The 55,409-nt window shown below is 63.1% G+C and carries 53 protein-coding genes and 1 pseudogene (1 of these 54 running past the window's edge); 25 read left to right on the top strand and 29 right to left on the bottom strand.

All coding sequences use genetic code 11. From position 1 onward, the window contains the following. Together ACTJLC_RS18310 and nosP are read right to left on the bottom strand one after the other, a co-directional pair. Positions 1-928, bottom strand: the 5' portion of a protein-coding gene (locus ACTJLC_RS18310) for a histidine kinase (protein ID WP_073428998.1). It extends 245 nt beyond the left edge of the window; the window shows 928 of its 1,173 coding nt (coding positions 1-928); the start codon lies at positions 926-928; its stop codon lies off the left edge, out of view. Further along, the gene (gene nosP / locus ACTJLC_RS18305; RefSeq protein WP_310313589.1) at positions 921-2,081 is read right to left on the bottom strand and encodes a nitric oxide-sensing protein NosP; all 1,161 of its coding nucleotides are present in this window, start codon (positions 2,079-2,081) and stop codon (positions 921-923) included. Before nosP ends, ACTJLC_RS18310 begins: the two co-directional genes overlap by 8 nt. Before the next feature lie 249 nt (positions 2,082-2,330). Here nosP and ACTJLC_RS18300 point away from each other — a divergent pair, with 249 nt between their 5' ends. The 4 genes from ACTJLC_RS18300 to ACTJLC_RS18285 all read left to right on the top strand — a co-directional run bounded on the left by ACTJLC_RS18300 (position 2,331) and on the right by ACTJLC_RS18285 (position 4,204). Further along, on the top strand, positions 2,331-2,786 hold the full coding sequence (locus tag ACTJLC_RS18300; RefSeq protein ID WP_310313585.1) for an MEKHLA domain-containing protein: 456 nt from the start codon (positions 2,331-2,333) through the stop codon (positions 2,784-2,786). 261 nt (positions 2,787-3,047) lie between these two features. Next, on the top strand, positions 3,048-3,341 hold the full coding sequence (locus tag ACTJLC_RS18295; RefSeq protein WP_073428906.1) for a GYD domain-containing protein: 294 nt from the start codon (positions 3,048-3,050) through the stop codon (positions 3,339-3,341). 68 nt (positions 3,342-3,409) lie between these two features. Next, positions 3,410-3,613, top strand: coding sequence for a hypothetical protein (locus ACTJLC_RS18290; RefSeq protein WP_083082977.1), 204 nt, complete (start codon positions 3,410-3,412; stop codon positions 3,611-3,613). A gap of 111 nt (positions 3,614-3,724) precedes the next feature. Next, positions 3,725-4,204, top strand: coding sequence for a universal stress protein (locus tag ACTJLC_RS18285; protein ID WP_073428907.1), 480 nt, complete (start codon positions 3,725-3,727; stop codon positions 4,202-4,204). 174 nt (positions 4,205-4,378) lie between these two features. Here the strand turns inward: ACTJLC_RS18285 and ACTJLC_RS18280 are convergent, their stop codons facing one another. Further along, positions 4,379-4,687 carry a hypothetical protein gene (locus ACTJLC_RS18280; protein ID WP_073428908.1) on the bottom strand — a complete coding sequence of 103 codons (309 nt, stop codon included), beginning with the start codon at positions 4,685-4,687 and terminating at the stop codon, positions 4,379-4,381. A gap of 223 nt (positions 4,688-4,910) precedes the next feature. Here ACTJLC_RS18280 and ACTJLC_RS18275 point away from each other — a divergent pair, with 223 nt between their 5' ends. From ACTJLC_RS18275 to ACTJLC_RS18260, 4 genes are all read left to right on the top strand, one after another. Next, positions 4,911-5,306, top strand: a complete 396-nt coding sequence (locus tag ACTJLC_RS18275) for a response regulator (RefSeq protein WP_310313582.1) — start codon at positions 4,911-4,913, stop codon at positions 5,304-5,306. A 289-nt stretch (positions 5,307-5,595) separates the two neighbouring features. Next, a complete protein-coding gene (ilvD, locus tag ACTJLC_RS18270; protein ID WP_310313579.1) occupies positions 5,596-7,458 on the top strand; it encodes a dihydroxy-acid dehydratase in 1,863 nt (620 codons plus the stop codon). A 187-nt stretch (positions 7,459-7,645) separates the two neighbouring features. Beyond that, complete coding sequence (locus ACTJLC_RS18265; protein ID WP_310313576.1) at positions 7,646-8,092, top strand: SRPBCC family protein; 447 nt, start codon at positions 7,646-7,648, stop codon at positions 8,090-8,092. Positions 8,093-8,537: 445 nt separating this feature from the next. Beyond that, positions 8,538-9,725 carry a hypothetical protein gene (locus tag ACTJLC_RS18260; RefSeq protein ID WP_310128635.1) on the top strand — a complete coding sequence of 396 codons (1,188 nt, stop codon included), beginning with the start codon at positions 8,538-8,540 and terminating at the stop codon, positions 9,723-9,725. Between the two features lie 69 nt (positions 9,726-9,794). Here the strand turns inward: ACTJLC_RS18260 and ACTJLC_RS18255 are convergent, their stop codons facing one another. The 10 genes from ACTJLC_RS18255 to ACTJLC_RS18210 all read right to left on the bottom strand — a co-directional run bounded on the left by ACTJLC_RS18255 (position 9,795) and on the right by ACTJLC_RS18210 (position 17,590). After that, the gene (locus ACTJLC_RS18255; protein ID WP_073428911.1) at positions 9,795-10,148 is read right to left on the bottom strand and encodes a cupredoxin domain-containing protein; all 354 of its coding nucleotides are present in this window, start codon (positions 10,146-10,148) and stop codon (positions 9,795-9,797) included. 30 nt (positions 10,149-10,178) lie between these two features. Next, positions 10,179-11,123, bottom strand: coding sequence for a metallophosphoesterase family protein (locus tag ACTJLC_RS18250; RefSeq protein WP_073429003.1), 945 nt, complete (start codon positions 11,121-11,123; stop codon positions 10,179-10,181). A gap of 132 nt (positions 11,124-11,255) precedes the next feature. Next, a complete protein-coding gene (locus ACTJLC_RS18245; protein ID WP_310128638.1) occupies positions 11,256-12,041 on the bottom strand; it encodes an anti-sigma factor family protein in 786 nt (261 codons plus the stop codon). Next, positions 12,041-12,580 (bottom strand): sigma-70 family RNA polymerase sigma factor, encoded by a 540-nt coding sequence (locus ACTJLC_RS18240; RefSeq protein WP_073428913.1) that lies wholly within the window; start codon positions 12,578-12,580, stop codon positions 12,041-12,043. The genes ACTJLC_RS18245 and ACTJLC_RS18240 overlap by 1 nt, the downstream gene beginning before the upstream one ends. A gap of 311 nt (positions 12,581-12,891) precedes the next feature. Further along, positions 12,892-13,407, bottom strand: a complete 516-nt coding sequence (locus ACTJLC_RS18235; RefSeq protein WP_073428914.1) for an Ohr family peroxiredoxin — start codon at positions 13,405-13,407, stop codon at positions 12,892-12,894. 23 nt (positions 13,408-13,430) lie between these two features. Continuing rightward, positions 13,431-14,186, bottom strand: coding sequence for an SDR family oxidoreductase (locus tag ACTJLC_RS18230; RefSeq protein WP_310313574.1), 756 nt, complete (start codon positions 14,184-14,186; stop codon positions 13,431-13,433). Positions 14,187-14,420: 234 nt separating this feature from the next. Beyond that, entirely contained in the window at positions 14,421-15,443 is a 1,023-nt protein-coding gene (locus tag ACTJLC_RS18225; RefSeq protein WP_073428916.1) for a LysR family transcriptional regulator, read from the bottom strand. Positions 15,444-15,549: 106 nt separating this feature from the next. After that, positions 15,550-15,957, bottom strand: coding sequence for a cupin domain-containing protein (locus ACTJLC_RS18220; RefSeq protein ID WP_073428917.1), 408 nt, complete (start codon positions 15,955-15,957; stop codon positions 15,550-15,552). Positions 15,958-16,047: 90 nt separating this feature from the next. Then, complete coding sequence (locus ACTJLC_RS18215; protein WP_310118499.1) at positions 16,048-16,527, bottom strand: carboxymuconolactone decarboxylase family protein; 480 nt, start codon at positions 16,525-16,527, stop codon at positions 16,048-16,050. A gap of 181 nt (positions 16,528-16,708) precedes the next feature. Beyond that, on the bottom strand, positions 16,709-17,590 hold the full coding sequence (locus tag ACTJLC_RS18210; RefSeq protein ID WP_310313571.1) for an RNA polymerase sigma-70 factor: 882 nt from the start codon (positions 17,588-17,590) through the stop codon (positions 16,709-16,711). A gap of 145 nt (positions 17,591-17,735) precedes the next feature. Between ACTJLC_RS18210 and ACTJLC_RS18205 the strand changes: the two genes are divergently transcribed. Continuing rightward, complete coding sequence (locus ACTJLC_RS18205; protein WP_073428920.1) at positions 17,736-18,410, top strand: HAD family hydrolase; 675 nt, start codon at positions 17,736-17,738, stop codon at positions 18,408-18,410. 33 nt (positions 18,411-18,443) lie between these two features. Here ACTJLC_RS18205 and ACTJLC_RS18200 read toward each other — a convergent pair whose 3' ends face one another. The 3 genes from ACTJLC_RS18200 to ACTJLC_RS18190 form a co-directional block, all read right to left on the bottom strand. Beyond that, on the bottom strand, positions 18,444-19,343 hold the full coding sequence (locus ACTJLC_RS18200; protein WP_310313569.1) for an aspartyl/asparaginyl beta-hydroxylase domain-containing protein: 900 nt from the start codon (positions 19,341-19,343) through the stop codon (positions 18,444-18,446). A gap of 169 nt (positions 19,344-19,512) precedes the next feature. Further along, complete coding sequence (locus ACTJLC_RS18195) at positions 19,513-22,077, bottom strand: hypothetical protein (RefSeq protein WP_310313567.1); 2,565 nt, start codon at positions 22,075-22,077, stop codon at positions 19,513-19,515. Between the two features lie 182 nt (positions 22,078-22,259). Beyond that, the gene (locus ACTJLC_RS18190; protein WP_310128648.1) at positions 22,260-22,964 is read right to left on the bottom strand and encodes an SDR family NAD(P)-dependent oxidoreductase; all 705 of its coding nucleotides are present in this window, start codon (positions 22,962-22,964) and stop codon (positions 22,260-22,262) included. 124 nt (positions 22,965-23,088) lie between these two features. On the opposite strand from ACTJLC_RS18190, the gene ACTJLC_RS18185 reads away from it, so the two are divergent. The 5 genes from ACTJLC_RS18185 to ACTJLC_RS18165 all read left to right on the top strand — a co-directional run bounded on the left by ACTJLC_RS18185 (position 23,089) and on the right by ACTJLC_RS18165 (position 28,347). Beyond that, a complete protein-coding gene (locus ACTJLC_RS18185) occupies positions 23,089-24,006 on the top strand; it encodes a LysR family transcriptional regulator (protein WP_310128650.1) in 918 nt (305 codons plus the stop codon). A gap of 84 nt (positions 24,007-24,090) precedes the next feature. After that, entirely contained in the window at positions 24,091-24,783 is a 693-nt protein-coding gene (locus tag ACTJLC_RS18180) for an NnrU family protein (RefSeq protein WP_310128652.1), read from the top strand. A 258-nt stretch (positions 24,784-25,041) separates the two neighbouring features. Next, positions 25,042-25,974: a YVTN family beta-propeller repeat protein gene (locus ACTJLC_RS18175; RefSeq protein ID WP_310128654.1), complete on the top strand. Its 933-nt coding sequence runs from the start codon at positions 25,042-25,044 to the stop codon at positions 25,972-25,974. Positions 25,975-26,030: 56 nt separating this feature from the next. Further along, positions 26,031-27,317, top strand: coding sequence for an MFS transporter (locus ACTJLC_RS18170; RefSeq protein ID WP_310128656.1), 1,287 nt, complete (start codon positions 26,031-26,033; stop codon positions 27,315-27,317). Positions 27,318-27,411: 94 nt separating this feature from the next. Beyond that, on the top strand, positions 27,412-28,347 hold the full coding sequence (locus ACTJLC_RS18165) for an amidohydrolase family protein (RefSeq protein ID WP_310128658.1): 936 nt from the start codon (positions 27,412-27,414) through the stop codon (positions 28,345-28,347). A 60-nt stretch (positions 28,348-28,407) separates the two neighbouring features. On the opposite strand, the gene ACTJLC_RS18160 is transcribed toward ACTJLC_RS18165, so the two are convergent. From ACTJLC_RS18160 to ACTJLC_RS18150, 3 genes are read right to left on the bottom strand one after another with little or no spacing between them, the layout of a single operon-like run. After that, entirely contained in the window at positions 28,408-29,406 is a 999-nt protein-coding gene (locus ACTJLC_RS18160; protein ID WP_310128660.1) for a 4-hydroxythreonine-4-phosphate dehydrogenase PdxA, read from the bottom strand. Positions 29,407-29,432: 26 nt separating this feature from the next. After that, positions 29,433-31,052 (bottom strand): aldehyde dehydrogenase (NADP(+)), encoded by a 1,620-nt coding sequence (locus tag ACTJLC_RS18155; RefSeq protein WP_310128736.1) that lies wholly within the window; start codon positions 31,050-31,052, stop codon positions 29,433-29,435. Between the two features lie 22 nt (positions 31,053-31,074). Further along, a complete protein-coding gene (locus ACTJLC_RS18150) occupies positions 31,075-32,250 on the bottom strand; it encodes an L-rhamnonate dehydratase (protein ID WP_310128662.1) in 1,176 nt (391 codons plus the stop codon). Positions 32,251-32,427: 177 nt separating this feature from the next. Between ACTJLC_RS18150 and ACTJLC_RS18145 the strand changes: the two genes are divergently transcribed. After that, positions 32,428-33,366 (top strand): LysR substrate-binding domain-containing protein, encoded by a 939-nt coding sequence (locus ACTJLC_RS18145; RefSeq protein WP_073428931.1) that lies wholly within the window; start codon positions 32,428-32,430, stop codon positions 33,364-33,366. A 76-nt stretch (positions 33,367-33,442) separates the two neighbouring features. Here the strand turns inward: ACTJLC_RS18145 and ACTJLC_RS18140 are convergent, their stop codons facing one another. The 7 genes from ACTJLC_RS18140 to ACTJLC_RS18110 form a co-directional block, all read right to left on the bottom strand. Beyond that, the gene (locus tag ACTJLC_RS18140) at positions 33,443-34,381 is read right to left on the bottom strand and encodes a YncE family protein (protein WP_310313564.1); all 939 of its coding nucleotides are present in this window, start codon (positions 34,379-34,381) and stop codon (positions 33,443-33,445) included. After that, a complete protein-coding gene (locus ACTJLC_RS18135) occupies positions 34,378-35,301 on the bottom strand; it encodes an SMP-30/gluconolactonase/LRE family protein (RefSeq protein WP_310313561.1) in 924 nt (307 codons plus the stop codon). Before ACTJLC_RS18135 ends, ACTJLC_RS18140 begins: the two co-directional genes overlap by 4 nt. Before the next feature lie 227 nt (positions 35,302-35,528). Next, positions 35,529-36,371 carry an alpha/beta hydrolase gene (locus ACTJLC_RS18130; protein WP_310313558.1) on the bottom strand — a complete coding sequence of 281 codons (843 nt, stop codon included), beginning with the start codon at positions 36,369-36,371 and terminating at the stop codon, positions 35,529-35,531. Between the two features lie 231 nt (positions 36,372-36,602). Further along, positions 36,603-37,382: an alpha/beta fold hydrolase gene (locus tag ACTJLC_RS18125; RefSeq protein WP_073428934.1), complete on the bottom strand. Its 780-nt coding sequence runs from the start codon at positions 37,380-37,382 to the stop codon at positions 36,603-36,605. Between the two features lie 85 nt (positions 37,383-37,467). Continuing rightward, positions 37,468-37,803 carry a DUF4148 domain-containing protein gene (locus ACTJLC_RS18120; RefSeq protein ID WP_073428935.1) on the bottom strand — a complete coding sequence of 112 codons (336 nt, stop codon included), beginning with the start codon at positions 37,801-37,803 and terminating at the stop codon, positions 37,468-37,470. A gap of 273 nt (positions 37,804-38,076) precedes the next feature. Further along, the gene (locus tag ACTJLC_RS18115; RefSeq protein WP_440844781.1) at positions 38,077-39,585 is read right to left on the bottom strand and encodes a M81 family metallopeptidase; all 1,509 of its coding nucleotides are present in this window, start codon (positions 39,583-39,585) and stop codon (positions 38,077-38,079) included. Then, the gene (locus ACTJLC_RS18110; protein WP_310313552.1) at positions 39,582-40,916 is read right to left on the bottom strand and encodes an MFS transporter; all 1,335 of its coding nucleotides are present in this window, start codon (positions 40,914-40,916) and stop codon (positions 39,582-39,584) included. The genes ACTJLC_RS18115 and ACTJLC_RS18110 overlap by 4 nt, the downstream gene beginning before the upstream one ends. A 175-nt stretch (positions 40,917-41,091) precedes the next feature. On the opposite strand from ACTJLC_RS18110, the gene ACTJLC_RS18105 reads away from it, so the two are divergent. Continuing rightward, complete coding sequence (locus ACTJLC_RS18105; RefSeq protein WP_310313549.1) at positions 41,092-42,045, top strand: LysR family transcriptional regulator; 954 nt, start codon at positions 41,092-41,094, stop codon at positions 42,043-42,045. Positions 42,046-42,090: 45 nt separating this feature from the next. Continuing rightward, positions 42,091-42,678, top strand: coding sequence for a TetR/AcrR family transcriptional regulator (locus ACTJLC_RS18100; protein WP_310313546.1), 588 nt, complete (start codon positions 42,091-42,093; stop codon positions 42,676-42,678). Between the two features lie 105 nt (positions 42,679-42,783). On the opposite strand, the gene ACTJLC_RS18095 is transcribed toward ACTJLC_RS18100, so the two are convergent. After that, on the bottom strand, positions 42,784-43,293 hold the full coding sequence (locus tag ACTJLC_RS18095; protein WP_310118520.1) for a cytochrome P460 family protein: 510 nt from the start codon (positions 43,291-43,293) through the stop codon (positions 42,784-42,786). Positions 43,294-43,315: 22 nt separating this feature from the next. Next, positions 43,316-44,347, bottom strand: a complete 1,032-nt coding sequence (locus ACTJLC_RS18090; protein ID WP_310313543.1) for an alpha/beta fold hydrolase — start codon at positions 44,345-44,347, stop codon at positions 43,316-43,318. Positions 44,348-45,053: 706 nt separating this feature from the next. Between ACTJLC_RS18090 and ACTJLC_RS18085 the strand changes: the two genes are divergently transcribed. The 5 genes from ACTJLC_RS18085 to ACTJLC_RS18065 all read left to right on the top strand — a co-directional run bounded on the left by ACTJLC_RS18085 (position 45,054) and on the right by ACTJLC_RS18065 (position 48,912). After that, on the top strand, positions 45,054-45,290 hold the full coding sequence (locus ACTJLC_RS18085; RefSeq protein ID WP_310128677.1) for a DUF4148 domain-containing protein: 237 nt from the start codon (positions 45,054-45,056) through the stop codon (positions 45,288-45,290). A gap of 108 nt (positions 45,291-45,398) precedes the next feature. After that, positions 45,399-45,686 (top strand): hypothetical protein, encoded by a 288-nt coding sequence (locus ACTJLC_RS18080; protein WP_310128680.1) that lies wholly within the window; start codon positions 45,399-45,401, stop codon positions 45,684-45,686. A gap of 169 nt (positions 45,687-45,855) precedes the next feature. After that, entirely contained in the window at positions 45,856-47,127 is a 1,272-nt protein-coding gene (locus ACTJLC_RS18075; protein ID WP_073428943.1) for an epoxide hydrolase family protein, read from the top strand. Between the two features lie 155 nt (positions 47,128-47,282). Then, positions 47,283-48,128: a CPBP family intramembrane glutamic endopeptidase gene (locus ACTJLC_RS18070; RefSeq protein WP_310128684.1), complete on the top strand. Its 846-nt coding sequence runs from the start codon at positions 47,283-47,285 to the stop codon at positions 48,126-48,128. A gap of 235 nt (positions 48,129-48,363) precedes the next feature. After that, the gene (locus tag ACTJLC_RS18065; RefSeq protein WP_310128686.1) at positions 48,364-48,912 is read left to right on the top strand and encodes an RNA polymerase sigma factor; all 549 of its coding nucleotides are present in this window, start codon (positions 48,364-48,366) and stop codon (positions 48,910-48,912) included. 69 nt (positions 48,913-48,981) lie between these two features. On the opposite strand, the pseudogene ACTJLC_RS18060 reads toward ACTJLC_RS18065, so the two are convergent. Next, a pseudogene (locus ACTJLC_RS18060) lies at positions 48,982-49,388 on the bottom strand (transposase); the annotation flags it as partial. 299 nt (positions 49,389-49,687) lie between these two features. Between ACTJLC_RS18060 and ACTJLC_RS18055 the strand changes: the two are divergent. From ACTJLC_RS18055 to ACTJLC_RS18045, 3 genes are all read left to right on the top strand, one after another. After that, a complete protein-coding gene (locus ACTJLC_RS18055) occupies positions 49,688-52,378 on the top strand; it encodes a type VI secretion system Vgr family protein (RefSeq protein WP_440844776.1) in 2,691 nt (896 codons plus the stop codon). A 10-nt stretch (positions 52,379-52,388) separates the two neighbouring features. Then, complete coding sequence (locus tag ACTJLC_RS18050) at positions 52,389-54,326, top strand: alpha/beta hydrolase (RefSeq protein WP_440844774.1); 1,938 nt, start codon at positions 52,389-52,391, stop codon at positions 54,324-54,326. Between the two features lie 95 nt (positions 54,327-54,421). Continuing rightward, positions 54,422-55,294, top strand: a complete 873-nt coding sequence (locus tag ACTJLC_RS18045; RefSeq protein ID WP_440844772.1) for a T6SS immunity protein Tli4 family protein — start codon at positions 54,422-54,424, stop codon at positions 55,292-55,294. The last annotated feature ends 115 nt before the right edge of the window (positions 55,295-55,409 follow it).

Raw genomic sequence — 55,409 nt, 5'->3', positions numbered from 1 at the left:
TCGACACACCGTCGCCGTCGCGACGCGTGCGGATCATGATGGTGCCGCGCTCGGAAATCGCCTGCGTCGCATTGACGAGCAGGTTCATCAGCACCTGGTTGATCTGCGAGGGCATGCATTCGATCGAAGGCAAGTCCCCGTAATCCTTGACGACCTCCGCCTTGTACTTCATCTCGTTGCGCACGACATTCAACGTCGCTTCCAGACCCGCATGCAAGTCGACGACGCACCAGTCCTCGCTGCCCGCCCTGGAAAAATCGCGCAGATCCTGCACGATCCGCCTCACGCGCGAGGTGCCCTCGATCGATTCATCGATCAACACGCTGATGTCCTCAATCAGGTACTCGAGATCGGCATCCTTGCGCGCTTTATCGAGGCGAGCCCGGCTCTCGGGATCGAGCCCGGTCAGCAGCGAATCTTGCAGCGCCATGACGTCGAGCAGACTGCGCACCCACTTCTTCAACGTTCCAAGATTCGAATCGACAAAGCCGATCGGATTGTTGATTTCATGCGCGACGCCGGCTGCGAGCTGTCCGATCGACGCCAGCTTCTCCGATTGCAGCAATTTGACATGCGCGTCGGCCAACTGGTCGATCAAGCGCCGTTGCGCCTCTTTTTCCCGCTCCAGTTCGACCTGGCCGCGCCGGCGTTCCTCGATTTCCTGCTTCATCAAAAGCTGGGTGCGTTCCAGCGCATGCGTGATCTTCTTGTTGTCGCGCAGGGCGTCCTCGAGTTCGCGGGTGCGATGCCGGACCTGGTCCTCGAGCGTGACGGCCATCTGGAACAGGCTGAAGTCCGACCCGCAAACAATCGTGCTGCGCTCCGCGCGGTCCATCAACGATCGGACCATTTTGTTCAAGCGCACGATTTCCGCTTGCAGGGCAACGCATTCATCCGATACGGCAGCGACAGCCGAGGCGTCAGGCACGTTCAACCTCCCCTCCGCCACCGAACGCGATGCCGGTCAAGGTCTGGTTGACATGCACGCCGCCGTATTGCTCGCCATACGTGCTGAAGCCCACCGATCGATTGTCCTGGAACAAACGCCCCGCCACATCGCGCGTACCCTGTTGCACCATTTCCAGGTGCCGCAGAATGCAGTCCCACGCGAGCACGAGTTGAGGCTCGCCGAGTTCGCTGCGAAGCCCCGAGAACATGGTGCGCAGATTTTCCGTGAGATCGAGCCCACGAGCAACGCGCAGGACGAGACCTTCCTCGATCGCGCAATAGAAAGTGAGGCTGCCGTCGGCGTTCAGTTTCTGGATCGAACGCACATAGTCGGTTCCGTCGATCAGCACGACAACGGGCGCCGCCGCGAAGTGGCCGGGGCAAAGATCCTCCACGCGCGCGCCGATCAGCCGCGCGTATTCCGCCGCGGCAGGCAGTCCGTTGATTTCGCTCACGGTGCGCAACTCCGCATTCGCGCCCGTCACGACGAGCCGTTCATCGCCGGAACGGAAATGCTGCGTCTTGAAGATCCTGAACGGCAGCGGCGTCGACCCGAGAACCAGCACCGCGCAGTCGCGATGGAACCGCCCGTCGTGGAATATGCGCGTTTGTTCGAACTTCAGATCGTCGCCCGCCGAGCCGCCGACCAGCGGAATATCGCCCAACGCGCTTTGCAGCGTGCGCGTCACCGGTTCTTCGCGCACGGAAAGCCCATCGATCAGCAGTAGCGCGAACGTATTGGTGCTGTCGGCTTCGGGCGCCCGGCCTTCGAGGTCATGCAGCGCGTCGAGCGCGCAGGCCTGGCCGCGTGCGATCGTGAAGTCGCGCAGATTATCCAGACGCCCGGTCACGGCCGTGAAAGAAGCGCGCGGCAACACGGCCGCGACGAGACTGTGGTCGAGATAACCGGCCGGGCCGATTTCTCCGGCCGTCGTGCAACCGATGACCTCGGTGCCTTCGAAGCAATGGCCGATTTCATCCGCGAGCGATTCGAGGTCGAAATGACTCGAGCAGAAGAACAAAACCAATGCGCCCTCGCTTGCCTTGAGCGCGGCGTGCACTTCCCGAACGGCTTCACGCGCATCGGAATGGGTCGACTGAGCGACGGCGGCGGTACGAACGGGCAAGCTCATGACATCTCTCCTGTTGCTGCGCGCGGGGCACATCCGATATCTGGCCGGCCCTACGCATACTTCGGTTAACGACGCGTTGGGCAGCTCACGCGATAAGCGGAAACCCCTAGTCGAAAGCGTGGGGTTCCATCCTCATGACTTATGCGAATCGGATGCCGCGCGAGCGCACGGGCACGCCGTTATACTGCCGTCGGCCTGGAGCGCCTCAAGGAGAAGATGCAAATGACCGCCACGCAGCAAACGACGAACATGAACCTACAGACTGATCGCGAATTTTTTGACCTGCTTTCGCATAGCTACGCACGCCTCCTCGGCAAGCCGCTTGTTCCCGCGCAGGTGCCGATCGAAGATGCGGCCCGATGGCTTTACGAGAGTGCGCCATTCGGCGTGCTCGCGCACAACACGGAAGCGGACCCGGTGTTCGTGTACGGCAATCTGACGGCTCAGAAACTGTTCGAATACGACTGGGACGAATTGACGGCGCTGCCGTCGCGCTTATCGGCGGAAGCACCCGATCGCGACGAACGTCAAGCCTTTCTCGAACAGGTGCAACGCGATGGATTCGTCGCCGCCTATCGCGGCATGCGCGTGACCAGGTCGGGCAAGCGCTTCTGGATCGAAAACGCGGTGGTCTGGCAACTGCGCGATGAGACCGGCGCGCATCGCGGCCAGGCCGCCCTGATTCCGGCAACGTCGACCGTGTGAGTTCGCAGCGAGCTTACTTCGGCTTCGGCATCGCGCCATGAACCGATGCGCGGGCGCGGCGAATGTTCCCGCTGCGCCGGCAGCATCGCGCGGGCCTGTGTCTGCGCTTCACGCCTTCCCCACTGCGAGGCAAGCCAAACCGCCGTGACACACGCTTCGATTGCCTAAAATCAGGTTACGCGCGGAACGCTTTCGAGTATGACGATCGGGCGTGCTTGCGCGTATGAATCCCGACTCGTACTAATCGTAAGGGGAATCGTCATGGCAACGTATGTGGTTCTTGCACAGTTCACCGATCAGGGTATCCGCACCATCAAGAACAGCCCGCAGCGCGCCGGCCAGGTGGCGGAGCTGGCCAAAAGCTTTGGCTGCGAAATGAAAGAGGTTTTCTGGACGCTGGGGCAATACGACATTGTCACCATCGTCGAGGCACAGGATGAGCAAAACTTCGCCGCGTTCGGCTTCGCGCTCGGCTCCGCGGGCAACGTCCGCACGCAAACGCTGCGTGCCTTCACGAAGAGCGAAATCGGCGCGGTTATCGGCAAACTCCCGTAAATCCAGCGGGCACACGTTGCGAGAGCCGCTTTCGTTGCGCGGCTCTTGCTCAGGAGCTCACCATGAAAATGAAGGCAAACGACAGCAAGCACGTGCGTGCTTTCGTGCAAACGGCCGAGCAGTCCGGCGCCTATGTGTGGGTCATCACACTGGTCGACTTCGGCGCCGAACAGGTCAAACGTTCGCTGGTGTCGGACGAGACCTACGCGATGCGCGCTGCCGCTCAGGACGCCGGCGACGCCTATCTGAAAGCGCTCGAGCACGACCGTTAGCGAGCACGCGTGCCGCCTTGTTTTCGCGCGCGGACGAACTACAGTTGAAGCAGTAGCTAGGGCCGGAAACACGCTGTCAATGCGAAGGGTCCAGGCGCGGGGAGAAAACGTATGTTCAAGCATCTGCTGGTGCCGACCGACGGCTCGGCGCTCTCCGAGGCCGCCATTCGCATGGCGGTGTCGCTCGCCGTGGAAAATGGAGCCAAGCTCACGGGGCTTCATGTCATTCCTGAATTTCACGTCCTCGCCTACGGCACCGAAATGATCGCCGACAACGAGGAACGCATCATTCAGATCGCCCGGCAGCAGGCGGACGGCTACCTCGCGGTCGTCGCGGAAGCGGCTGCGCATGCCGGCGTCGAGTGCGATACCGTGGCGATGAACCGCGCGCATCCCTACGAGGGAATCATCAGCGTTGCAGCGCGGCAAAACTGCGATCTCATCGTCATGGCGTCCCACGGTCGAAGCGGCATGCGCGCGTTCCTGCTCGGCAGCGAGACGCAGAAGGTCCTGACGCACAGTCAGATCCCGGTGCTCGTCGTCCGGCAGCCGGCGCAAACCGGCGTACCGCCAGCACGAAAACCCGCTTGAAATTCGAGGTTTGATCGCCCCGCCGGAACGGCGTGCCGCGACGGATCGACACCGCCGGCGGAGCCGGCCGCGTCAATCGGCGGATCAAGGAAGCGGCCCGGCTTGAGCCGGCCTCCTCCTCAACCCGCGCTTGCGTGACTTCCCTACGGACCGGCTGCCGGTATCGGCGCCGCGTCAAACCTGCGGAAGATCGTCGATGGACTTTTCGATGCTCCCATCGGGGACCTCGGTGTCGATCCCGTCAGGGCCGTTGGTATGCGCGACGATCTTGATCTTGGGACCCAGAAATCTCGCGCCGCCGAGCGTGAAAAGGGACCAGCAAATGTTCCCCGCCTGAATCGCCCTGACCACCTCAGCCACCTCGACCACCGCGCTCGGAGATAGCGAGTCGTGCGTCTTCAGGTCGATGGGAGCCCAGCGCACGTGTGTGACACGGTCGGTTGCAGGGTTGATGCGCACGCCGTCGATAGCAAACGTAGCCATATGTGCCTCCACCTCTCCAAAGAAAGGAATCTCTGCATTATGCGCGCATCGTGGCGCGGTTCCGCGCCCCGTTCCGATTGTTCGAGCCGTCGTCGCGCGAAAAATTTCGCTTCAAAAACATGCTGGATTTATTAGTATGTACAAAGGTATCGCAGCCACGGATCGCAGCAGCCAGGAACCCTTCCTGACGTCCACGCGGATACCGCCCAGGACGGAGTGAAACATGACGACGGTGCTATTGGTCGACGACGAACCCGAGACGCTGGCAGCCTGGGAAATCTGCTGCGAGCGTGACGGATTCGATGTGAAAGCCGCGCCGGATGGCAGGGCCGCACTCGATATCCTGCGCTCGGCCAACGTCGACGTCGTCGTTGCCGACTGGCGCATGCCCGTGATGTCCGGCAGTGCGCTGTGCCAGCAAATCCGCAACACGCCCGGTCTCGCCGACACGGTATTTATCCTGGTGTCGGCCGAGCCGAGCCCGCCCGCGTTCGTGCGGTACGACGGCTTTCTGCGCAAGCCCGTCGAGGTGCCGGAACTGCTGGCGACCATGCGCCGCCTGCTCGCGGAACATGCCGCCGACCATGCCGCCGCGCTGGGGCACATCTGGACGCATTGAGTCCGGCGCGCGACCACGATCCGCGCTACACCGCCTTCACGCCAGCGCTCACATGAACGAGAGGTTTGCGCTCGCGCGGGTCGCAGCGGCCAATTAATACCTTTTTCGACCTAATCGCCCCCGAAAAAGATATTGGACGTCTTAACGGTACTCTCGCACTATTCGTACTTTCCCAACGCACGCCCCGCACGCCGTTCCGGGCCGCGAGCCCCCGGCAGCGCTCAAAACGGCGCGTTGGCTGAGTCGACTGCGATACCCATTCCAATCACCCCAATACGCGAGAACCTGGATGCCTGATTACCGATCACGAACTTCGACGCATGGCCGCAACATGGCCGGCGCCCGCGCCTTGTGGCGCGCCACCGGCATGAAGGACGGCGATTTCGGCAAGCCCATCATCGCGGTGGTGAACTCGTTCACCCAGTTCGTGCCGGGCCATGTGCATCTGCGCGACCTGGGCGCGCTGGTGGCGAAGGAGATCGAAGCGGCCGGCGGCGTCGCCAAGGAATTCAACACCATCGCAGTGGACGACGGCATCGCCATGGGTCACGGCGGCATGCTGTATTCGCTGCCCTCGCGCGAGTTGATCGCCGACTCGGTCGAATACATGGTCAACGCGCACTGCGCCGACGCGATGGTCTGCATCTCCAACTGCGACAAGATCACGCCGGGCATGCTGATGGCGGCCATGCGCCTGAACATCCCCGTCGTGTTCGTTTCCGGCGGTCCGATGGAAGCGGGCAAGGTCAAATCGCCGACCGACGGCCAGGTGATCGCCAAGATCGACCTGATCGACGCGATGATCAAGGCGGCCGACCCCAGGATCAGCGACGCCGAAGTGGCCGAAGTCGAGCGCAGCGCGTGCCCCACCTGCGGCTCCTGCTCGGGCATGTTCACCGCGAACTCGATGAACTGCCTGACCGAAGCGATCGGCCTGGCGCTGCCCGGCAACGGCACGATCGTCGCCACGCATGCATGGCGCAAGGGCCTGTTCGAACAGGCCGGCCGCCTGGTGGTGGACCTGTGCCGCCGCTACTATCAGGAAGAGGACAGTTCGGTGCTGCCGCGCAGCATCGCCAGCAAGCAGGCCTTCGAGAACGCGATGGCGCTCGACGTGGCGATGGGCGGCTCGACCAATACCGTGCTGCATCTGCTGGCGGCGGCGCAGGAAGCCGGCGTCGATTTCACGATGTCCGACATCGACCGCATCTCGCGCAAAGTGCCGTGCTTGTGTAAAGCGGCGCCCGCCACCGACAAATACCATATCGAGGACGTGCATCGCGCCGGCGGCATTCTCGGCATTCTCGGCGAACTCGCACGCGCGGATCTGCTCGACCTGTCATGCGGCAACGTGCATAGCGGCACGCTGGGCAACGCCATCGCCAAATGGGACATCGCCGGCGACGCGAGCGACGAAGCGCGGACCTTTTTCCGCGCGGCGCCGGGCGGCATTCCGACCACGGTCGCGTTCAGCCAGGAAGCCACCTTCGCGTCGCTCGATACCGACCGCAAGAGCGGCTGCATCCGCAGCAAGCAGAACGCCTATTCGAAAGACGGCGGCCTCGCCGTGCTCTACGGCAACCTCGCGGAGAAGGGCTGCATCGTCAAGACCGCGGGTGTCGACGAATCGCAATGGATTTTCTCCGGACGCGCGCGCGTGTTCGAGAGCCAGGACGACGCCGTCGAGGCCATTCTCGGCGACAAGGTGGTGGCGGGCGACGTGGTCGTGATCCGTTACGAGGGCCCCAAGGGCGGCCCCGGCATGCAGGAGATGCTGTACCCCACGTCGTATCTGAAATCCAAGGGCCTGGGCAAGACCTGCGCGCTGTTTACCGACGGCCGTTTCTCGGGCGGGTCGTCGGGGCTCGTGATCGGGCATGCGTCGCCGGAAGCGGCCGAAGGCGGCACGATCGGTCTGGTGGAAGACGGCGATGTGATCGAGATCGACATTCCCAGCCGCAAGATGCACCTCGCGGTGCCGGACGAGGAATTGGCGCGCCGCCGGCAAGCCATGGAGGCACGCGGCGACCAGGCCTGGCTGCCGCTGAACCGTGAGCGCGTGGTGTCGCAGGCGTTGCAGGCCTACGCCGCGCTGGCGACTTCGGCCGACCGCGGGGCGGTGCGGGATCTCTCTCAACTCAAGCGCAAGTAAAGATCGCGCGCGGGCAGCGGCGTCATGTCCGCTGTCCGCGCGACCGATATGCCATGTGCTGCATCGCAGCGCCGAGGTCGCCTGGCGGCGCCTGCGGGTTTCTCCCGATCTCGATCCATGTCGATATCGGTGTAGATGAATCGTCGTAGGAGTGTGTCCAACTTCTCCAGTGAAAGGCGATCTCACCGTGACTACCGGAACCATCCATCTGCACCGCGTCTTGCGCGCTACTCCCGAACGCATCTATCGGGCCTTTCTCGAACCCGATGCGATAGCGAAGTGGCTGCCTCCCTATGGGTTCACCTGTCAAGTCCATCACATGGATGCGCGCGTGGGCGGCACGCACAAGATGTCCTTCCGTAACTTCAGCACCGGCCACGGCCACTCGTTCGGCGGCGAGTACCTCGAACTGGTGCCGTTCGAAAAAATCCACTACTCGGACCGCTTCGACGACGCGAACCTGCCCGGCCAGATGCACGTCACCGTTTCATTGCGGCAGGTGTCGTGCGGCACCGACTTGACCATCGTGCAGGAGGGCGTGCCCGAGGTCATTCCCGTGGAAATGTGCTACCTCGGCTGGCAGGAGTCGCTGGTTCAGTTGGCAAGACTGGTCGAGCCTGAGATTCCCGACTGACCACCACGCCGCCACGCGCGCGCAAAGCCGTTGCTCCGGCATGCCTTCGTCGGCGGAGCGTTTGCGCGCCGTGGAATATTCCACGCACGCCAGCAAGTAGAAAATGCCGGCCGCCATCGAGGCGCGCCGGGCATATGTTCAGTCACACCCATCGTATTTCACCGCCTCGCAGCGAACCCACCTCCGACACGCGTAAATGCGACATGAAAAGGCGCGAAACGTTGTGGTTCAGTTGGTTCGGTTCGTGAGCGCATCTGTTACGCTAAGTCCGCATGTGTCACGCAATTTCGCGTGAATGCGTGACCCCTCTGGCGGCATTCGATTGCCGTCCGCGACGCGTGACCGTGTGTCGTCCCGGTCAACCCATCGTTACTCGCGGGGCGCCAGCTTCCGAATAAATCGGCTTGTACGAATTCCTCTTTTAACCAACAAGGCGGAGTACGACATGTTGGCAGGGCTGGGTTCACGATTCCTCGCTATCGGCGTCTTCCTGATACTGACGGCTTGCGGCGGCGGTGGCGGCGGCGGCGCGAGCAGTACGACGGGCGCGGCCGCTCCCGCCTCAGGCGCATCCAGCCCCGGCACTAGCCAGCCGAAGCTGGCCGCCGCCACTCCGGTGATCGACGGCACGACGCTCGGCGACGCCTTCTGGCCTTCGGGGTCCACCTCATCGGGCGGACTCGGCCAAAGCGTGAGCGGACTCAACTGCGCCCTGCCCGGCAACGCCTATACGTACACGCATCTGTCCATCTATCAGAACGGCCGCCTGCTCGCGCTGCCGGCCAACATCGGCGTGGTCAAGCCGACCATGTCGGCGCAGACGGGCTGCGTGTATCCGCTGCACACGGACGATTCGAGCGGCAAGATTCGCATGGACGCAAGCGGCGGCGCGTCGTACACGCTCGGTCAGTTCTTCTCGATCTGGGGCGAAACGCTCGGCACGTCCGACGTTGCCGGAGTAAGCGGCTCGCCCGTCACGGTCCATGTGAACGATGGCGGCACCCTCACGCAATACACGGGCGACCTCGCCGGCCTCGTGCTACCCGCGCATGGCGAAGTGACCATTGAAATCGGCACGCCGTTGACGCAGATTCCCACCTACACATGGACCGATCCGCCGCCGATCGATCCGAAGCCGATCACGCTCGCCTTCGGCGGTGTATTGGGCGACGCCTTCTGGCCGAACGGCAATACGTCGACGGGCGGCACGGGAGCGCCGGTGGACGGCCTGACCTGCGCGCCCAACATGAGCGCGCTGTATCACGTGCATGCTCATCTCGCGATCTTCAAGGACGGCAAGTGGCTCGCCTTGCCCATGAACGTGGGCGTCCTGTCGCAGTGCAACTATGAGATGCATACGCACGACCAGACCGGCATCATCCATATCGAAACGCCCACTTTCAAGACCTTCACGCTCGGCCAGTTCTTCGACATCTGGGGCCAGCCGCTGACCAGCACGAACGTGGCGGGTGTGAGCGGAACGGTGGTCGCCTATATCAACGACAATGGCGACTCGCGCCGCTACATGGGCGACGTGCGCGACATCGAGTTGACCTCGCTGCGCGACGTCACCTTGCAGATCGGCACGCCGGTTAGCACGCTGGCTACCTATTCCTGGTACGAGAAGCAGTGATCGAGCGCAATGCCCGGCTACCGGCGTCGATGTGCCGCCGGCAGCCGCGCGCCGTTCGACCACGCGTCGCTATTGCACGGTGATCGTCTCTTTCATATTCGGGTGTATGCCGCAAAACACCTTGTACACACCTGGCTTATCGAACTTGAACTGATACGTGTCGTCCTGATCGAGCGCGGCGGAACGGAAGATGCCGGCATCGTTGACCACCGTATGCGGTTCGCCGTCGAGATTTTTCCAGGTCACCGTCGATCCGGCCTTGACCGTGATCGACATCGGCGAAAACATGAAATTCTTGATGACCACGGTATCGGTGTTTTGGGCTTGCGCGGCAGTGAAGCCGAAAGCCAGCCCCGCGATGAGCACCGCAATCCCGGGCACGGTCACGGCCACGGCGGCGCGGCGAAAGATAGTCTTGAACATGAGCGAATCCTGTCAGCGAGGTATCGGGAATCAGACGAGCGTCGTATCGGCGAGCGCGGCCTTGAGCGGATGACGCGTGATCCTGATGCTGGTCACGCCGAGCATCCTGGGAAGCTGATCGCTCGACACGGTCAGCGGCATGGGTCCGGGGCCGTTGCCGGCGGTGGGTTGCGGAAAGGCCGTCGAACGCGCGGTATGGAAAGTGATATTGCCTTCCACCTTCGAAACGATCTGGTGAATATGGCCGTTCAGCACCGTGACCGAGCCGAAGCGCTTCAGGTAGCTCATCGCCTCGCCGGCATCGCCGGTGCCCCACCCCCACGGCTCGTAGATCGTCCACATCGGCATGTGCGCGAAGACCACAACCGGTGTGCTGGACGAGCGGCCCTTCAGATCGTTTTCCAGCCAGGCGAGTTGGTCGCCGCCGAGCCCGCCCAAACCGTTAGGCTTGAAATGCATCACGTTGACGAGACCGACGAAGTGCACGCCCTGGTGGTCGAAGCTGTAATAACCCTTGTTGTCGGAGGCTTGACCGAAACGCTTGAAGTATTCGGTCCCGGGGCCGTCGGTGACATCGTGCTCGCCCGGCACCGTATGCAACTCGGTGATATTCAAACCCGCTAGCAACTGGGCCGCCAGGTCGAACTCCTCGGGCCTGGAAAGGTGCGTGATGTCGCCGGTGTGAATCGTCAGCGCCGGCTTCACCGGCATCGCGTTGACGAAGTCGATCGTCTGCCTGAGCGTGCCGGCAACGTCCGGATTCGCTTCCTTCCTGAAGCCTATGTGCGTGTCGCTGATTTGCAGAAACAGCGGAACGCCCGAAGCGGCGGGCGAATCCTTCGCGCCCGCGGCGAGCGCTAGCTCGACCGGCGTGAGCACACCGCCGGCTAAAACAAACAGCGTGCCCACGCCACCGAAGGCGAGGCATTTCAACGCGCCGCGGCGCGACGGATCGAACGGCGAATCTGACGACATGATGTCCTCCTGGCTGAAAGTCAGGAGGTTGACCGCCGGATCATCCAACGGCACTTCCTGTCTGCTTGCAAGAGGTAGACTGCCGCCTCATTCGTTTTATTCCGCGACCGGGAAGCACGCCGGATGCAACGGCTACGAAGCAGGATGCGCACGCAAGTCGGTGACGAAGCCGTTCAGTTCCGCGTCGCCGGCGTCGGTAATCGCCCAGTAATTCATGCCCGCCACGCTCCAGTGCGCGAGATGATAGCCCCGCTGCTGGTAGACGCGAGGCGCCGCGCCCGCGTCGTTGCCCGGCCACACATAAAGATTGATCGGATGCAGCTTGTAGCGATAGACCATCACCGCGACCGGCCGCCCGTTCAGGTAATCGAGCCGTCCACCGACGAGCGGATACCCTTGCTGCGCCAGATCGACGACAGGCGGCGCAAAATCCAGCTTGCCGTCGAACCACGGCTTGACGGTATGCCGGTCGGTTGAAATCACATCGGAGAGGTGGTCGAACTGAAGCGAGCGAATATGGTTGTCCACGAGTTCCTGGGTAAAACGCGTCTCGCCCGAGGGCACCGAAAGATACAAACCCGCGCTCCAGCTCAACGCGATCAGACTGATCGCCATCGCGCCGAGCGGCGCCCATTGCACGGCGCCATCGCCACTGCGCCAACCGAAACGCTCAACCAGCCTTTGCCACGGCGTCGGCCGTCCCGGCAACGACGCCTTGACGCGCTTGACCAGTTCCGCCGGCGCCTCGACGCGCAAGTCGGCCTGCCTGAGTCGCGCGCTCACCTGACGGTGACGTTCACATTCCCGTTGACACTGTTCGCAGCCGGCCAGATGACGCTCGAATTCGAGCGCTTCCGAGAGGCTCAATTCCTGATCGAGATAGCCGGGCAGCAGTTCGAACGCCTGTTCGTGATCCATCACGCCTCCTGGTCCGTCGGCGCGAGCAGCGCCGCGAGTTGCTGACGGCCGCGCCCGAGGCGAGACATCACCGTCCCCATCGGGATGCCCACGATGGTGGCGATCTCCTTGTACGACAATTCTTCCAGCTCCCGCAACACGATCACCTCACGGTACTCCAGACGCAAGCCCCGCAACGCCTGATGCACGCGCTTCTGACTCTGGCTGCGTATCAGCATGGCTTCGGGGCCGTCGTCGTGGTTGGCCGTGCCGGCCTCGAGGCTGTGCATGTCTTCCTCGAACTCCAGCGTGTCCGGCGCATGGCCCCGGTTCTGCTGATACCACGTATAGAAGGTGTTGCGCACGATGCTCAACAGCCATGCGCGGGCATCGTCGCCGCGGAATCCGCCGAAAAACCTGAACGCGCGCAGATACGCCTCCTGGACCACGTCCTGAGCGTCCTGGTCGTCATGCGTCAGCCATCGCGCGACGTTGAAGGCCGAATTCATATGAGGCAATACGAGCGTCTCGAAGCGCTTCGCGATGAGGGGATCGGCCATTGTGAAATGAATTCCCGCAGTAACCGCAATCCGTGACCGACAGTGACTACAACCGCCGGCATGTGATTTTTATTCCCGGACGGTCGCGTGAAGGCATCGCGTGTTAACCCGATACGCCATTCGACGCATTGTTGCGCACTGTCCTATGTCCTCGGCGAGCGACGAGGAGGACTGAACTCAGGCGCATTGTAGCCGCGTCCAGACCCGATGGAATTCGGTTCATGCGCGGCGTAAGCGGCGGCGGCATCGGCCTTTGCCCTCGCTCGGGTGAAGCCCGAACGTTGAACCCAGCCGCTCCAGCGGCGCTGGCGTCATGATCGGCCGGCGTCGTCCGGCTGCGCGAGCGCGACGACATTCTCGATTCCCTGGCGCGCCATCTTGGTGTAAGGGCAAAAGCGTTCGGTGTTGCGCACCAGTTCCTCCGCGACGGCGCGCTCGACACCGGGCAGGCGAATCAAGGTGCGCGCGGTCAGGATGAACAGGCCGTCCATCGGATCGCGGCCGAAATCGACGGTGACATCCACCGAGGCGTCGGGAACCGGAATACCCGCCCGCGCGGCCAGCAAGCTCAGCGCGCCGTGAAAGCAGGCGGCGTAACCCGCCGCGAACAGTTGCTCGGGATTGGTGCCGCCGCCAGGCCCGCCCAGCGCCCTCGGCAATCGCAAGTGGACGGCGAGATTGCCGTCGTCGGAACGGGCGATGCCCGACGCGCGCCCGTGACCCGCGTCGCCGCCCGTCACGGTGACCGTGGTCGAATAGAGCGTTTGCGTGTCTTGCCCGTGATATTTGTCTAGCAGCGACAGCGGCGGTGGACGCAAGGTGGTCATGGCGCGCCTCGTCGGCTCATGGCTTATTGCGTGGCTTGCGTCTCTTTGAACCACGCGTCGAAATTCAGCTTGCCAAGACGCGGGGCGGCGCCTGGCACGAGCGAGTCGTCCTGCAACTCGGCGCCGAAATACCGGGCGTGCGCATCGGCGACGACCTTGCGCGAATCGTGCGTCGCCGAAAGAAAACGCTGCACTATGTCGGCCATTCGAGCGCGTTCCGGGCCGGCGATCTCCGCGATGCCGTTGCGCGGTTCGCCGGCGGCGAAGTCCGCGACGGCCGCGGCCACGTCGTCCGATGCGATCGGCTGAAACAAGGCGGACGACAGCCGTATGGTCTCGCCCTCGCTGCCCGCTTGCGCGATGCCGCCAAGGAATTCGAAGAACTGGGTTGAACGGATGATCGTATACGGCACGCCCGATTCGCGGACCAGCGTTTCCTGAGCGACCTTGGCGCGCATATAGCCGCTTTGCGGCAGCTTGTCCGCGCCGACGATCGAGAGTGCGACGTGGTGCTGTACGCCCGCGGCAAGTTCCGCCGCAAACAGATTGCGCCCGGAAGTCTCGAAGAATTCGAGCACGGCGGCATCTTCGAACGACGGCGAATTGGCCAGATCGACCACCACATTCGCGCCGGTCAACGCCTCGTTTAGACCTTCGCCAGTGATGGTGTTCACGCCCGATGCGGGCGACGCCGCGACGACGGTATGACCGCGCGCGCGAAGGTTCTTGACGACTTTGCTGCCGATGAGCCCGGTTCCACCGATCACGACGATCTTCATGATGCTTCTCCATGAGTTTGCGCGCGGCTCTTGCGCCGCCGCCAACTTGTCGACTCCGGCTTCGCGGCGCCTTACGCGATGCGCCTGCCGGTGCTTTTGCCGGATGGTCCGCGACGCGCGTCTCATCCGTACACCAAGCATCGTAGGCATGTATTGCGTCATGCGGTAGCGCCGCCGAGGCACGCACCGTGTTGCATCAGGCGCATCAATCCAGGCATCGCGGGCGAGGCGCCGTCATTCGACCGTCGATAACGTGGTTGTGGTTGCCGTTGTCATTGCCATCGTCGTCAGGCACTGCAGGTCGAGCGCTCGCGTGTGTTCCGTCATGTAGTCGATGAACACGCGAACGCGCGCGGGAAGCTGCTTTCGGCTGAGATAGCAGAGGTAATGTCCGCCGTCGTCCGGCGCATGCTGCGCGAGACAGCTAAGCAACTGTCCGTCGCGCAGCAGGTCGCACACCTGATACGCGGGCAACTGCGCGATGCCCAGTCCATCCAGCACCGCTTGCACGATCAGATCCGGGTCGTTGAACGTGTGCTGCGCGGCGAGCTGGCGCCGCTGCGACAGGCCGTCGACCTTGAACGCCCATTCCCTGATACGACCGGACGCGGCCCGGAAATTGATGCAACGATGCTTGTCCAGTTCGTCGATATGCCGCGGCAAGCCGTGTACGCGTGCATAAGCGGGCGACGCGCAGACGAGCATCTGCATCGGAATCAACTGGCGCGCGACGATTCCGCTGTCTTCCATGCGCCCGTCGCGAAACGACACGTCGACGCGATCGGCGGTGAAGTCGGCGGGCCGATCGTTGAGCAGTAATTCCAGCGCGATCTCAGGATAGCCCGCATGAAAGCCCCGCAACAGCGGCGCGACGATCTTGCGGCCGAAGCCCGGCGTCGAGGCGATCCGCAGATGGCCGCGCGGCGGCCCGTTGCGCAGTTCGCGCATGTCCTCCAGCGCTTGTGCGATGCGCGCTATGCCTGGCTGACAGTTCTCGTAGAACAGTTCGCCCTCGCGCGTCAGCGACGTGCTGCGCGTGGTGCGCAGAAAAAGGCGCGCGTCGAGCTGGGCCTCGAGTTTCTGCACGTTGCGGCTAACCGACGAGCGGCCGATGCCGAGCCGGTCGCCCGCGCGGGCGAAGCTGCCTTCGTTGGCAACGGCCAGGAAGGAAACGACGCCGGCATAGCTGGTCGCGAAGCTGCTTGCGAACGGGTCGTCGGCGCCGACCAGGGGGCGGCGTGGTGATTGATCTGGCATGGGAGCGCGAGTCGTGAAGTCCATAGCGACTAGACGTACCAGCGCTACTGTTTGTGACAGACCCGGTGAAAAACGCCGCCGGTTTTAATGCGGCTTGCCGACGTGCTCACTTTTCGGGAACGAGGATAGGCGCGCCCTTGTCCTTGAGCAACACGACGACGAATTTGGCCGGCTGTGTCGCGCTTGCGTTGCGTCCGACCGTGTGCACGTCGTTCGGACCTTCATAGAAGGTCTGGCCGGGCGTCAGCGTGACTTCCTTGCCGCCCTTCACCTGCATCACGATCGACCCTTCCAGCACGTACACGAAGGCGTGCGCATGATGCCGATGGACCGGGTCCACGGAACCCGGCGGATATTCGACGGTGATCATCGTGACTTCCTTGCCGGGATAGTCGGCAAGCGGCTGCGTCGTCAACGGCGTGACGATGGCGTGAGGCGCCTCGGCGCGGGCCACGCCCATCGACAAGCCCGCGACGACGAGCGCTGCCAGAGCGGTATGTTTCAAATTTCGCATGATGGTTGTTCCTGAACGACGCGGCCCGCCCATGCGGGCCTGGGGGCCTGAACCAGGGAAAGAGCGACGGAGACGGCGAAGCGCGTCCGCTCAGGCGAGATTCGCCTTGTCCAGACCGAGGAGCTTGTCGGACGAACCCGGCACCGTCCTGAACGCGACATTGGCGCGGTTCCAGCCGTTGATCGCCATCACTTCGAACGTCAGGTCCGAGAGTTCCTTTTCGGAAAACTGGGTGCGCACGCGCTCGTAGACTTCATCGGGCACGCCGTGTTCGGGCAGCCTGGTCAGCACCTCCGTCCACGCGAGCGCGGCGCGTTCGCGCGGTGCGAAAAGCGTGGACTCGCGCCACGCCGCGATGTGATGGAGGCGCAGTTCGCGCTCGCCGTGGATATGCGCTTCCTTCACGTGCATGTCGAGGCAAAAGGCGCAGCCATTGAGTTGCGATGCGCGGATCGATACCAGATCGCGGATCGATTCCTCGATCGCGCAATCTTTGAGCAGATTGCTAAGTTCGAAAAACTTCTTGAACAGTTCGGGCGATTGCTGAATATAGTTGAGGCGCTGCGACATGATTTTCTCCCGGCGACGATGAGCGAACACCCTGCATGGCGGGTGACCTGAGCGGCGATGAGCCGCACGAGGTCATCGTAGGTGGCCGCGGGGCATCGCGGTAGGCGGGCGAGCGGGCTCACAGTGTTGTCCGCCAGGCACCAATATCGACATAAACGCGCGTTCACCGGAGGCCCGGCGCTCAGCCGCCGGCGTGGACCGCGGCGATGCGCGCGAGCTTCTCGGGGTTGCGCTGCACGTCGATGCGAACGATGCGCTCGCCGTCCGTTTCGAACGACTGTGCCGATTCGAGTTGGCCTTCGATATAGCGCAGCAGCGCCCATTGGCCGTTGAGCACCACGAGCTTGACGCTCAGTTCGCTGCCATAACGCCGCGACGACGCGTAGAAAAGCTGCGCGATGCGCCGGCCGCCCGCCAGCGGTTTCGGGAAACTCTGGACTTTGCCGCCGCCGTCGCCGAACAGCGTCGCGTCCTCGGCCAGCAATGCGTTGATCGCCGGAAACTCGCCGCGCTCCAGCGCCTGCGCGAACATGCGCAACAGGCGAAGATGCGTTTCGCGCGGCACCATGTGACGCGGACGTTCGTCGCGCAGTTGCGCCTTGGCACGGCTCACCAGTTGACGGCACGCCGCCTCCGTTTTGCCGATGGCTTGCGCGACTTCGTCGTAGTCGGCGTCGAAAACCTCGCGCAGCAGAAAGGCCGCCCGTGCTTCCGGCGTCAGCCGCTCGAGCAGCGCGAGAAAAGCCACGGAGACCTCGTCGGCGCGCTCGGTGGCTTCCTCGGGCGTAGCCGGGGAGTCGGTCAACAGCGGCTCGGGCAACCAGATGCCCGTGTAGTGTTCGCGCTGAATCTTCGCCGCGCGCAGCCGGTCGATCGACATGCGCGTGGTGACGGCGACCAGCCACGCTTCCGCGTTTTCGATATGTTCTCGCGCCGCGGCATGCCAACGCAGCCAGACGTCCTGCACGATATCCTCGGCCTCGGCGACCGACCCCAGCATTCGATACGCAATCTTTTGCAGTCGCGGGCGCAGCCCGTTAAAGGCATGTGCGTCGTTGTCCATGAACGGATGTCCTCTTGCATGAAAACCAGCGCAGCCTGCGCGCGCGAATCGACACTGGCGGCGACGTGTCGCCGAAGGGAGCCTGTATGCTTCAGCCGGAATGCTGCACTATTATTGGCGCAAACGGTTACCCACGGAGTCCATCATGCGAATTCAGACATCGTTTCTGTTCGATCTCGACGGAACGCTCGTCGATAGTGTTTATCAGCACGTGCTGGCCTGGAAGGAAGCACTCGACAGCGAAGGCATTCCGCTGTCCGTGTGGCGGATTCATCGCAAGATCGGCATGAGCGGCGGCCTCTTCACCAACCAGCTCTTGCGGGAAACGCACCACGAAATCAGCGCCGAACTGGGCGAACGGCTGCGCCGCGCTCACGCCGACGCCTATCAACGGCTGCGCGCCCAGGTGTGTCCGCTGCCGGGCGCGCGCGAGTTGCTCGCCGCGCTGACGCAGGCCGGCACGCCGTGGGCCGTGGCGACCAGCGGCCGCATGGAAACCGCGGCAATCAATCTGGAAGCGCTGGGCGTCGATCCGGCGAAGGCGGTTGTCGTCACGCGCGACGACGTCAAATACGCGAAGCCGGACCCGGACCTGTTCATCGCCGCCGCGGCGCGCCTCGGCGTACCGATCGAGCAAGCGGTGGTGGTGGGCGACAGCATCTGGGACATGCTCGCCGCCCAGCGGTGCCGCGCGCTAGGCGTCGGATTGCTGTCGGGCGGATACGGCACCGATGAACTGGAGCGCGCCGGCGCGCTGCGCGTCTATGACGATCCCGCCGATTTGCTGGAGCACCTGGACGAAGTTGCCGCGCGGCCGTGAAGGCGCGGCGGCGGCGGTGATGCCGCTGACGAGCTACCAGATGATGGCTATCACGATCGCCGCGCCCAGACACCACTTGATGGCGTAGTAAGCCATGCGATTCCAGGCTTTTATCCGCTTGCCGAGCAGCCGCACGGAATAAACATAACGAAATAGCCGATTGATGCCGCCTGTGCGGTCGCCGACATCATTCGGCGACGCCGCGGCGCGTAACAGAACGTCGCCAATCGCCCGGATGATTGCCTGCGCCCAGGCGAACTTCATGGGTCGTTCAACGTCGCAAAAGAGAATGATGCGATCTTCTTCCGTGCGATTCTCGGCGTGGTGCAAATAGGTTTCGTCGAAAACCACGTCTTCCCCGTCCCGCCAGGAATAAGGAATGCCGTCGACGACAATCGCGCAGCGGTCGTCGTTCGGCGTGATCAGGCCCAGGTGATAGCGGAGCGAGCCCGCGTAGGGATCGCGATGCGGATTGAGCGAGCCGCCGGCCGGCAGCATGGCGAACATCGCGGCCTTGACCGACGGAATGCGTTGCAGAATCTCGACAGTGCGAGGGCAAAGCGCTTGCGCCGACGGATGCGGACTGCCGTACCATTTCAGATAAAACCGCTTCCAGCCAGTGCGGAAAAACGAATTGAACCCGACGTCGTTATACGTACTGGCCGCCCGAATGCGGCTTGCTTCGACCAACGCAAGCGCCTCTTCACGGAATACACGCCATTCACGCTTTAGTAACGCGAGTTCCGGCAGCAGTTGCGGCGAGATATACGGCGTATTGGGCACCGACGAAAAAAGATACGCAAAACAGTTGAGCGGCGCGGTGAACGTGGAATGATCGGTCAACTGCCTGAAGAAACTACCGTGACGAACTTTCCCGCGCCAGTGCGTGAAACTCGCGCACAAAAAGAATAGGAAAAGGAAAGCCAAGCGCATCGCTCAAAGAACCTCTCCGGAATTTTGACGATGACAAGATTACACAACTTCGAAAAAATTCGTCGTCTGCGTGCACGTGTTCCATTGCCACGGCGGCATGCCATGAGCCGCATTCTTGTACGCTTCCAGCGATCGACGTCGACAGGACGATCAGGCCTGCGCCCTTCACTCACTCGGCGGGCTCGGCATCCGAATCGCTGTCCGTGTCGTGTTCGAAGGTCAGCCGGCCGTTGCGAGCAAGCGTGATCGACGTGCCCGCGCCTGCCTGCGCGTCACGCGCCATCGCTTCGTCGCTCGACGTGCCGGCCCGAGCGGAGCGGTTCATCCAGTAAGGCCCGCGATGAACCTCCGGCGCGGCGCCCAGTTCGTCCGCGCAACTGCCGCAAGGCCGCATGGTGCCCGCCAGCCGCTTCAGGTCGACCGACTCCTGAAACGTTTTGCCAAGCTCGTTCTGAATGCGCCGCTCGGCGTGCAGATTGACCGACATGCCGTTGAATACTTCGCCGCGTAACGGCACATGGAAATGGCGGGCCGCGATCGCCGCGAAAACTTCGTCGGATTCCGGCGTGGGATGCGGGTCCGCCGCCGGATTGATACGGGTCGCGAGCTTCGTGCCATGACGCCATCCGCGATCCGTCTGATCCGCGGGACCGTGCGCGCCTGCTTCGTCGAGCAGCACCTCCAGATCCTCGCTTTGGAGAAAGGCCTGAAGCCGCTCATTGACGTCCCGCAGATTCGACGACACGACGATCGTCCCCGGCCCGCTCCCGGTGGCGGGCCGGAAAAAACACTGGATCTCGTGACCTTCGGGGAATCTCCGCTTGAGTACCGTGCTGAGCCAACGCAACACCTGGGGAACGCGCTCGCCTTCATAGCTGCGCTGTGCCTGGATCAAGCCAGGGTTCGCCGCGTAGATTCCCCTGAGCCGTGCGCGCGAGCCGGCCGTCGGCTGAGTGGTCTCGCGGTCCACGATCAGCATGCGATCCGGCGCATTGCCCCAGGCCGTGAGCAGGACCGGCTTCATCGGCGCATGCTGGGCCGAGGACGCCGCGGCGGCAGGCGCGATCGCCGCGGCGAGCCGGTCGAGCAGACGGTTAAGACGCATGCGCGTGCCGGCGTCGGCGCCCGTCAGCATCGGCTCGATATGGGCGACCTCACGCACCATCCCCTGTTCGTCGAGCAGGATGCGCGCGAGCGGCCTGACGCTGCCGCCCGCGCGCGTGATGTCCTCCAACGGCTTGCCGGGTTCGGCGCGCAGCGCTCGCGCGACGTCCACGACGTCGTGCAGACGCGCGTCGGCCACGCTGAGCAGTTCGTGCGCGGACATCCCGGAAGAACCCGCGACGTCGGCGACTCTTCGCGGCGTGGGCAAGGCGGCCGCCACTTCCGGGCGGCCGAGCCGCAGCAGGCCGTCGCGAAGCGCTCCCACGTTGGACGCGTAGTCCGGCATATCGGCGATCTGCTCGAGCGGCATCGGAGCGCCGTCGATGCCGAGGTAACGGACCAGTTGCGTATAGGTAATGCCCAGCGTCAGTTCGAGGGCCTTCATCGATATGCCGGGGTTGTCGGCCAGTGCCGCCAGTCCCTCCACGATCTTCGAAGCGCACATCCGCTGCCGCTGTCCCGCCCCTTCGGGCAGCGCCGTGACGAGGTCGGCGTGGCCCAGCTCGGTCAACAATTGGCGAATCCGGGCACTGGCCTGCTCGTAGCCCGGCAGTTGCGACACGCTGGACGCCGGTCGGCGCAACCGGCCTTCGGAGGTGATCCAGTTGAACACGGTGTCCGTGTCGAGGCCGAGACTGTCGCGCAGATGCTGCTTCCACGCCGGCAGACGAGGCCCGCCTCCGGCTGCCGCCTGCCTGCGCTCCAGCACGAGACGCAGCGCGCGGACCAGTTGATCCGCGCCGAATCCCCGCCGGGCTTTGGCCGCCGGTTCGGGCAGTTGATGGTCGGCGGGCAGGATGCCCAAGGCCCGCGCGCAAGCCTGAATTTGCTCGCGCCACTCGGGGTAGTCGGCTGTCTTCGCAAGGCGGTCGGCGAGATTGCGCTGCTGCCAGCCTTCCACCGTGACCCATTCGCGCATCGTGCCGGCCGGTTTGCGGCCGCCGTCGCGCTGCGAAGCCGACAAGGCGTCGAACACCATTTGCGCGGTAACCTGCTTGCGCTCACGGCCCCGGCCTTCCGTTGCGGGTTCGGCCGCGAGCGCTTCGGCGTCCTCGGGACGACCCATGCGCCGCAACGAATCCTGGATCGACGCGGCGTACTCCGGATAGTCGGGAAATGCCTGAAACACTTCGGGACCCTTTCTCAGCCCGTCGCGTCCGACGTAACGCGCGATGAAATTAGCCGGCACTTCGAGTTGTTTCGCGACCTTGGCCAGTCCGTTCAGCGGATTGTCGGCCAGCATCTTGAGCGACGCGGCAAGCACGTCGCAGCCCATGCGGCGGCGCGTCTTCGCGGCAGCGGGCCCCGAACCGCTGGCGCCCGCCCCGGCGTCGAGCCCGCTTTCGTCGCGGCTGCGTTTTGCGGGCGCACGTCCGCGCGGCGGCAGGTTCGCCGTTGCGGGCTGCGACGCCCCGGCCTGCGCGCGCGCGACACGCCTCGCGGGTAAAGCGGACGACGCGGCGGACGCGAGCCGGCGAGAACCCGAGGCGGACGTCGGCTGCGGCCGCTGTTCGTCGCGGGAGGAAGCGGGTCCATGCGGAGGGCCGCCAGTGCCGGAGATTCGCGTCATAGCCGGGGAATCCAGGAAAGACCCCACGCTATCAGCGTGCCGCGTGGCTCACCGCGGATGCCGACGAAACATTAAGCGCGCAAGCGAAAACAGAAGCAGCAGTACGCGACGACAGGCGCACATCATTGCAACGGGCAAAGACAGGCCCGCAATCAGCGCAGGCTTTTCCGTGATGTGGCTCGTCACCACGGAACGGTTCTCCCGAGGTAGTCGAGGTAATGCAAGCCGGAGCGCCCTTCATAGGCCTCGATCGTATTGACCAGGTTCGGAATGCTTTCCTCGATGGTCAAGCGCGCGGTCGGACCACCCATGTCTGTCTGGACCCATCCGGGCGCCATGATCAGAAGGCTGCGCGAATAGCTGGCGCTGCGAGCCGCGAAGGTGCGCATGAACATATTGAGCGCGGCCTTGCTCCCTCGGTAGACTTCGTAATTCGCGTTGGCGGCATTGGCGATACTGCCCTGCCCCGACGACATCACACCGATGGTTCCAGTCGGCGGAACGAGGTCTTGAAACGCCTCGATCACGCGCATCGGACTCAGCGCGTTCGTTACCATCACCCGTATGAATTCTTCCGTCGAGACGTCCGCTATCGTTTCGCGATCGTCGTTCTTGACGCCCGCGTTCACAAACAGCACGTCGATGCGCCGATTCGCAAGGCGGGCGCGCAAAGCCGCGACCTGCTCGGGAATCGTGATATCGACGGTGTCCACTTCGAGCGCGCCGGCGGAGGCTTCCGCGCTATGCCGAAGCTTTTCCGTGGACGCGGCTCGCCCGGTGGCGATGACCCGGTAGCCGCGCTTCAAATATTCCTGAACCATCGCCAATCCAAGACCGCGGGAAGCGCCGATCAGAAGAACGGTTTTCCGTGAAAGTGTGTTTTGCATGGGAGCCTCTTGAGCAAATCGTCAAAGCCAATGTAGCGGTACATAAGCAACGGCGGAAGCCGCGCCGAATGCAACTAAGATATGCATCGGACGCCCTATCCCCTGTGCTTACTACGATCAACCCATGCCTGAACCGGACCTCAATCTGCTTTTCGCGCTCGATGCGTTGCTCAGCGAAAAAAACGTGACACGCGCCGCCCGCTCGTTGCATTTGAGTGCGTCAGCCATGAGTCGCACGCTGACTCGACTTCGCGCTGTAACCGGCGATCCGTTATTGGTCCGCGCCGGGCGCCAGATGGTGCTGACGCCGTATGCCGAGGAGATTCGCGAGCGAACCGAAAACATGGTTCGCGAGGCGCGGGCCTTGCTCCGTCCTTCGCCGGTCGCGCCGGACTTTTCAACGTTGCGCAGAACGCTGGCGATTCGCGCCAATGAAGCTTTCGTGGAAGCCTTCGGTCCGCCATTGATCGCCGAAGTGACCGCAATTGCGCCGCTCGTGCGCTTGCACTTTTCATCGCGATGGGAGAGGAACGCGGAGTATCTGCGCAACGGTTCGGCCGATCTCGAGATTGGCGTGCTGGAGGAAGCCGGGCCTGAAATACGCGTTCAGGCATTGTTTCGCGACCGCTACCTGGGGGTGGTCAGAAAGGGGCATCCGCTCGAAGCGAAACGACACGTGACCCCGCGGCAATACGCGGCGTTCGGCCACGTAGTCGCGCCGCACGGTCGCCAGGTCATCGATTCCCTCGACGCCGCGATTGCCCGGCTAGGGTTGGAACGAACCACCGTGGCGATCGTGCCGAGCTTTCCTGTCGCGTTGACGGTGGCTCGCGCGTCCGATCTGGTGGCGCTCCTGCCCGCCTCCTTCATGAACAGGCAACACGCGGCATCCGTCGACGCCTATTCGTTCGAGCTTCCGGTGGCGACCGACGGTTTCACGATTTACCAGATGTGGCATCCGCGTTTGGAGAACGACCCCGTGCATCGTTGGCTTCGGCAATTGGTTCTCGGCGTGTGTCGTCAGCAGGTGCCCTTGGTGTGACGGCGGGTGGACTTTTGCCGCGCACCAACTAGTATTCTTCAGGGCAATACGATCCGCTGGTGAGTGACTTGAGGAGCCGAGTCAATGGGAAGCATCGATGCAGTGGTCGCGGCGGCAGCCGCCTTCGTCGGCAGTCACCTGGTCTTATCGCATCTGCTGCGCCGGCGGCTGGTCGATGCCATTGGCGAAGCGCCGTTCCAAGGCGTCTATTCGGTGGTTGCACTCCTGACGTTCGCCTGGCTGGTCGTGGCCTATCGAAAGGCGCCGCTCACGGCGCCGCTTTGGCCGGTCGGAGACGGTCTGTGGGCGGGCGTGACCGTGGTCATGCTGATCGCGTCGATCCTTCTCATGGGCTCTTTTATCCGCAACCCGGCGTTTCCCACCGGCGGCCGGCCCGGTTCGTTCCCTGACGCGGCGCGCGGCGTGTACGCGGTGACGCGCCATCCGATGATGTGGTCGTTCGCGCTCTGGGGCGTGTGTCACGTCGCGGTGTTCCCGGTCGCGAAGAACATCGTCGTTGCCGTGGCGATCGTCGTGCTCGCGCTCGTCGGCTCGGCATTACAGGACCGCAAGAAGCAGCGGCTCCAGCCCGATCTTTGGCCGGCGTGGGAAGCGAAAACGAGCTATCTGCCGTTCGCGGCGATCGCTGCCGGCCGCGCGCGGTTAGGCGGATTTGGCCTGCACGCGCTGTTAGGCGGCCTCGTTGTCTGGCTCGCGGCGAGCTGGGCTCACCTTCCACTCTCAGGCTGGCCCGCGGGCATCTGGCGCTGGCTGTAGCTGCAATCTCGCTGTCGAAGATCCGACTACCCGCGACCGGTTCGCGAGTGGCGAGCCGATCGTCGGTTTGCGTTCATTCCTCCTTCCTCTCCATCTCGCGAGCGATAACCTCCGCGACTATCTCGATCCAAATTATTCAGTGGTCGCTCATTGCGAAACTGGCGATACTTTGCCTGCATCCATTACCCCCGCCGTATGCCCTCATTGAACAGGCAACGCAAGAGGGGTGAGAAATACGCGCAACGTCAGGAGACAGGCATGCCGCACACACTCACCGCCGTTCTGGTGGAGAAATTCGGCCACGCGTTCAGTGGCTACGACCTTACAACAGGCGAACAGCGGTTCAGCGTCGCGCTTCCCGAGTATCCCCATGAATTCGTCGTCGATCGTGAAGGACGTTTCGGCTACGTCGGGCACTATGGCGTGCAGACATTCGCGCATCCAGGCCGCGGCGGGCATCAGGTATTCGTGATCGACATTCAACGCGGCGAGCATGTGCTGACACTCGATTGCGAAACGTATTCGCGGATTCACGGCTTGCAGATCGACAGCCGCGACCGCGTCTACGCGTTGAGCGAGCACGACAATATGCTGCTGGTGTTCGCCGATCCGCACGCACGCCAGGTGCCCGATCGCGCTGTGCCGAGCGGCGGCGTGAAGAGTCACCTGTTCGTCGTGTCGCGCGATGGCGAACGGGCCTACATCAGCAACCTGCTGTCGCACACGGTGACGCGCGTGCATCCCTACGACGCCAGCCTGCCGCCGCTCGCGGTCAATGCGGGCGGCCGTCCCGAAGGCTGTTGTCTCAGCCGCGACGAAACCGTGCTGTTCGTCGCCAGCCGCGACGACCACACGCTCTCGATGATCGACGCCGCGACCATGAAGGTCACGCGCACCGTGGCAACCGGCGAAGACCCGACCCGCCTCTATCTCACTCGCGATGGACGCTTGCTGGTCGTCAACTACGGCGAGCGCAGCATCCGCGTGTTCGATCCCGAATCGCTGGAGGCGCTGGGCCGTGTCGACACGGTGGCCAAGCCGATCGCCGTCTCCTTTCATCCGGACGGCGGGCTCGCCTACGTCGCGTTGAACGATAACAGCGTAGGCGTGCTGGATCTCGCCACGCTGACGCTGCGGCATGGTTTCGCGGTCGGCAAGGAACCGGACGGACTCGCGATACTCGCGCTGTAAAAACCCTAACCAGCGCCGCGGATATCAAATCACGACGGCGCGCAGGAGGAGACAACATGGACGCTTTCAGCAGCGCTGTACCGATGGAACACGCGCAGGCCATTCCGAGCAGGCGCTGGGCACGGATCATTCCACCGATCCTGATGGCCTGCATCATTTCCTATATGGACCGCGTCAATATCGGCTTCGCGATGCCGGGCGGCATGAGCGCCGAACTCGGCATCAGCGCGAGCATGGTCGGCATGGCGGGCGGCATCTTCTTTCTCGGCTATCTGTTCCTGCAGATTCCCGGAGGCCGGCTGGCGGTACACGGCAGCGGCAAGAAATTCATCGCGTGGTCGCTGGTGTCGTGGGCGGTGATTTCCGTACTCACGGGTTTCGTGCGCAGCAATACCGAGCTTCTGATTTTGCGCTTTCTACTCGGCGTGGCCGAAGGCGGCATGCTGCCGGTCGTGCTGACGATGGTCAGCAACTGGTTCCCGGACAAGGAACGCGGACGCGCCAACGCCCTCGTGATCCTGTTCGTGCCGATAGCGGGCATCGTGACCGCGCCGCTCTCCGGCATGCTGATCGCAACGTTGAACTGGCGATACCTGTTCATCGTGGAAGGCATTCTGTCGCTGCTGTTTCTGTTCGTGTGGTGGGCCTTCGCAAGCGACCGCCCCGCCGACGCCAAGTGGATTTCCGAGGCGGAGCGCGCGTACATTCTCGGCGAATTGCGCGCGGAGCAGGAACGCACCGCGGGCCACGCGGCAAAGAGCGCGTCATTGCGCCAGGTTCTCGCGGACGGCGTGATGTGGCGGCTCATCGGCTTGAATTTCTTCTACCAGATGGGTATCTACGGTTACACGCTCTGGCTGCCCACGATCCTCAAAAATCTCACGCACGGCAGCATGACGAAGGTCGGCTTGCTGGCGATCCTGCCTTACGTCGGCACGATGATCGGCATGCTGGCGATCTCGAATCTGTCCGACCGCCTGGGCAAGCGGAAACTGTTCGTCGCCTTGCCGATCGTCGCGTTCGCGCTGTGCATGTTCGGTTCCGTCTGGTTTCAGGGCACGCCCTGGATCTCGTACGCGTTCCTGATCGGCAGCGGTGTTTGCCTTCAGGCTGCAGCCGGCGTGTTCTGGACCATTCCACCCCGACTGTTCAGCGCCGAGGTGGCCGGCGGCGCGCGCGGCGTGATCAACGCACTCGGCAATCTGGGCGGCTTCTGCGGACCCTACCTCGTCGGCGTGCTGATACAGAAGTACAACGCGAGCATCGGCGTCTACAGTCTCGCGGCGGCGCTGGTGCTGGCAGGATTGATTGCCGCAACGCTGCCCGCGAAGTGCGACGAGTAGATCTCAACCCGCACCCGGCGCGCGAAAGCGCGCCGAATGCGTCAACAGCAAGCCAACCCCAGCCCAACCTGTTTCGATTCAGTCGGCTCCCGTCATGTCAACGCAACCCTCGCATCGCGCCGGAACGCAACTGGCTATCGTCGATGCCCATCACCATCTCTGGGATCTCGCAAGCGGCCACTATCCCTGGCTGCAGGACGCCTATCACGGTCCGGCATTCTTTCTCGGCGAATACGAGAAGCTGCGCCGCGACTATCTCGCGGACGACTACCAGCGCGACACGTACCCGTACCGCGTCGTCGCCAGCGTGCATATCGAGGCGGAACGCTCGCGCATGCAGCAGGTCGACGAAACGCGCTGGCTGCACGAGGTGCATGAGCGCAGCGGAACGCCCTCGGTCGTCGTGCCGCATGTGTCGTTCGTGCAGCCCGATCGGGACGAGGTGCTGGCCGCTCACATGGCCTGGCCGCGAGTGCGCGGCATCCGTTCGAAGCCCGTGACCGCGCGTTCGCCGCAAGAGAGCGTGACGGGCCAGGCGGGCACGATGCAAGACCCGCGCTGGCTCGACGGACTCGCCGCGCTGGAACGGTACAACTTGTCGTGGGATTTGCGCGTACCGTTCTGGCATCTCGCGCAAGCCGCGGAAGTCGCGGCGGCGTTTCCACGCATCCGCATGGCGGTCAATCACACCGGCCTGCCATTGGATCGATCGGAAGCGGGGCTGGCGGAGTGGCACCGCGGTCTCGAAGCACTCGCGGCCAACCCCAACGTCTACGTCAAGCTGTCGGAGTTCGGCCTCGCGGGCGGACGATGGGACGCCGACAGCAACCGCCGCGTGATTCGCGACGCCGTCGCGATCTTCGGCCCCGAGCGGGCGATGTTCGCGAGCAACCTGCCCGTGTCGTCGCTCAGCGCGAGCTTTCCGACTATCGTGGAGGCCGTGCTCGAAGCACTGGCCGACTATGACGATGCGGCGATCGCAAGGATCTTCGCTCACAATGCGATCGCCTTCTACCGGATCGGCGACTGACCCGCTCGCGGGTCCGATCGGCAATCTTGGGAACAACGGGGACGAGCGTCCCCGAGCACATCAAAGACGTTGCGAAGCCATCCTGCAGGCGATATCGAACGCCTTCTGCGTCGCGCCGACATTGGCGCGCCCCTGACCGTGGATGTCGAACGCCGTACCGTGCGCCGGCGTCGTGATCGGCACCGGCAAGCCGCCATGAACCGTCACGCCGCGCCAGAATCCCATCAGCTTCATCGCGATCTGTCCTTGGTCGTGATACATCGTCACCACGCCGTCGAACGCTTGCTGCTCGAACGCACGCACGAAGATCGTGTCCGCCGGGTACGGGCCCTCGGCCGCGCAACCGCGCATGCGTGCCAACTCCACGGCCGGCGCGATCACGTCCAGTTCCTCGCGTCCGAACGCGCCGTTGTCGCCGTTGTGCGGATTGAAGCCGCACACGGCGATTCTCGGACGCGCGATGCCCGCGCCCTTGAGCCCGCCGTCGATCAGATCGATCGCCTCGACGATGCGCTCGACCGACAGCCTCGCGCTGACGTCCTTGAGCGCCATGTGCGACGTCACGCGTGAAGTCCATAGCTCGTCGATCACATTGAACTCGCAATACCTGCCGCGATACGCCAACTGATGCGCGAACCACTCCAGTTCGTCGCTCTCCCGCATGCCGCCAAGATGCAACGAGGTCTTGTTGAGCGGCGCGAACAGCACGGCCTGCGTGACGTTCCGCTGCGTCAGCGCGAGCGCCAGCTTGAACGCCTCCAGACAGTAGCGGCCGCCGCGCTCGCTCGCTTCGGCCCGCGCGTAAGGTACGTCGTCGGGCAGACGGAAATCGATCAGCGCGGGCACGCCCTCGGCGAAGCGCGCGCTTTGCGCATCCGCGGCCACCGTGTACGGGAATTCGACGCCGGCGATACGCATGCCTTCGTCCAGCTCGCGCCGGTCCGCGATCAGCAGCAGCTCGGCGCGCTCGCGATTGTCGGGCTGCGCCAGCAGCCTGGCGATCAGTTCCGGTCCGATGCCGGCCGGGTCTCCGAGCAGCACTGCAATGCGTGGTTTCATTTCAAACTCCTTCGAACGGTATTGCGTTATTTGATTGGCGCTTGCGTCGGCACGCCGTCGACGCGGCGCGGCAGGCCCAGCGGGTTGGCATCGTGCAACGCATCGGGCAATAAGCGCTGCGGCAGGTTCTGATAACAGACGGGCCGCAGGAACCGCTCGATGGCCGCGGTGCCGACCGACGTCGAGCGGCCATCCGACGTCGCGGGAAACGGACCGCCGTGCACCATTGCGTCGCACATTTCCACGCCGGTCGGCCAGCCGTTTCCAACGATGCGGCCGGCCTTGCGCTCCAATACCGGCAGCAGCGTTTGCGCGGCGTCATGATCGGCGGCGTCGAAGTGCAGCGTCGCGGTGAGTTGTCCTTCCAGGCGCTCGGCGACTTCACGCATCTGCGCGAGATCCCGGCACGCGACCAGAAGCGAACACGGCCCGAATACTTCCTCGCCAAGCGATGCATCGGCGAGCAGCGCGTCGGCGTCGACCGCATACAGCGCCGCCTGCGCCCGGCTGCCGGCGACATCGCCCTCGCCCTCGCCCTCGGCTTCGCCACGCCCTGCCGCGCGCACGGCCGGATGCTCGTGCAGACGCTCGACGCCGCTTGCGTACGCAGCCGCAATGCCCGGCGTCAGCATCACGCCCGCATGCCTCGCGGCCAGCAGCGCGGCCGCGGTGTCCTTGAACTGCTCGAACGCCACGCCGGCCACGGCCAGCACGACACCCGGATTGGTGCAAAGCTGTCCGACGCCCAGCGTGAGCGATTCGACAAAGCCGGTCGCCAATGCCTTGCCGCGCGCGGCCAATGCGGCCGGCAACAGAAACACCGGATTGACGCTGCTCATCTCCGCGTAGACGGGAATCGGCTCCGCGCGTGCGGCGGCGATTTTCATCAGCGCCACGCCGCCGCGCCGCGAACCGGTAAAGCCGACGGCCTTGATCGCGGAATGCGCGACGAGCGCGGCGCCGGCGGCGAAGCCGTCGTCGAACAGCAGCGAGAACACGCCCTCGGGCAAGCCGTTCGCGAGCACGGCCGCCTGCACTGCCCGGCCGACGAGTTCGGAAATACCCGGATGCGCGGCATGCGCCTTCACCACCACCGGACATCCGGCCGCGAGCGCGGAAGTGGTATCGCCGCCGGCCACCGAAAACGCCAACGGAAAGTTGCTCGCGCCGAACACCGCGACGGGTCCGAGCGGAATGCGCTGCATGCGGATATCCACGCGCGGCAGCGGCTTGCGCTCCGGCAGCGCGCCGTCGATGCGCGCATCGATCCCATCGCCTTCACGCGCTCGCGCCGCGAACAGGCGCAACTGCGCAACCGTGCGCCCGCGTTCGCTTTCGATGCGCGCGCGCGGCAGGCCAGTTTCCGCACAGGCGCGCTCTATGAGCACATCGCCCAACGCGAGCATGTTGGCGGCAATCGTTTCGAGGAAAGCCGCCCGTATGCCGGGCGGCGTGCGGCGATACGCGTCGAACGCCGCGTGAGCCGACTCGCACGCGCGCGCCACGTCGGCTTCTGTCGCGCAGCCGAACGCCGGTTCGAGCATCGCGCCGGTGGCCGGATCGAGCGCGCGAAAACATCCGGCTTCCCCTCGCACCCTGCGTGCGCCGATCGGCATCTCGCCGGTGATCGTGGTCGGGTCGGTCATATCAATAGGCACGGGCGCCGGCTCATTCAATGATGTTGAAGTCGTTCAGATACTTGTCGCTCAGGCGCAAACCGAGCCCCGGCGTCTCGTCCGACAATTGGAGGAAGCTTTGCTGCGGCTGCGGCTCGCCTTCGAAAATGTAATAGAACAGCTCGTTGCCCACCTCGACGTCGAATACCGGAAAGTACTCGGCCATCGGACTCGCCGTGCTTGCCATCGTCAGATGGTAGTTGTGCATCTGGCCCGCGTGCGGAATCACCGGTACGGACCACGCCTCGGCCATTGCGTTGATCTTGCGCGCCGCCGTGATGCCGCCGACCCGGTTGGTATCGTACTGGATCACGTCGACCGCGCGCCGCTCCAGCAGATCCTTGAAGCCGTACACGGTGAACTCGTGTTCGCCGCCCGAGATCGGGATGATGCTCATCTTCTTCAGTTCCTGGTAACCCTCGACATCGTCGGCGATCACGGTCTCCTCGATCCAGCGCGGATTGAACTCCGCGAGGCGCGGCAACATGCGCCGGGCGTATTCGAGCGTCCAGCCCATGTAGCACTCGAGCATGATGTCGACTTCGTCGCCCACCAGTTCGCGCAGCAAGCGCACCTGTTCGAGGTTCTTCGCCATGCCCTTGGGGCCGTCTTTCGGCCCATAGCCGAAGCGCATCTTCATGGCCGTGAAGCCCTCGTCGAGGTAGCCCTGCGCCTCGCCGAGGAAGGCGTCGCGGTCGTCGTTGTTGTACAGCTTCGACGCGTAGCACCAGATCTTTTCCTTGGTCCGTCCGCCGAGCAGCTTGAACACCGGCTTGCCGACCACCTTGCCCATGATGTCCCACAAGGCGATGTCGACGGCGGAGATCGCCGCCATGCCGATGCCCTTGCGGCCCCACGCGAGCGTGCGGCGATACATTTTCTGCCAGATGTATTCCGTATCGAACGGGTCTTCGCCGAGCGCGATCGGCGCGAGGTATTCGTCGATGATCTGCTTGGCGATGCGCGGCGCGAGCGCGCAGTTGCCGATGCCGACGACACCCGTATCCGTCTCGATCTCGACCACCAGCCAGCCGTGGAAGCGGAACGAGCCCATCGCGTCGCCGCGCTCATACAGGATGTCGACCGCATTGGTGCAGAAATGCGCCTGCGGCGGCACGACCTTGCCTTTCCATTCGAATACGCGAGTGCGGATATGTTTGATTTTCATGCGAAGTCTCCGGGGTTCGACGAACCGGGTTGAATAGCGGCTGCATGCTCGTGAGAGCGCATGCTGGCGGGCGCTTACGGGTTGTCCCCTGTGGCGCCATCTTCGTAGTGTGCGAGAATGCCCAATAACTTACCAATGAAACAATGCTATATACCGATTCATGCCAGTTATCGCTCCATGATTCCAGCCACCGCCAGTATTCGAACCCGGCTGCGCCTGCGCCACCTTCAACTGATTCTCGCGGTGTGGGAGCACGGGTCGCTGCGCCGCGCGTCGGACGAGATCGGCATGACCCAGCCGGCCGCCACCAAGGCCCTGCACGAACTCGAGGATCTGCTGGGCGTGACCTTGTTCGAGCGGCACGCCCGAGGCATCGATCCGACCATCTTCGGTGAAGCGGTCATCCGCTATGCGCGGGTGGTGTTCGCCGACCTCGGCACCTTGCGCGAGGAACTGGTGGCGATCGAGTCGGGCAATGTCGGCGCGGTCCGCCTCGGCGCGGTGATGGCGCCGTCGCCCGATCTGTTGACCACCACGATCGTGGCGTTGAAAGAAGCGCACCCAAAGCTGCATATCACCGTGCAGATCGATACGAGCGACGTGCTGGTGCAGGCGCTACAGGAAGATCAACTGGATCTGGTGGTCGGGCGCGTTCCCAACGGCTGGCCGGCGGACGACCTGACGTTCGAGACCCTGGGGGAAGAGCCGCTGTCGCTCGTCACGCGGCCGCGGCATCCGGTGTGCGGGAGAACGCCGCCGGTTCGGCTCGGCGAGCTGGCGGAGTACCCGTGGATCATTCAGCCGCATCCGAGCCCGATGCGCGAGATCATCGATCAAACCTTTCGTCATAGCCGCGTCGCGCTGCCCGAAAACACGATCGAAACCTCATCGATTCTCACCACCTTGTCGCTGTTGCTCGCGGCGGACATGATCGCCGTGTTGCCGACGTCGGTGGCCCGCTACTATCAGGAGCAAGGCACGCTGGCGGTCGTTCCCGCACGCTTTCGCGGACGCCTCGCGCCATATGGGCTGATCTTGCGGTCCAATCGCCGCGCCACGCCGGCCACGCAAATCGTCATCGACGCGATCCGCGCCGCCGCCAAGGCTGGTTTTTGATCGGTGGCCGATCGGTTGCAACGCGCGCCGGCGGCTTCGAATGCCGGCCGGCGATCCGCATGTCCGCGCGAACTACCTAGAGCGCCGTGCGCACGACCTTCGAGACGTCCGGTTCGCGCTGCGTCGCGATATACCGTTCGAAGCGTCGCGCATGCATGTTGAACACGCCTACCCGATCGTCGTCCTGCGAGACGAATGCGACGCCTCTTTCGAAATCGAACGACAGCGCGATCGCGCGCGCTTGCAGGGGAATGTGATCGATCTCCGCGAGCGTCGCCGGATCGACGATCGACAGGCTGCGTTCTCCGTAGTTGGTCACGACGAGACACGTATCGCTCCAACGGTAAATGCGTGTGGGGTCGTCGCGCGACGGCGCCGAGCGCACCACTTGCATCGTCTCCGTATCGATCGCCGTTAGCGAACGGCTCCAGCGGTTGCTCACATACAGCGTGCGTTCATCGCCGCTCAGGCAGTAACCCTCGGGCTTTTGTCCCGGATGACAGGCGAGCGGAACCGCAAGCGGGTCCCACGGCTTGACCCTCGTGACCGTGTGCGAGAGCAGGTTCATGCAGTAGGCCGTCTGGCCGTCGCGCGTGAGTGCGAACAGATGGCTCTTGATGCCGCCCGAGGGCACGGCTCGCCGCGGCGCCTCGTCCGTGGCCGGGTGATCGAGCACGACGAGCGCGGCCTTCTCCTCGCTCAACGCATAGAGGCGGTCCGCCTCGTCCATCTGCAAGCCGTGAATGCGATTGAACGGCGACAGGTCGATGGTGCGCACCAGCTTGCCCGCGGCAATGTCGATCTGCAGCAACGCGTGGCCTCCAGGGCCCGCATGGCCGGACGTCTCCACGCCGTAGTGCCCGACCCAGGCGTGGCGATTGTCGCGGTCGGTGACGAATTCGTGCGGGAAATCGGGCAGCGCCACCGAATGCACACGGCGGCCGGATTCGATGTCGTACCAGCTAATGCAATGACTGCATTTTTCCACCAGCAGCAGGGTGTTATTGGTACTCACGTCGCTCCTCGCGTGTTCAGGCGTATGCGGTATAGGGAAGTGGATGCGCAGATATAAAGCACGTTGCCGTTTGCTCCGCCGAACGTGAGATTCGCCACTTTCTCCGGCACGCCGATGCGCGCGAGCCTCGTGCCGTCGGGATGATAGACCTGCACGCTGTCGGCGCTGCTTGTAAAGATCCAGCCGTTTTCGTCGACGCGGAAACCGTCGGCAAGGCCGGGCGTCACCACCGCGACAATCCGTGGATGGTGAAGCGTGCATCCATCGACGACGTCGAACGCGACAATGTGATGGTGGCCGCCGCCGTCGCTTCTGAGCGCCGCCGACGTATCCGAGACGTACAGCACCGTTTCGTCGGGCGAGAACGCGAGGCCGTTGGGCTCCTCGATGAAATCCGTCGCAATCGTCAGTTCGCGGGTGCGCGGATCGAACCGGAACACGTAGTTGTCGCCCAGCTCCGACTCGGCCCGATGCCCCTCGCGGTCCGATACGATGCCATACGGCGGATCGCTGAACCAGATCGTGCCGTCGCGCTTGACCACCACGTCGTTCGGCGAATTCAGCCGTTTGCCCATGTAGCGGTCCACCACGATCTCGTCGAGCGGATTCGACAGGCCGGCGCCGAAACGCGTGCGCACGATCGCCCGCTGTCCATGCGAACAATGCAGGATCGAGCCGTCCTGCTCGCGAACATGGCCGTTGGTGAATTCCACGTTATCGCGCCATACCGTCATGCCGTCGGCCTCGTTCCAACGCAGGATGCGGTTGTTCGGAATGTCGCTCCACAGCACCGAGGCGTCCTCGTGCAGCCATACCGGCCCCTCGCCCCATTGCGCGCCGGTGCAAAGCCGTTCCAACACCGCGCCCGCCGGCACGAGGCCGGTTGCGCGTGCATCGTGGATCGTTATGTCATCGTGCATTGCGCTTCTCGCTGCGTGCTCGCTGTGTGTCTCGCGGCGTCATGCGCGAACCCCGCCGGGGCGATACATGCCCGCGTTCCTGTTCACGATGTCTCCGCCGTCTTTGCTCGTGTGCCGAATTTTTCGCAAGTGTGAGCGACGAAGACTTACCGCGCCAATCAAAAGATGGCATGGGGTGATAGCCAGCGGTCATAGGTCGGGAGTCGACCGGTCGACCCGCGGCGCGATCAGGTTCGCGGCGCGCGCGGGCTATGCGAACGGTGTTCGTGCAGGAAACGCAATACATGGTCGCGGCCGCCGCGCTCCCATGCGTCGACATGGTTTGCGTCGTCGAGCATCACGAACCGGCCTGGCGCGTCGAGCGCCGCGTGCAGCCGCGAGAAATGGGCGGGGGGAATCACACCGTCCGCGCTCCCTCCGTAGATCAGCACCGGTGCGCGCACCGCGCCGATCTTCGACAGACTGTCGTACCGGTCGCGCACGAGGCGGCGAACCGGCAGCCAGCGAAACCACGTCGCCGCGACATCGGCGATGCTGGTGAACGGCGCCTCCAGAATCAGCGCCGTAAGCGCGTATTCGATCGCGATCTGCACCGCCACGCCCGTGCCGAGCGAATACCCGTGCACGACGACGCGGCGCGCGCGTTGCGCGGCGAACTCCAGCGCGGCGCGCCCGTCCGCGTACAGACCCGCCTCGTGCGGCCGCCCCGCCGAGCCGCCGTAGCCGCGGTATTCGGCAAGCAGAACGCCGTATCCGGCGTCGAGCAGATCATGAGCAATGTGCTCGCGCTGCCAGATGTCCTCGCCGTTGCCATGAAACAGGACGACGATGGCGGAATCCGCGCGCGCCGGGGCTGCGTAGCCGCACATCAACTCGACGCCGTCGACGGTTCGCAAGCGAACGTTGCCGATGCGCCCATCGCCCTGCGGCGCACCCGAGGGGCGGCGCACTCGCTCGGGCGGATAAATCAGGCGCCCTTGCAGCCAGAACACAAGCACGATCGCGACGCCATACGCGATCAACCCGGCAAGCGGTACGGCGAGCAGCCACACGTAGATCGGCGCGCTCATCGCATCCGCGCCCGGCCGACAGCGCGAGGCGACAGGCGAGTGAGACGGACTATCGAGCGGGGAATGCGGAAACGAGCCTTCATGTGCGGACCTACCTATCGGCGACCTGCCGATTATCCAGCACTTGTATCGACGTCAGAAGCAGATGATTCCCCGGCGTCGGAATGCAGAGCGCGCTCTTCCGGGCGCGGTGTCGATCGTTGGCGGCTCGCTACGGCAATCTCGCCGCGCTTATTGCGCGGCTTTCGCAGCGGCAATGATCGTGTCGGCGACTGCCTTCGGCTGGCTGACCATCGCGACGTGGCTCGCATCGACCATCGTGACGTGCGCGCCGATGGTCTTCGCCATGCTCCGTTGCAGGTTCGGATCGATCATCCGGTCCTGACCGGCCACCACGAAGTAGGACGGCTTGTCGTGCCACGCCGCCGTCGTGACCTTCTGGCCGATACATGCGGCAGCCCACGGCCCTTGCGTTGCCGCAATCACACGCCGTTGCGGCAAAGGCACGTCCTGAGCGAAATCTTCCAGCACCGCCTTGGTCGACAGCGTCAGATTGCCGGCCGAGTCCTTCTGCAATTCGCTGGCCCATGCGGGCGCCGGCTTGCCTTTCGTCACGTCGTCGATGGATTGGCCGCTGTCGGGCGCGAACGCGGCTACATAGACGAGGTTCTTCACCTTGTCGTCGTTGCCGGCTTCGCTGATCACGACGCCCGCCCACGAGTGGCCGACCAGAACGACCGGGCCGGTCTGCTGGTCGATCACGCGTTTCGTCGCGGCAACGTCGTCGGCCAGCGAACTCAGCGGGTTTTGAACCGCCACCACGTGAAGGCCGCGCGCTTCGAGCAACGGAATCACTTTCTCCCAACTGGAACCGTCGGCAAATGCGCCGTGCACCAGCACGACGTTCTTGCCCTTCAAATCCTGCGGCGGCGCCGCGTGCGAAGCCTGCAATGCGAACAGTCCACCGAGCAACAGCGCAGAACCGAGAAATTTCGTGAGAAGCGTGGTCATGGGTATTTTTCGACTGAGTTTGAATGGGTTTTGAATCGACCATCCCCATGACGGCGCACTCGAACGCGCGCCGTCGTCATGGAGATTACGAGTGCGCATAGATCGAACCGAGACCGACAACGGCTTGCTCCGGTGCCGACGTGTGGGTCATTGTCGAGCGCGCGCCAGCAGTCGAGCTGCCTTGTCCGGCGCCGCCATATGCCGCTGTCGCCGAATCTTTCTGCGCATTGATACGCGCCTCGGCGGCTTCGATGTTCTGGGGATATTGGGTGTTGTCGCTGGCCGGGTTGTAGCCGGCCTTCTGAAGCTGGACCAGTTCCGCGCGCACGTCGGCACGCGTCAACGCGTGATTCGACTGGGCGAACGAAGCGACAGGAACGGCAACGAGCGCTGCCACCAACAGGGATTGAACGAGCTTCATGAGTTTTCTCCAGAAAACGACGGCATTCAAAGGTCGGAAGTTCGGATGACAAGCGCGGAAGCCGAAACCTGCGCGCCGCCGTGTCACCGGACTTGAACGCAGTGTTGCGAATCAACCTTGCGTGTAGACATTTGAACCTGCCGACGTATCTGGAATGTTTTCGCCGACGCCTCCAATGCAAGCGTGTTTATCCCGGTACGGCCTGGATACATTGCGGTACAAATCGGCCGCCATGCAGCGGACGATTGCCGACCCCAGCGCGTCGCATGTGAATCAACCGGCTACCGGACTCAACTCGCTGAACGACGGCCCCAGCGGCCGGACACGCATGGCCGGATCGAGACGTTCCCACGGAAGATCGGCCGGATCGGCGGCCATCGGTCCGGGCGCTTTCGCCACCAGAATGGCCTCGGCGATAGCCTCGAAGTCCGCGCGAAAATGCACCGAACTCTTGTTCACGAGAATCTTCATGCGTTCGGGTTCGATGCCGGCCACGCGGAACAGGTTGCGATCGAACACCTGCATCTTCACCGAGCTCACGGCAATCCTCACGCCCTCGACGCGCAAACAGGCGACCGGTCCCAACTCGCCTTCCATCCCGTTGAGCATCGGGCCGTCGAAACGGAAGCGGCCGTCCGACAGGTGTTCGACTTCGAACAGCGCCTCGAGCGGCGAATCGCCCTCGACACCCGACCGACCGCCGAGGCGCAGCGCAATGCGCGCGCCCACGCCGGCCCGATGCGCGGCGGCCGCGGCCTCGGCGTCCCAGATCACACCAACCGCCGCGTCCGTTGCGCCGTTGCGCAACAACGCGCGCACCATCCCCATCGTGTTCGAATCGCCGCCCACGCCGGGGTTGTCCTGCGTGTCCGCGATGATGACCGGTCGCGATGCGGACGCGCTCAGCCGGATCGCTTCGAGCGCGGCTTCGTCGGGCGCGAGAAACGGCACCTCCCAGCGCGACTCCTCGCCGACGATCTTCGCGAGCAGCGCGTCGGCGGCTCGCTCGGCGACTTCTTCCTCGAACGAATAGGCCCAGATGGTCGGACCGCATTCGGGAAAATCGGCCGCCGGAAAGCCCGGCGCGAACGACACCGACACGACCGGCCGCGTCTCCAGATCCGCCAGCATGCCAACCATCCCCCTTGCGGGCTCGACCAGCGTGCACATGCCGTTCACCGGAATGAGGAAGGGCACGCGACGCATCGCGCGATGCAACGGGCGCTGCTCCCACATCAGATCCTCGAGAATCCGCGCGGCGCGTTCGCCGGTTTCCGCCATATCGACGTGCGGATAGGTCCGGTAAGCCACGAGCGCGCTGGCATGCGCGAACATGCGCGCGGTGACGTTGGCGTGCAGGTCCAGCGACACGACCACCGGCATGCGATCGCCGACGATCCGCCGCACGCGTTCGAGCAACTCGCCTTCGCCGTCGTCGTGCTGCTCGGTCACCATCGCGCCGTGCAGGTCGAGATAGATCGCGTCGAAACCGCCTTGCTCGACGGCGGCGATGATCTCGCCGCCAATCCGCTCGAACGCATCCGTCGTGACGTGCGCCGACGCGCTCGCGCCGGCCCAGATCACCGGTTTCAGTTCGCGTCCATGCGCTTGCATGACCTTGATGAATCCGCCGATCGGCACGTTGACGTCGCGCAGCCCGAGCACGTCGGCGCCGCGAACCATCGGCGGAAAGCCCTCGCCCTGAACGAAGCTCTCGTAAGACGCCTTGGTGGGCGCGAAGGTATTGGTTTCATGCTGGAAACCCGCGATCAGGATTTTCATGTGTTCACCTCTTGCTCGAATGCACGTTGTGGCAAAACCGGCTGTTCCCGCCTGAGCGTCAACTTGAACTTCAGTATCAGGACGGCCGCCAGCGCGGCGGCGCAGGCCATGACCAGCAGACCGGCATGCATGCTGCCCGTGCCGGCCTTGGTCCAGCCGACCACCGCCGGCCCCCAGAATCCGCCGGACAATCCCACGGTATTGATGAGCGCGATGCCGCCGGCCGCGGCCGTCCCCTCGACGAGCTGGGCCGGTATCGCCCAGAAAACCGTGTAGGCCATCCACAGACATGCGGTTCCAACGGTCAGCGCGAGGAGCGTGAGCATCGCGCTTCCATCGGCGAAAACAGCGGCGATCATGCAGAGCGCCGCGCCGAGCGCGGGAATCGCGCAGTGGTAGCGCCGCTCGCCCGCCCGGTCGGAACTGCGGCCCGCGGCATACATGCAGACCGCGGCCGCCACGTAGGGAATCGCCGTGTACCAGCCGAGGCGAATGGTGTCCTTGACGCCCTGCTCCTTGAGCAGTGTCGGCAGCCAGAAGCTGATCGCGTAGATCGGAAAAATGATGCTGAAGTAGGCGAGCGCGAGTACATAGATCCGCGGGTTCTTCAGCACCGCCCTGAACGAATCCGTGCCATGCCGGGTCGGTGCGGTTTCGCGCTCGAGCAGGCCTTTTTCGTGGTCGGTCAGCCAGCGCGCGTCCGCGGGCCGGTCGGACAGCACCCGCAGCGTCAGCACGCCGAGCACGATGCACGGCAGACCTTCGACGAGAAACATCCACTGCCAGCCGGCAAGACCGCCGACCCCGGCAAGACTCGTCATGAGCCACGCCGAGACAGGGCCGCCGACAATGCCGCCGAGCGGTCCGGCCACGAACACCAGCGCAATGGCGCGCGCCATGCGGGCAGGCCCGTACCAGCGCGACAGGTAATAGATCATGCCCGGCGCGAAGCCCGCCTCGAATATGCCGAGCAGGAAGCGCATGGCGTAAAACGCCGGCACGCTTCGCACGAACAGCATGCAGGCCGACGTGATGCCCCACAGCACGAGAATGCGGCTGAAGGTCTTGCGGGCGCCGACTTTCGGCAACATCAGATTGCTCGGCAATTCGAACAGCACATAGCCGATGAAGAAAATCCCCGCGCCCACACCGTAAGCGGCGTCGGAAAAGCCGAGGTCCGTTTGCATCTGCAATTTGGCGAACCCGACGTTGACGCGGTCCAGGTACGCGAACATGTAGCAGGTCACCAGAAACGGCAGAAGCCGCCAGTTGAGCTTGCTATAGAGCGCTGAGGCGGGATCGCCGGCGGTCGATGGATGGATTGCTGACATAGGTGTCTCCCGATTGCCTCACTGGACCCGTCGCAGGGGTTGAGTCGATGGTGGCAGGGCAAAACGGGTCTAGCAAGAGCAACTAAGTTCACGTATCGTTGCCTTCTGAGCAACGCTTGGCCGTCACTCGGCCCATGCCTTGGACCCTGAAAATTTCCGGCGTCGGAGCAATCAAATGCGCGAGATCAACCAGCAGCGCCTGCGGTATTTCCACGAGGTGCTCACCCACGGCACCATCCGCGGCGCGGCGGAGCACATCAACACGTCGCCATCGGTCATCACGCGGCAGATCAAACTGCTCGAAGAGGAACTGGGCGCGGTGCTGTTCGAACGCGAGGCGCGCGGAGTCAGGCCGACGGAAGCCGCCGTTCACCTGCTCGAATTCTGGCGCGGCTATCGCTCGCAGCAGGAGAAGCTCGAAGACCGGCTACATGCGTTGAAAGGTCTTCAAACCGGGCAGATTCAACTGGCTGTGAGCGAAGGCTTCGTCGATACCTTAGTCGACGACGTGCTGGCGCCGTTCTGCACGCGCTATCCCGGCCCGGAAATCGGCATGACCATGCTGGCGGTGGACGCCTTGCTGGACGAAGTGGCGGAAAACCGGGCGCACATCGGCCTCGCCTTTAATCCGCCGCCTCGCGCGCGAATCGAGTATCGGGCCAGCTCGCGACAGCCGGTTGTGCTGCTGCTGAGAAAAGATCATCCTCTTGCCAGGCGGGGTGGTCCGGCAAGCCTCGACGATCTGCAAAGCTATCCGCTGGCGCTCATGCCATCCACATTCGGCATCGGCCATGTCGTGGCAATGGCGGAGCTGACCGAGAACGTGAAGATTCGCCCCACCCTCACGACCAACTCGCTGAGCGCGCTGAAGCGCTTCGTGACAGCGGAAAATTTCATGACGCTGATCGGGGAATTCGCCGCGTACCGTGAACTCGCAAACAACGAACTGACCACCGTGCCGATTGCACATCCCCTGTTCGACAGCGCGCAGGCCAGGGTGCTCGTCAAGACCGACCGGCCGCTTGCCGCCGGGCCGCTCGAATTGCTGAAGTGGATTCAGGAGCGCATGCCGATGTTCGCCAGTGCGCGAGCGCAAGGATCGCGCAAGCGAAAAGCGCCGCGCCTATAATTTCCCTTTATTGACTGCATCGTCCACAAGTATCGGGCTTGATATATGGTGAGACCACGTGAATTCGATCGAGACGAAGCCCTGGATCGCGCCATGCGCGTGTTCTGGTCCAAGGGTTATTCGGCAGCGTCCACGGACGAGCTGCTCGCGGCCATGCAAATTGGCCGGCAGAGTCTTTACAACGCGTTCGGCGACAAGCGCAAGCTGTACCTTGAAGCGCTCGATCGTTATCAGCAGTACAGCGTCGCGGCCCACGTCGAACGGTTGACGCGCAGTTCGTCCGCGCTGGCCGGCATCAAGTCGCTTTTGCTGGGCGTGATACCGGCCGACGCCGCCGAGCGCGCGAACGGCTGCATGGGCGTCAATAGCGCCGCTGAATTCGGCGCAACGGATGCCGACGTGAACGCAATCCGGGCCGCGGGCGCGAAGCGGCTGAGGGAGCCTCTTCTGGCTCGCATCGGAGAGGCGCAGCGCAACGGCGAGATCGATCCGCACATGGACGCGGAAGACGTGGCGCTGTTCATCGGCAGCACCCTGCAGGGCATTCAGTTGAATGCCCGCGCAGGCATGTCGCCGGCCGCGCTTCGGCGCATAGCGAAATTCGCGCTCGAGCGGCTGGTCGCGCGCTCGTAGTGCGCTTGTAATGCGTTCGTCGCGCACCTCGCGTTCCTGAGCGGTGCGAGCCTGACGATCGGCGGCGGCTTGTCGCTGCACGCCGCCGCTTTCCCGCCGCTGCGGCTACGGTGCGAAGCGTGTGAACACGTAGTCGCGGTCCTTCACCCTGGCCGCATGGCACGCGAAGCAGGTTTGATGTTGCGCGGCGTCGACCGGTTGTCCGTTGACGAACCGGCCGAAGCCCCAGCCGCCTGTCGACGCATAACGACGCGAGTCCTTCACCATCACCTGCACCGTGGTGGGCGCCCCGGGAATCGTTGCCGATGGGAACTCGGGCGACTGCTTGCGCTTGTACGCGAGTTTCACCAGGATGGTCCCGTCAGGGTACGGCAGCGTCGAGTTCTCGATGGCCTTGACCGCGGCCGGGTTGCCGAGCACCACGCGTAGCTCGTCGAGCGGCGCGGCTTCCTCGGCCGGCGCGATCATTTGCCACTTGCGATAACCCTCGGGAATCGTCACGCCATAGATCGGCGAAGGCGCCGATTTCGCGGGTTCGGCCACGGCGTGATTCGCCACGGCGCCAAGCAGAAGCGCCGCGTTGAGCACGACATGCGCAGTCCGGATTCTTCGCATTTGCCTGTCTCCCGTTCGCTGCTCAGAAACGGGCGACGTCGATGACGGCGTCGGCGAATGCTTTCGGCGCTTCTTGCGGCAGGTTATGCCCGACGCCGCCGCTGATGTTCCGGTGCGCGTACTTGCCGGTGAATTTTTTCGCATAGGCCGACGGCTCGGGATGCGGCGCGCCGTTGGCGTCGCCTTCCATCGTGATGGTCGGCACCGAGATGGTCGGCCCGGTCGCGAGACGCTTTTCGAGCTCGTCGTATTTCGCCTCGCCCGTCGCCAGCCCCAAGCGCCACCGGTAGTTGTGGATCACGATCGCGACATGGTCCGGATTATCGAACGATGCAGCCGAGCGCCCGTAGGTCGCTTCGTCGAAATCCCATTTCGGCGAAGCGGTATGCCAGATCAGCTTGTTGAAATCGCGGCGGTTCGCATCGTAGCCGGCGTAGCCGCGCTCGGTGGCGAAGTAGAACTGATACCACCATGCCAGTTCCGCTTTCGGCGGTAGCGGTCCCTTGTTGGCGGCCTGGCTGCCGATCAGATAACCGCTCACCGACACCATCGCCTTGCAGCGCTCCGGCCACAGCGCGGCGATAATATTCACCGTGCGCGCGCCCCAGTCGAAGCCGCCGAAGATCGCTTTGTCGATCTTCAGCGCGTCCATCAGGTTGATGATGTCGACCGCGATAACCGCCTGCTGGCCGTTGCGCGGCGTGTCCGCGGAAAGAATCCGCGTGGAGCCGTAGCCCCGCAGATACGGCACGATGACCCGATAGCCGGCGGCGACCAGCAACGGCGTGACTTCGGCGTAGCTGTAGATATCGTACGGCCAGCCGTGCAGCAGAATCACAACGGGCCCGTTGCCCGGACCCGCTTCCGCGTAGCCCACGTTGAGCGTGCCGGCGTTGATCTGCCGCAGGTCGTCGAACGAAGCGGCGCTCGCCCCGGACTTCGTGCCGCTGGACTGCGCCTGCGCGAGTCCGCTCAATCCCAGCTCCATCAGGCCGACGCCCGCAACCGTCGTGCCGAGGAGACGCCGTCTCCGGGTATTGATCTGTTCAGACATGGTTTATTTCCCCTTATGTACGAGAGCTTCGAAAAGCCTGCATGGACTTGAGAGAGACCCGCTGCCCCTGCCCGATGCCACCAAAGCGGTGAAGCAAGCCGATGGTCGAATCAAGTACAAGCGGGCGAAAGAATATGAACGGTGTCGGCGCGGCGCGCCGGCGTTTGAACCCGAGGCTTGCCGTTATGGCCTGGCGTAAATCGGGCCGGCAACAGCCGCGGCGACGATAAGCGATTGAATGACTTTCATGATGTCCGCCTCAAGAGAAGTTCTTTTCACGCAAACGCCCGTTTGCGTTTCGGGTCAGCCAGGCCAGATCAACTGGCATGGATGGATTAAACCCGGCGGACGTATCTGGCTTATGTCCGCAATGCGCGCCGGTGCAACGTTATGTAACGCGCCGGTGGTCAGATACATTGGGATACAAACGCGGCCGTTCGGACTTCGTTCAACGCGCCGGCGAATATCTATTCCCGATCTATTCGCCCCTCGGCAAGCACCCGATTTGTTTCTCAATGTGTACGACGTTCGAACCGATACACAGCATTGCAATAGCCCGTTCTCACGACACAAGCCAGATACGTCGCCTGGTTCTAATGCATCCAACGACGGAATCTGATCAAGGCGCAAGCAGACATCACCGCACGCCGCCGCTTCCCAGATGCCCGGGCGGATCTTCCCACTTGATTTGCTTCAGGAGAATGACATGAAAGTATCGATGATCGTTTTGGCTTTTGCCGCTTTCGCCACGACCGCCTCCGCTTATGCGGCTAATTCCGTCGACGTGAATGCCGGCGCGAACGACGTTCAACAAGTTCATCAATGGGCGCCGGTTCAGAGCGCTCAAAAAATAAAGACGCGTGCGGAGGTTCGTCAGGAACTGGTGCGCGCCGAGAAAGACGGACAACTCGCGGCGCTCAACAAGCTCTATCAAGGCAGTTGAGTCGCGCCCCGTCAGGCGGATTCATTCACGATCGGCAGTGTCTTTTCAACCTTGTCCGATCCCATCACCAAGCACTTCTCTTTCGATTCGATTCGTGGAGGTTTCATCATGATCAAGCGTCTCGTTCTCGCCGCGGTTCTCTCCGCCGGCGCTGCAATCGCCGCCCCCGCTTTCGCCAGCAGCGGCTATGGTCCCGCCCCTCACTACGATCCGCTCGTCGGCGCACCTGCGTCGCAGCGCGGCCAAAGCGCGCTGACCGTCCATGCCGAACAGGCCGAGTCGATGGCCAGTGCGGACGCCGCCGCGCAATCGTATGGCGGCATGCACGACACCACGTCGCAATCGGGTGCGCGCATCGGGCCCGACGCGTCGCTCTCGCCGTATGCGCATCACTGATCGTCGATCGCCGATCGTTCATCACGGTCGGCCGATTCGTCTGTTGCCTGACTAGCGCTCCACGCCGGCCGGACCATCGGCAAGCCCGGCAGTGGGGCGCTCTCCTCGTGAACATCACGGCGCGTCGCGATCGGTGCGCCGGCTCCTTCATAGCGCCAGGATTTCAAACATGTCATCAACACCGTTTTCTCCAACTCGACGTCACGTTCTCGCCGCTTCGGTCGCAGTCGGCGCGATGGGACTGATTCCGGGCTCCTTGTTCGCCGCCACCGGCGACAGCACGATCCGCCCGTTCAAGGTCAACGTGCCCGAAGCCGACCTCGTCGATTTGCGACGCCGTATCGCGGCCACGCGCTGGCCCGGCAAGGAGACTGTCAACGATGAGTCGCAAGGCGTGCGGCTCGCCAGAATGCAGGCGCTCGCGAAGTATTGGGGCACCGACTACGATTGGCGCAAGGGCGAAGCGAAACTGAACGCGCTGCCGATGTTCATGACGCAAATCGACGGCCTCGACGTGCAGTTCATTCACGTGCGTTCCCGTCATGAGCATGCTCTGCCGCTGATCATGACGCACGGCTGGCCCGGCTCGATTTTCGAACTGATCAAGGTCATTGCTCCGCTGACCGATCCCACTGCCTACGGCGGAAGCGCCGACGACGCATTTCACATCGTCGTGCCGTCGCTACCCGGCTTCGGTTTCACCGAACAGCCGAAGACCACCGGCTGGGATTCGAACCATATCGCGCGCGCATGGGGCGAACTGATGGCGCGGCTCGGCTATACGCGCTTCGTCTCGCAAGGCGGCGATTGCGGCTCGGTGATTTCGCACCGCATGGCCATGCAGAAGGTGAAAGGCCTGATCGGCATTCATGTCAACATGCCCGCGACCGTGCCACCGGATATCGCGACCTTGCTGGCTCTCGGAGAACCCGCGCCGCGCAACCTGTCGCCGAAAGAGAAGGCCGCCTATGACTCGCTGAATGTCTTTTATCGCGACAATTGCGGCTATTCCGCGATGATGGTGACGCGGCCGCAGACCGTCGGCTACGCGCTCGCCGATTCGCCCGTGGGCCAGGCCGCGTGGATGTACGACAAGATTTCGCAATGGACTTATAGCGGCGGTGTACCGGAACGCTCACTCACGCGCGACGAGATTCTGGACGACATCTCGCTCTACTGGCTGACGGACAGCGCCACCTCCGCGGCGCAAATCTATTGGGAAGATCATTCCAACAACTTCAATGCCGTGGACATTTCCATGCCGGCTGCCGTGACGATCTTCCCCGGAGAGATCTATCAGGCGCCGCGCAGTTGGACGGAGCGCGCGTATCACAACCTCATCTATTTCAACGAGGTCAACAAGGGCGGACACTTCGCGGCGTGGGAAGAGCCGCAGTTGTTCGCCACCGAAGTGCGTGCGGCATTCCGCACGCTGCGCTAGGCCGGCAGGCGGTCGCGGCGATCGCCGCGACCGGCGCTGGAATGAGCGCTCCGGTTCATGAAGGAGTCGGCTACCATCGCACGACCGTCTTGCCGCATGGCAACACGGCGCGGATCGATCAATAGCGCTTAATCAATCTCGGGACGTTTTTTCAAATGGCCGCATTGCCGTGGATTGCCGTGTTTCTTGCCGCTTTCGCGGCGGTTTTTCAAGCGCCTCGCTCACTGACGATGGGTCTTCTGGCAATCGGCTACGGACTCGCCTTCGCCTTGGGACAGTTGCAGGTACTCGCGGTTATTCCTCTCGCGCTTCTGGTTGGCACGGGCGTTCTGCTGCGGCGCAATCCATCGCCGGTCGGCAGGTTGCTCTGCAACGCCGTTTTTGTCGTTGTTGCAATCGGTCTGTTTCAACATGGGCTGCCGGGCTTTCATAACCTGAAAGTCATCGACGCCGCGCGTTTCACGCCGGATGCCGCGCCTTATACGATGTACCTGAACTTCGACAAGCCGCTGATCGGGTTCTGGCTGCTGCTGACTTATCCGTGGGTGCAGTCGAGAAGACCACTTTCCGTTATGGCGATGTCGACGATCGTTGCCTGCGCCGTCACTTCGGCTGTCTGCCTCTCCATCGCATTTTACGCTGGATCCATTGCGTGGGCGCCGAAGTGGCCTCATCTCGCGTGGCTGTGGGCACTCAACAATTTGCTGCTGGTTGCCTTTGCCGAAGAAGCTTTTTTCCGTGGCTACATCCAGGAAGGCATAACCCGCCTGATGAAGTCGCGACGCCATGCCCAGTGGTTCGGGCTCCTCGCCGGCGCGGTTCTATTCGGTCTCGCGCACTATCAGGGCGGCGCTCAACTGGTTCTGCTGGCAGGCCTGTCCGGCATCGGCTACGGGTTGGCCTATCGCGCCGGCGGGTTGCAATCCGCGATGCTCACGCACTTCGGACTGAACCTCCTTCAGTTCGGCTTGTTCACCTATCCCTTCCTCGCTCACGCCTGAGCGCGGCGGATGGGAACGAGGCACTCGCGGCCAGGCAGGATAGCGCGCCCCACTCGTCTGAACTCATGGACACTCACCCGATAGTGCAACCAGTCCCAATGCGTCGAAGCTCGAAGCCGACGCCGGGCCCGCAACATGAGTCAAGCCGACAGCGGCGCTTTCGCCTCATGGACAGGCGTATCTCCGCAGAGCCGATGAACGCCGGCTGCCGTGCATCGGACGAGGGCCAACGTCGATGACCGCAGCCGACCTGTCCGCCATGCTTCCGTCGATGCTCCCGCGTCTTTGGGCATTTGCGCTGCGCATTTCGGGCGACCGTCACGACGCTGAAGATCTCGTGCAACGCGCCTGCGTGCGCGCGCTCGAACGCGCACATCAATTGCGACCCGGCACCGCGCCGCTTAGCTGGATGTTCTCGATCGTGCAGTCCACCTGGATCAACGAATTGGGCGCGCGTAGCGTGCGTAGCCGCTCGGGCATGGATTGGGACGACGACTTCCTCGAAACCGTCGCCGATCCGGCTGCGCGGACGCCGGAACAGCAGGCCATGCATGGGCAGATCGTCAAGGCGGTGCAGCAATTGCCCGAAGCGCAGCGCGTGGTGATGCTGCTGGTGGGCGTGGAGGGACTCAGCTACAACGAGGCGGCCGAAGCGCTCGACGTGCCGATCGGCACGATCATGAGCCGGCTTTCGCGGGCTCGCCAGGCCATCGGCGCCCTGTTCAGCGATAAAAAAGAACAACGCGTGCAAAGCGCGGCGGATAGCGAGGACCGAGGAGCATGAAAATGGACGACATCGTGCTCATGGCCTATGTGGATGGCGAGCTTGGAGCGTGTTAGGAACTTTGAAGTACCGGCACTGTCGTTGGCCGGCGATCACATGGATCGCTAGCAACTGTCCGAGCGTATCCACCGCGATATGCAACTTGCTGCCACGCTTGCGCTTATAGCCGTCATAGCCCGCACGCGGACCACTCTCGTAGTCGACTGCATCGTGCGGCCGTCCACAATGACCGCGCTGTGCTGATCCCGTCGTCCCTGTGCCACGCGTATCACCGAGCGAAGATCGCTGACCATGCTCTCAAAACAGCCTGCCTGTAACCAGCGTTGGGTCTGCTGATACACCAACTCCCCACGGCGGAAAATCGTTGGGCAACATCATCCACGGCGCGCCCGCGCAAGCCATCCAGCGCAGCGCATCAGATATGGCGCCGCAGCTCATCTTTGCGCTGCGGCGCCATTACGTCCATTAGCCGTCAGATACGCTGCCGCGAAACTCCATTCCTCGTGGGAAACATCGGTCGGATACCCTTTGCGGTCTACTTTTTTTCATTCCGGCAGGATACCTGGTCCTTCATCAAGTTCCTAACATGCTCTAATGACGCGCGTTCAATTCGCGGCCGCCAGTCTGCAGCCCATGCCATGTGAATGATTCGATATTCATCCGAATATCCATTTCGCATTAAATCGATTTCTTCTTTTCAATTCCTGATCATTATCAGATTGCTTTCGAAGTAAGATCGCGTGAGAAAGCAGGAATAATCAGATCGAGAGGCAGCATGGTCACGCGGGATGTAATCGGGGCAATAATAGGTGGGCTGTCGCAGCAAAACCGCCTTCTGAAACTGGATACGCCGGCCGGCAATAACGTCTTGCTGCCCCACCGTGTCATCGGGCGCTCGCGGATCGGCCGTGATTTCGTCTTTCTGCTCGACTGCGTGTCGACTACGAGTGACGTCCAACTCAAAACGCTGATCTCCCAGACCGTTACGCTCTGGATCCAGCAAACCGATGGGTCTTACCTGCCCCACCATGGCTATGTTCATACTGCGCGTCGGCTGGGAGCCGACGGGAATCTCACAAGTTACCAGTTGGGATTTTCCTCGTGGGCTCACTTTCTAAAGTTCCGGCGTGACCAGCGACACTGGCAGGACAGGGCAGCAGACGAAATCGTCTCGGACGTATTCAACCAGCATCCGCAGGCAAAAGGCATGTACCGCTTCGTGCTCTCGAAGCGGCTGCCGAAGCGTTCCTACTGTCGGCAGGACGAAACCGACTGGAACTTCGTGCATCGGCTTCTCGAGTCCGAGGGCCTGTATGGCATCTGGCAGCAGGCGGCGGACGGCAAATCGCACACGCTGGTCGTCACCGACCGCCTTCAGACGCTCGAACCGATCTCACCCGCAACGGTCGGGTTCTATCGTGCCGGGGTGAGCAGTGAGGCCGATTCGGTCACCCAGTGGTCAGGCACGCGGACGCTGCAATCCGCGCTGCTGTCGACGCGCACCTTCGACTACAAAAGCCCGTCTACGCCCTCCAATCCCAAAGGTACGTCGGTACCGACAATGACGAATCAGGGTGCGCTGCCCGCGCAAACCGAAGTCTACGAATACACCGGTGGCTATACGTACCCGGAACAGGACCGTGGCGATCAGCTGTCGAAGATTCGCATGGAGGAATGGGAGTCACAGGCCAAGCGCTTTCACGGCGTGGGTAGCCTGCGCGCGATGGACGCGGGCCGTCGCTTCACGCTGACCGGTCATCCGGAGCATGACCACGACGCCGCGGACCAGAACGAATTCGCGAGCATCGAGGTCGAGTGGGTCATCCAAAACAATCTCCCGCTCGCAGGGCACGAAGCGAACTACCCGCACAGCCTGAATCATCAGCTCGCGCAGGCACGCACCGACGATCCTGGCCGGAACTTCAGCGTGAACAACATGGACGGCTCAACCGGGTTCTACCGGGTCGCCGTTGAAGCGCGACGTACAACGGTGCCGTATCGCAGCCCGTTCGAACATCGCAAGCCGGAAGCGAAACTGGAATCGGCGATTGTGGCGGGGCCGAGGGGACAAGAGTGCTACACCGATGATCTGAACCGTGTGAAGGTGCTCTTCATCTGGGATCGGTTCAATGAAGGTGACGAGCGCGCATCGTGCTGGGTGCGCGTCGCACAGTCCGATACCGGAGATGGTTATGGTGGTGTCCACATGCCGCGCGCGGGCGAAGAACTCCTGATCGGCCACATCGGCAATGATATTGACCGCCCGATTGCACTTCATCGCGTCTACAACGGCGCAAAGAAGCCGCAATGGCATTCGAACGGTCTGCTTTCCGGCTACCAGTCCCAGGAATACGGCGGAGGCGGTGGCTATAACCAGCACGTCATGGATGACTCTACGGGTCAGCCACGGATGCGGGTCATGAGCAGCCACGGCATGAGTAGTCTCCATCTCGGCTACCAGATCGTCCAGAACGGGAATTCACGCGGCGCGTATACCGGCAGCGGGTTCACCTTGCGCACCGACTATGCAGGTGCAGTCCACGCGGGCGAGGGACTGTATTTCAGTACACATCAAATCAGCGCCGACGGTCAGCCGCTCGACACCACCGAGCCGCGCGAGATCCTGGCTCGCGCGGATCTGCTGGTCGAGTCGCTATCCTCCGCGAGCTCGACCGCCAAGGCCGAGGATATGAAGCCTGGCCACGAAGCGCTTTCCCAGTTCGCGAAGGCGATCCAGCATAGCAAGGCGGGCGCGGCCAAAGGCGGTAATACGGCAGGCGGTGGGACCGGAAACGCAAATGCCTTTACCAAACCCGTCATGCTCGGATCGAGTCCAGAAAGCATGGGCTTTACCACGCACGCGTCGGCGCAGATGGTGGCGGACGAGCATCTGAATTTCGTCAGCGGCAAGGACACCTATTGGGCCGTGGGCAAATCGCTGGTTGCGAGCGTCGCAGAAAAAATCAGCCTGTTCGTCCAGCGTGCCGGTATGAAACTGATCGCCGGGAAAGGTGCGATCGACATCCAGGCGCTCACCGATCAATTGCGATTGCTCTCCGAACTTGGCTTGACGCTCAAAAGCAACAACGGCAGCATCGAGATCGACGCGAAGACCGAACTGATGCTCAAGTGCGGTGGCTCATACATCCGTATTACCTCCGATGGAATCGAGGACGGCACGCGTGGCGCACGCACGATCAAATCGGCGTCGTTCAGCAGACAGGGGCCGAGTTCAGTGGCCGAGCATATGAACAGCCTCGAAAAACCGGCGTTTAACGACAAGTATCTCTTGCGCGACCGGATTACCGGCGACCCGCTCAAGAACCACCCTTACGAGATCGTGCGTGGGGATGGCACACGCCTGAGCGGAGTCACAGACGAGCTGGGCCATACGGTCGAGCAGAAAAGCAACGATATCGAAACCGTGATGATCCGGGCGCTGCGGCCTGGCACGAGCAAAGCATAAGCGAGAATTCATGAGCGAAAATCAGCCCGACAATTCGGGTACGCGGGGCCAGACGTCCGGCGACGACGATGCCGAACAGGAAGTCGTCCGCCTCGCGTCGCACACTGATGAGGACGGCCACTCTTCCGCCCAGGCGCCCTTGACGCCGGCCGACGACACCCGCACCAAGGAGACCTTGCACGACCTGCGCCCCATCATTCCCGTGATTTTCATACCGGGAGTGATGGGCTCGCCACTAGCCACCAAGGACAGTGGTGACGCGGCGTGGTCCGCACCGAATACAGACACGATAGGTGCATCACTCGGCGCTTTGTGTTCGCTCATCGCGGGATGGTTTCGCAGCGCGTCGTCGCGCGAAACACTTTTCGATCCCGAGAGCGTCATGGTGACGCCGCTCGGCCCGATCGTCGACCTTGGGAAGAAAGACCCGATTACCGAGAAGGAGGCGCGACGCCGCGGCTGGGGTTCGGTCTATCGCACCGGCTATCAACCTGTCCTGCTTTGGCTCGAGCAACAGCTGAACAACCCGATGCTGCTCGGCAAGCCAGAAGGCGCATGGATCGACCCCGATCCCGAGGGCGAGAAATGGGCACTCCATCCCGTGCTCGGCACCGATCCGAAGACCTACGGCGCCATTGCTGCAGCAGGAAAAGGCGAGGTGATCGCACCGGACTCCGCGGAATTCAGGAAATTCGCGAAGTTTCGCTATCGTGTCTATGCGATTGGATATAACTGGCTGCAGTCGAACGACCTTTCAGGGCGTGATGTGATGAATGGTCTGGATGTCCCCGATCCGCAGACAAAGAAGACGACACGGCTCATGGGCGTCACCGATATCTGCGAGGAAAACGATACGGGCAAGGCCATTATTCTGACGCACTCGATGGGTGGGCTGGTGGCCCGCTTCGCGGTGTTGAACCATGGGCTCGAAGGTCTTGCGCACGGCGTATTTCACGGACGTCAACCGGCCACCGGTGCTCCTCTGGCGGCAAAGCGTTTCAAGACAGGCGGCAGTCCCGAAGGCGGTATGAATGGTTTCATCAATGGCAGTCTGCTGGGGCGCGATTCGGATGAGTTCATGGCGGTGATGGCAAACGCACCGGGACCCATGGAGCTGACGCCGATGCCGGATTATCACAATGGCGCGCCGTGGTGGATTTTTGCGCGGCCCGACGGACAAGTGGTCATGCAGTACCCGGAGCACGGCGATCCGTATAACGATTTGTATGTGAATACCAAGTGGTACGGTTTGCAGCCGCCCGATACGCAGCTCGATCCCGCTGGGATCGTCAAGACGCGGCTCAATGCAGGCGGGCTTCAAACAAGCCTATCGGATCATTATCGATCGACTATGGAGACCGTTGTAAAGAACCAGAGCCATTTGAAGAATCGTTACCATGGCAAGACATATGTAGCCTACGGCGAGGGGGGCCTCGACTTCAGGCCGCCACAATCGAGCACGACGACAGAGGCCAGCGACAAGAACAAGCCTGGCATCGAAAAAGGAGACCCGACGAAGAATCTGTTGACGTGGGGTAACGCAATCTGGACCGGAGATGTGCCATCGGACGTGCAGGCGCCTGAACTTCAGGCCGCAAAGTTGCTGCACGACTCGGGCAAGGGCGAGATCCGCGTGCTTCTGGAGCAACGCAAACTGAGCGTGACGTTCACAGTCCAGAAGACGAACACGTTGCCGGACGTGAATGCCAGGACTGACTGGTCGAAGGTGGCAACCAAGACAGGAATCATCCGCGGCGACGGTACGGTGCCAGTGTGGTCGGCCGATGCGCAGGCGCGCGGGTTGAAGCCCGATGTGCCTGGCGACCCGGCCAAAGGAGTTCAGATGGCGTTCGTGCAGGGCGGCTACCAGCACATGACCAGCTATGCGCACCCATGGACCCACTGGGCGATACTTTACAGTGTGGTCCAGATTGTCAACGACATCTAGATGCCAGGAACATGTTAATGGTTCGCCTCTTTCGCCCCCTCATTCTGCTGGCAGGTCTTTGCGCCTGCTCTCTTGCGCTATCCGTGGAACCAACCATGAACAATCCGCTGCTGTCCAAAGTGCGCCCGTGGTGCATCGGCCGCCTCATATTCGACCGGCCCGCGTCGAGCGAGATTTCGAATCAAAACTACGCGTACAGGGGAGACAAACTCGAGACAACTCACAATGTCTCGCTTGATGTCTATCGCACCAAAGTCGAGGCCCGCGAGAGCGAGCTGCGTACGAAGCAACGCTATAACCCCGTCAACCTGGATGAGAAAACCGGGAAGGCCTGGCTGGAGAAGGCATTTTCGCCGGTCAACGATTCGCGGTTTTTTATCTATCAGGAAGGAGTGGCGAAAGTCGAGATGCCTTTCAGAACGGATGGCTATCTCTTTGCAGACCACACGCTCTTTCATACGGCCGGCCTCATGGGAGCGTCTGCTCTCGTTAACTCCGAGAATATATACATCGACACCTACAGGCGCATCAAGGCGCGAGACAACTGGACAGTGCCGACGGAGTCGGGATTTTGTTTCGACGGCGGGATCGTCACCGGATCTTCCACTTATACGGAAGAAGTCAGCCAGTCGTTTGCGCTGATGCCAGGCCGACCTGCATTGCTCCTGATCAAGATGCGAGATGCAGTCGAGCAGGATCAAGGTCAGCCGCTCACCAAGAATCTGTCCGAGCTTCGAGCACAACTTGATCGAGTGCCAGGGAGCTATCGCATCCTGCGCAAGGGCAAGCGCGTGGTGGCCGGCATGGACGCCGAAGAGGTCCTGTTTGCGCTTCAGGACGGCCCGATTACGGTCTACCGTTTCTATCTGCTGGCGCCGGGCAATCCTGCCACGCTTGCACAACCGCATACCTCGGTTGAACTGCTGCTGGGCACGTCTTCACGGAGCGACCTGTCGCCTGATCAGTAAGCGACTCGGCCCGACCGTTTCCCGATGCTGATTTTTCCAAAGCATGATGGGCGCGTTTAGATTGACGGAGCCAGTCAGCCATGTCGAACGCAGGGGCGCGAGCCCATCCCCATCG

Source organism: Paraburkholderia sp. 22099, assembly GCF_052045835.1.
Classification (GTDB): Bacteria; Pseudomonadota; Gammaproteobacteria; order Burkholderiales; family Burkholderiaceae; genus Paraburkholderia; species Paraburkholderia terricola.
The sequence above is the reverse complement of the archived record's forward strand: the minus strand, read 5'-3'. Positions and strand labels throughout refer to the sequence as shown.

What these genes read in the sequence shown, in the direction of transcription:
- nosP (WP_310313589.1), bottom strand. Translation starts at nt 2,081, where the DNA reads ATGAGCTTGCCCGTTCGTACCGCCGCCGTCGCTCAGTCGACCCATTCC.
- ACTJLC_RS18300 (WP_310313585.1), top strand. Translation starts at nt 2,331, where the DNA reads ATGAACCTACAGACTGATCGCGAATTTTTTGACCTGCTTTCGCATAGC.
- ACTJLC_RS18295 (WP_073428906.1), top strand. Translation starts at nt 3,048, where the DNA reads ATGGCAACGTATGTGGTTCTTGCACAGTTCACCGATCAGGGTATCCGC.
- ACTJLC_RS18290 (WP_083082977.1), top strand. Translation starts at nt 3,410, where the DNA reads ATGAAGGCAAACGACAGCAAGCACGTGCGTGCTTTCGTGCAAACGGCC.
- ACTJLC_RS18285 (WP_073428907.1), top strand. Translation starts at nt 3,725, where the DNA reads ATGTTCAAGCATCTGCTGGTGCCGACCGACGGCTCGGCGCTCTCCGAG.
- ACTJLC_RS18280 (WP_073428908.1), bottom strand. Translation starts at nt 4,687, where the DNA reads ATGGCTACGTTTGCTATCGACGGCGTGCGCATCAACCCTGCAACCGAC.
- ACTJLC_RS18275 (WP_310313582.1), top strand. Translation starts at nt 4,911, where the DNA reads ATGACGACGGTGCTATTGGTCGACGACGAACCCGAGACGCTGGCAGCC.
- ilvD (WP_310313579.1), top strand. Translation starts at nt 5,596, where the DNA reads ATGCCTGATTACCGATCACGAACTTCGACGCATGGCCGCAACATGGCC.
- ACTJLC_RS18260 (WP_310128635.1), top strand. Translation starts at nt 8,538, where the DNA reads ATGTTGGCAGGGCTGGGTTCACGATTCCTCGCTATCGGCGTCTTCCTG.
- ACTJLC_RS18255 (WP_073428911.1), bottom strand. Translation starts at nt 10,148, where the DNA reads ATGTTCAAGACTATCTTTCGCCGCGCCGCCGTGGCCGTGACCGTGCCC.
- ACTJLC_RS18250 (WP_073429003.1), bottom strand. Translation starts at nt 11,123, where the DNA reads ATGTCGTCAGATTCGCCGTTCGATCCGTCGCGCCGCGGCGCGTTGAAA.
- ACTJLC_RS18245 (WP_310128638.1), bottom strand. Translation starts at nt 12,041, where the DNA reads ATGGATCACGAACAGGCGTTCGAACTGCTGCCCGGCTATCTCGATCAG.
- ACTJLC_RS18240 (WP_073428913.1), bottom strand. Translation starts at nt 12,580, where the DNA reads ATGGCCGATCCCCTCATCGCGAAGCGCTTCGAGACGCTCGTATTGCCT.
- ACTJLC_RS18235 (WP_073428914.1), bottom strand. Translation starts at nt 13,407, where the DNA reads ATGACCACCTTGCGTCCACCGCCGCTGTCGCTGCTAGACAAATATCAC.
- ACTJLC_RS18230 (WP_310313574.1), bottom strand. Translation starts at nt 14,186, where the DNA reads ATGAAGATCGTCGTGATCGGTGGAACCGGGCTCATCGGCAGCAAAGTC.
- ACTJLC_RS18225 (WP_073428916.1), bottom strand. Translation starts at nt 15,443, where the DNA reads ATGCCAGATCAATCACCACGCCGCCCCCTGGTCGGCGCCGACGACCCG.
- ACTJLC_RS18220 (WP_073428917.1), bottom strand. Translation starts at nt 15,957, where the DNA reads ATGCGAAATTTGAAACATACCGCTCTGGCAGCGCTCGTCGTCGCGGGC.
- ACTJLC_RS18215 (WP_310118499.1), bottom strand. Translation starts at nt 16,527, where the DNA reads ATGTCGCAGCGCCTCAACTATATTCAGCAATCGCCCGAACTGTTCAAG.
- ACTJLC_RS18210 (WP_310313571.1), bottom strand. Translation starts at nt 17,590, where the DNA reads ATGGACAACGACGCACATGCCTTTAACGGGCTGCGCCCGCGACTGCAA.
- ACTJLC_RS18205 (WP_073428920.1), top strand. Translation starts at nt 17,736, where the DNA reads ATGCGAATTCAGACATCGTTTCTGTTCGATCTCGACGGAACGCTCGTC.
- ACTJLC_RS18200 (WP_310313569.1), bottom strand. Translation starts at nt 19,343, where the DNA reads ATGCGCTTGGCTTTCCTTTTCCTATTCTTTTTGTGCGCGAGTTTCACG.
- ACTJLC_RS18195 (WP_310313567.1), bottom strand. Translation starts at nt 22,077, where the DNA reads ATGACGCGAATCTCCGGCACTGGCGGCCCTCCGCATGGACCCGCTTCC.
- ACTJLC_RS18190 (WP_310128648.1), bottom strand. Translation starts at nt 22,964, where the DNA reads ATGCAAAACACACTTTCACGGAAAACCGTTCTTCTGATCGGCGCTTCC.
- ACTJLC_RS18185 (WP_310128650.1), top strand. Translation starts at nt 23,089, where the DNA reads ATGCCTGAACCGGACCTCAATCTGCTTTTCGCGCTCGATGCGTTGCTC.
- ACTJLC_RS18180 (WP_310128652.1), top strand. Translation starts at nt 24,091, where the DNA reads ATGGGAAGCATCGATGCAGTGGTCGCGGCGGCAGCCGCCTTCGTCGGC.
- ACTJLC_RS18175 (WP_310128654.1), top strand. Translation starts at nt 25,042, where the DNA reads ATGCCGCACACACTCACCGCCGTTCTGGTGGAGAAATTCGGCCACGCG.
- ACTJLC_RS18170 (WP_310128656.1), top strand. Translation starts at nt 26,031, where the DNA reads ATGGACGCTTTCAGCAGCGCTGTACCGATGGAACACGCGCAGGCCATT.
- ACTJLC_RS18165 (WP_310128658.1), top strand. Translation starts at nt 27,412, where the DNA reads ATGTCAACGCAACCCTCGCATCGCGCCGGAACGCAACTGGCTATCGTC.
- ACTJLC_RS18160 (WP_310128660.1), bottom strand. Translation starts at nt 29,406, where the DNA reads ATGAAACCACGCATTGCAGTGCTGCTCGGAGACCCGGCCGGCATCGGA.
- ACTJLC_RS18155 (WP_310128736.1), bottom strand. Translation starts at nt 31,052, where the DNA reads ATGACCGACCCGACCACGATCACCGGCGAGATGCCGATCGGCGCACGC.
- ACTJLC_RS18150 (WP_310128662.1), bottom strand. Translation starts at nt 32,250, where the DNA reads ATGAAAATCAAACATATCCGCACTCGCGTATTCGAATGGAAAGGCAAG.
- ACTJLC_RS18145 (WP_073428931.1), top strand. Translation starts at nt 32,428, where the DNA reads ATGATTCCAGCCACCGCCAGTATTCGAACCCGGCTGCGCCTGCGCCAC.
- ACTJLC_RS18135 (WP_310313561.1), bottom strand. Translation starts at nt 35,301, where the DNA reads ATGCACGATGACATAACGATCCACGATGCACGCGCAACCGGCCTCGTG.
- ACTJLC_RS18130 (WP_310313558.1), bottom strand. Translation starts at nt 36,371, where the DNA reads ATGAGCGCGCCGATCTACGTGTGGCTGCTCGCCGTACCGCTTGCCGGG.
- ACTJLC_RS18125 (WP_073428934.1), bottom strand. Translation starts at nt 37,382, where the DNA reads ATGACCACGCTTCTCACGAAATTTCTCGGTTCTGCGCTGTTGCTCGGT.
- ACTJLC_RS18120 (WP_073428935.1), bottom strand. Translation starts at nt 37,803, where the DNA reads ATGAAGCTCGTTCAATCCCTGTTGGTGGCAGCGCTCGTTGCCGTTCCT.
- ACTJLC_RS18115 (WP_440844781.1), bottom strand. Translation starts at nt 39,585, where the DNA reads ATGAAAATCCTGATCGCGGGTTTCCAGCATGAAACCAATACCTTCGCG.
- ACTJLC_RS18110 (WP_310313552.1), bottom strand. Translation starts at nt 40,916, where the DNA reads ATGTCAGCAATCCATCCATCGACCGCCGGCGATCCCGCCTCAGCGCTC.
- ACTJLC_RS18105 (WP_310313549.1), top strand. Translation starts at nt 41,092, where the DNA reads ATGCGCGAGATCAACCAGCAGCGCCTGCGGTATTTCCACGAGGTGCTC.
- ACTJLC_RS18100 (WP_310313546.1), top strand. Translation starts at nt 42,091, where the DNA reads ATGGTGAGACCACGTGAATTCGATCGAGACGAAGCCCTGGATCGCGCC.
- ACTJLC_RS18095 (WP_310118520.1), bottom strand. Translation starts at nt 43,293, where the DNA reads ATGCGAAGAATCCGGACTGCGCATGTCGTGCTCAACGCGGCGCTTCTG.
- ACTJLC_RS18090 (WP_310313543.1), bottom strand. Translation starts at nt 44,347, where the DNA reads ATGTCTGAACAGATCAATACCCGGAGACGGCGTCTCCTCGGCACGACG.
- ACTJLC_RS18085 (WP_310128677.1), top strand. Translation starts at nt 45,054, where the DNA reads ATGAAAGTATCGATGATCGTTTTGGCTTTTGCCGCTTTCGCCACGACC.
- ACTJLC_RS18080 (WP_310128680.1), top strand. Translation starts at nt 45,399, where the DNA reads ATGATCAAGCGTCTCGTTCTCGCCGCGGTTCTCTCCGCCGGCGCTGCA.
- ACTJLC_RS18075 (WP_073428943.1), top strand. Translation starts at nt 45,856, where the DNA reads ATGTCATCAACACCGTTTTCTCCAACTCGACGTCACGTTCTCGCCGCT.
- ACTJLC_RS18070 (WP_310128684.1), top strand. Translation starts at nt 47,283, where the DNA reads ATGGCCGCATTGCCGTGGATTGCCGTGTTTCTTGCCGCTTTCGCGGCG.
- ACTJLC_RS18065 (WP_310128686.1), top strand. Translation starts at nt 48,364, where the DNA reads ATGACCGCAGCCGACCTGTCCGCCATGCTTCCGTCGATGCTCCCGCGT.
- ACTJLC_RS18055 (WP_440844776.1), top strand. Translation starts at nt 49,688, where the DNA reads ATGGTCACGCGGGATGTAATCGGGGCAATAATAGGTGGGCTGTCGCAG.
- ACTJLC_RS18050 (WP_440844774.1), top strand. Translation starts at nt 52,389, where the DNA reads ATGAGCGAAAATCAGCCCGACAATTCGGGTACGCGGGGCCAGACGTCC.
- ACTJLC_RS18045 (WP_440844772.1), top strand. Translation starts at nt 54,422, where the DNA reads ATGAACAATCCGCTGCTGTCCAAAGTGCGCCCGTGGTGCATCGGCCGC.